Origin of the sequence: Pseudomonas sp. AM8, from assembly GCF_036346475.1 — a bacterium.
In the GTDB taxonomy this organism is placed as follows: domain Bacteria; phylum Pseudomonadota; class Gammaproteobacteria; order Pseudomonadales; family Pseudomonadaceae; genus Aquipseudomonas; species Aquipseudomonas marginalis.
Window position 1 is genome coordinate 284,979 of record NZ_JAOTNX010000009.1, and the last position, 45,681, is coordinate 330,659.

At 56.2% G+C, this 45,681-nt stretch carries 54 protein-coding genes and 4 tRNA genes (1 of these 58 cut by a window edge); 3 read left to right on the forward strand and 55 right to left on the reverse strand.

Going from position 1 to position 45,681, the window contains the following annotated elements; translation table 11 throughout:
* Positions 1-525 carry the 3' portion of a lysylphosphatidylglycerol synthase domain-containing protein gene (locus tag V3W40_RS22070; protein ID WP_065925125.1) on the forward strand. Its footprint begins 432 nt before the window's first position, so 525 of the gene's 957 nt are visible here — the last part of the coding sequence; its start codon lies beyond the left edge, outside the window; it ends in the stop codon at positions 523-525.
* Between the two features lie 5 nt (positions 526-530).
* On the opposite strand, the gene V3W40_RS22075 is transcribed toward V3W40_RS22070, so the two are convergent.
* From V3W40_RS22075 to V3W40_RS22085, 3 genes are all read right to left on the reverse strand, one after another.
* Entirely contained in the window at positions 531-1,286 is a 756-nt protein-coding gene (locus V3W40_RS22075; RefSeq protein WP_027605173.1) for an alpha/beta hydrolase family protein, read from the reverse strand.
* Entirely contained in the window at positions 1,276-2,385 is a 1,110-nt protein-coding gene (locus V3W40_RS22080) for a DUF3182 family protein (protein ID WP_330215649.1), read from the reverse strand. The genes V3W40_RS22075 and V3W40_RS22080 overlap by 11 nt, the downstream gene beginning before the upstream one ends.
* A gap of 171 nt (positions 2,386-2,556) precedes the next feature.
* On the reverse strand, positions 2,557-3,516 hold the full coding sequence (locus V3W40_RS22085; protein WP_330215650.1) for a GlxA family transcriptional regulator: 960 nt from the start codon (positions 3,514-3,516) through the stop codon (positions 2,557-2,559).
* A gap of 96 nt (positions 3,517-3,612) precedes the next feature.
* Between V3W40_RS22085 and V3W40_RS22090 the strand changes: the two genes are divergently transcribed.
* Positions 3,613-4,176, forward strand: a complete 564-nt coding sequence (locus tag V3W40_RS22090; protein WP_065925358.1) for a cysteine hydrolase family protein — start codon at positions 3,613-3,615, stop codon at positions 4,174-4,176.
* Positions 4,177-4,197: 21 nt separating this feature from the next.
* Here V3W40_RS22090 and tam read toward each other — a convergent pair whose 3' ends face one another.
* The 3 genes from tam to V3W40_RS22105 all read right to left on the reverse strand — a co-directional run bounded on the left by tam (position 4,198) and on the right by V3W40_RS22105 (position 7,084).
* Positions 4,198-4,959 (reverse strand): trans-aconitate 2-methyltransferase, encoded by a 762-nt coding sequence (gene tam, locus V3W40_RS22095; protein WP_330215651.1) that lies wholly within the window; start codon positions 4,957-4,959, stop codon positions 4,198-4,200.
* A gap of 205 nt (positions 4,960-5,164) precedes the next feature.
* Positions 5,165-5,680, reverse strand: a complete 516-nt coding sequence (locus V3W40_RS22100) for a single-stranded DNA-binding protein (protein WP_065925356.1) — start codon at positions 5,678-5,680, stop codon at positions 5,165-5,167.
* A 9-nt stretch (positions 5,681-5,689) separates the two neighbouring features.
* Positions 5,690-7,084 carry an MFS transporter gene (locus V3W40_RS22105; RefSeq protein ID WP_330215652.1) on the reverse strand — a complete coding sequence of 465 codons (1,395 nt, stop codon included), beginning with the start codon at positions 7,082-7,084 and terminating at the stop codon, positions 5,690-5,692.
* Positions 7,085-7,262: 178 nt separating this feature from the next.
* On the opposite strand from V3W40_RS22105, the gene uvrA reads away from it, so the two are divergent.
* A complete protein-coding gene (gene uvrA / locus V3W40_RS22110; protein ID WP_065925355.1) occupies positions 7,263-10,097 on the forward strand; it encodes an excinuclease ABC subunit UvrA in 2,835 nt (944 codons plus the stop codon).
* Between the two features lie 63 nt (positions 10,098-10,160).
* Here uvrA and bfr read toward each other — a convergent pair whose 3' ends face one another.
* The 49 genes from bfr to birA all read right to left on the reverse strand — a co-directional run bounded on the left by bfr (position 10,161) and on the right by birA (position 45,577).
* Positions 10,161-10,625, reverse strand: a complete 465-nt coding sequence (gene bfr / locus V3W40_RS22115) for a bacterioferritin (protein ID WP_017525959.1) — start codon at positions 10,623-10,625, stop codon at positions 10,161-10,163.
* Between the two features lie 155 nt (positions 10,626-10,780).
* Complete coding sequence (locus tag V3W40_RS22120) at positions 10,781-12,229, reverse strand: catalase (protein ID WP_330215653.1); 1,449 nt, start codon at positions 12,227-12,229, stop codon at positions 10,781-10,783.
* A gap of 237 nt (positions 12,230-12,466) precedes the next feature.
* On the reverse strand, positions 12,467-12,853 hold the full coding sequence (gene rplQ / locus V3W40_RS22125; RefSeq protein ID WP_003176402.1) for a 50S ribosomal protein L17: 387 nt from the start codon (positions 12,851-12,853) through the stop codon (positions 12,467-12,469).
* Between the two features lie 41 nt (positions 12,854-12,894).
* Positions 12,895-13,896 (reverse strand): DNA-directed RNA polymerase subunit alpha, encoded by a 1,002-nt coding sequence (locus V3W40_RS22130; RefSeq protein ID WP_003176403.1) that lies wholly within the window; start codon positions 13,894-13,896, stop codon positions 12,895-12,897.
* A 22-nt stretch (positions 13,897-13,918) separates the two neighbouring features.
* The gene (gene rpsD / locus V3W40_RS22135; RefSeq protein ID WP_003176404.1) at positions 13,919-14,539 is read right to left on the reverse strand and encodes a 30S ribosomal protein S4; all 621 of its coding nucleotides are present in this window, start codon (positions 14,537-14,539) and stop codon (positions 13,919-13,921) included.
* A gap of 18 nt (positions 14,540-14,557) precedes the next feature.
* A complete protein-coding gene (gene rpsK, locus V3W40_RS22140) occupies positions 14,558-14,947 on the reverse strand; it encodes a 30S ribosomal protein S11 (protein ID WP_002555466.1) in 390 nt (129 codons plus the stop codon).
* A gap of 30 nt (positions 14,948-14,977) precedes the next feature.
* Positions 14,978-15,334 (reverse strand): 30S ribosomal protein S13, encoded by a 357-nt coding sequence (gene rpsM / locus V3W40_RS22145; protein ID WP_024077676.1) that lies wholly within the window; start codon positions 15,332-15,334, stop codon positions 14,978-14,980.
* A gap of 129 nt (positions 15,335-15,463) precedes the next feature.
* Entirely contained in the window at positions 15,464-15,580 is a 117-nt protein-coding gene (rpmJ, locus tag V3W40_RS22150; RefSeq protein WP_002555468.1) for a 50S ribosomal protein L36, read from the reverse strand.
* Positions 15,581-15,607: 27 nt separating this feature from the next.
* On the reverse strand, positions 15,608-16,936 hold the full coding sequence (secY, locus tag V3W40_RS22155; protein WP_003176406.1) for a preprotein translocase subunit SecY: 1,329 nt from the start codon (positions 16,934-16,936) through the stop codon (positions 15,608-15,610).
* Complete coding sequence (gene rplO, locus V3W40_RS22160; protein WP_003176407.1) at positions 16,937-17,374, reverse strand: 50S ribosomal protein L15; 438 nt, start codon at positions 17,372-17,374, stop codon at positions 16,937-16,939. It lies immediately after the preceding gene.
* A 3-nt stretch (positions 17,375-17,377) separates the two neighbouring features.
* The gene (gene rpmD / locus V3W40_RS22165) at positions 17,378-17,554 is read right to left on the reverse strand and encodes a 50S ribosomal protein L30 (protein WP_003176408.1); all 177 of its coding nucleotides are present in this window, start codon (positions 17,552-17,554) and stop codon (positions 17,378-17,380) included.
* A 2-nt stretch (positions 17,555-17,556) separates the two neighbouring features.
* Complete coding sequence (gene rpsE, locus V3W40_RS22170) at positions 17,557-18,057, reverse strand: 30S ribosomal protein S5 (RefSeq protein WP_003186035.1); 501 nt, start codon at positions 18,055-18,057, stop codon at positions 17,557-17,559.
* 3 nt (positions 18,058-18,060) lie between these two features.
* A complete protein-coding gene (gene rplR, locus V3W40_RS22175) occupies positions 18,061-18,411 on the reverse strand; it encodes a 50S ribosomal protein L18 (protein WP_003186037.1) in 351 nt (116 codons plus the stop codon).
* A 10-nt stretch (positions 18,412-18,421) separates the two neighbouring features.
* Entirely contained in the window at positions 18,422-18,955 is a 534-nt protein-coding gene (gene rplF / locus V3W40_RS22180) for a 50S ribosomal protein L6 (protein WP_003176412.1), read from the reverse strand.
* 12 nt (positions 18,956-18,967) lie between these two features.
* The gene (gene rpsH / locus V3W40_RS22185) at positions 18,968-19,360 is read right to left on the reverse strand and encodes a 30S ribosomal protein S8 (RefSeq protein WP_003176413.1); all 393 of its coding nucleotides are present in this window, start codon (positions 19,358-19,360) and stop codon (positions 18,968-18,970) included.
* Positions 19,361-19,566: 206 nt separating this feature from the next.
* Positions 19,567-19,872 carry a 30S ribosomal protein S14 gene (gene rpsN, locus V3W40_RS22190; protein WP_003176414.1) on the reverse strand — a complete coding sequence of 102 codons (306 nt, stop codon included), beginning with the start codon at positions 19,870-19,872 and terminating at the stop codon, positions 19,567-19,569.
* A gap of 13 nt (positions 19,873-19,885) precedes the next feature.
* The gene (rplE, locus tag V3W40_RS22195; RefSeq protein WP_003194642.1) at positions 19,886-20,425 is read right to left on the reverse strand and encodes a 50S ribosomal protein L5; all 540 of its coding nucleotides are present in this window, start codon (positions 20,423-20,425) and stop codon (positions 19,886-19,888) included.
* A gap of 22 nt (positions 20,426-20,447) precedes the next feature.
* Complete coding sequence (gene rplX / locus V3W40_RS22200) at positions 20,448-20,762, reverse strand: 50S ribosomal protein L24 (protein WP_003176416.1); 315 nt, start codon at positions 20,760-20,762, stop codon at positions 20,448-20,450.
* A gap of 11 nt (positions 20,763-20,773) precedes the next feature.
* Complete coding sequence (gene rplN / locus V3W40_RS22205; protein WP_002555479.1) at positions 20,774-21,142, reverse strand: 50S ribosomal protein L14; 369 nt, start codon at positions 21,140-21,142, stop codon at positions 20,774-20,776.
* Positions 21,143-21,165: 23 nt separating this feature from the next.
* Positions 21,166-21,432 (reverse strand): 30S ribosomal protein S17, encoded by a 267-nt coding sequence (gene rpsQ / locus V3W40_RS22210; RefSeq protein WP_003176419.1) that lies wholly within the window; start codon positions 21,430-21,432, stop codon positions 21,166-21,168.
* 2 nt (positions 21,433-21,434) lie between these two features.
* On the reverse strand, positions 21,435-21,626 hold the full coding sequence (rpmC, locus tag V3W40_RS22215; protein WP_002555481.1) for a 50S ribosomal protein L29: 192 nt from the start codon (positions 21,624-21,626) through the stop codon (positions 21,435-21,437).
* Positions 21,626-22,039 carry a 50S ribosomal protein L16 gene (gene rplP / locus V3W40_RS22220; protein ID WP_003232424.1) on the reverse strand — a complete coding sequence of 138 codons (414 nt, stop codon included), beginning with the start codon at positions 22,037-22,039 and terminating at the stop codon, positions 21,626-21,628. The genes rpmC and rplP overlap by 1 nt, the downstream gene beginning before the upstream one ends.
* 12 nt (positions 22,040-22,051) lie before the next feature.
* Positions 22,052-22,738, reverse strand: coding sequence for a 30S ribosomal protein S3 (gene rpsC, locus V3W40_RS22225; protein WP_003176422.1), 687 nt, complete (start codon positions 22,736-22,738; stop codon positions 22,052-22,054).
* Positions 22,739-22,751: 13 nt separating this feature from the next.
* Positions 22,752-23,084: a 50S ribosomal protein L22 gene (gene rplV, locus V3W40_RS22230; protein WP_003103908.1), complete on the reverse strand. Its 333-nt coding sequence runs from the start codon at positions 23,082-23,084 to the stop codon at positions 22,752-22,754.
* Between the two features lie 11 nt (positions 23,085-23,095).
* Positions 23,096-23,371, reverse strand: a complete 276-nt coding sequence (gene rpsS, locus V3W40_RS22235; RefSeq protein ID WP_003232420.1) for a 30S ribosomal protein S19 — start codon at positions 23,369-23,371, stop codon at positions 23,096-23,098.
* A gap of 16 nt (positions 23,372-23,387) precedes the next feature.
* Complete coding sequence (gene rplB, locus V3W40_RS22240; protein ID WP_003210080.1) at positions 23,388-24,212, reverse strand: 50S ribosomal protein L2; 825 nt, start codon at positions 24,210-24,212, stop codon at positions 23,388-23,390.
* 14 nt (positions 24,213-24,226) lie between these two features.
* The gene (gene rplW / locus V3W40_RS22245; RefSeq protein ID WP_002555488.1) at positions 24,227-24,526 is read right to left on the reverse strand and encodes a 50S ribosomal protein L23; all 300 of its coding nucleotides are present in this window, start codon (positions 24,524-24,526) and stop codon (positions 24,227-24,229) included.
* A complete protein-coding gene (gene rplD / locus V3W40_RS22250) occupies positions 24,523-25,125 on the reverse strand; it encodes a 50S ribosomal protein L4 (RefSeq protein WP_003176424.1) in 603 nt (200 codons plus the stop codon). Before rplD ends, rplW begins: the two co-directional genes overlap by 4 nt.
* A gap of 12 nt (positions 25,126-25,137) precedes the next feature.
* The gene (gene rplC, locus V3W40_RS22255; RefSeq protein ID WP_007253310.1) at positions 25,138-25,773 is read right to left on the reverse strand and encodes a 50S ribosomal protein L3; all 636 of its coding nucleotides are present in this window, start codon (positions 25,771-25,773) and stop codon (positions 25,138-25,140) included.
* Between the two features lie 81 nt (positions 25,774-25,854).
* Positions 25,855-26,166 carry a 30S ribosomal protein S10 gene (gene rpsJ, locus V3W40_RS22260; protein ID WP_003186070.1) on the reverse strand — a complete coding sequence of 104 codons (312 nt, stop codon included), beginning with the start codon at positions 26,164-26,166 and terminating at the stop codon, positions 25,855-25,857.
* Between the two features lie 157 nt (positions 26,167-26,323).
* Complete coding sequence (gene tuf / locus V3W40_RS22265; RefSeq protein WP_027605166.1) at positions 26,324-27,517, reverse strand: elongation factor Tu; 1,194 nt, start codon at positions 27,515-27,517, stop codon at positions 26,324-26,326.
* A 30-nt stretch (positions 27,518-27,547) separates the two neighbouring features.
* Positions 27,548-29,653, reverse strand: coding sequence for an elongation factor G (gene fusA / locus V3W40_RS22270; protein WP_003210087.1), 2,106 nt, complete (start codon positions 29,651-29,653; stop codon positions 27,548-27,550).
* A gap of 30 nt (positions 29,654-29,683) precedes the next feature.
* Positions 29,684-30,154, reverse strand: coding sequence for a 30S ribosomal protein S7 (gene rpsG / locus V3W40_RS22275; protein ID WP_002555493.1), 471 nt, complete (start codon positions 30,152-30,154; stop codon positions 29,684-29,686).
* Between the two features lie 118 nt (positions 30,155-30,272).
* Positions 30,273-30,644: a 30S ribosomal protein S12 gene (gene rpsL / locus V3W40_RS22280; RefSeq protein WP_005745987.1), complete on the reverse strand. Its 372-nt coding sequence runs from the start codon at positions 30,642-30,644 to the stop codon at positions 30,273-30,275.
* 217 nt (positions 30,645-30,861) lie between these two features.
* Positions 30,862-35,061, reverse strand: coding sequence for a DNA-directed RNA polymerase subunit beta' (rpoC, locus tag V3W40_RS22285; RefSeq protein WP_065924112.1), 4,200 nt, complete (start codon positions 35,059-35,061; stop codon positions 30,862-30,864).
* A gap of 64 nt (positions 35,062-35,125) precedes the next feature.
* The gene (rpoB, locus tag V3W40_RS22290) at positions 35,126-39,199 is read right to left on the reverse strand and encodes a DNA-directed RNA polymerase subunit beta (RefSeq protein WP_027605164.1); all 4,074 of its coding nucleotides are present in this window, start codon (positions 39,197-39,199) and stop codon (positions 35,126-35,128) included.
* A gap of 219 nt (positions 39,200-39,418) precedes the next feature.
* Entirely contained in the window at positions 39,419-39,784 is a 366-nt protein-coding gene (rplL, locus tag V3W40_RS22295) for a 50S ribosomal protein L7/L12 (protein WP_053138313.1), read from the reverse strand.
* A 78-nt stretch (positions 39,785-39,862) separates the two neighbouring features.
* On the reverse strand, positions 39,863-40,363 hold the full coding sequence (gene rplJ / locus V3W40_RS22300) for a 50S ribosomal protein L10 (protein WP_003176433.1): 501 nt from the start codon (positions 40,361-40,363) through the stop codon (positions 39,863-39,865).
* A 199-nt stretch (positions 40,364-40,562) separates the two neighbouring features.
* Positions 40,563-41,258: a 50S ribosomal protein L1 gene (gene rplA, locus V3W40_RS22305; protein ID WP_003176434.1), complete on the reverse strand. Its 696-nt coding sequence runs from the start codon at positions 41,256-41,258 to the stop codon at positions 40,563-40,565.
* Positions 41,258-41,689 (reverse strand): 50S ribosomal protein L11, encoded by a 432-nt coding sequence (gene rplK / locus V3W40_RS22310; protein ID WP_003176435.1) that lies wholly within the window; start codon positions 41,687-41,689, stop codon positions 41,258-41,260. The genes rplA and rplK overlap by 1 nt, the downstream gene beginning before the upstream one ends.
* 117 nt (positions 41,690-41,806) lie before the next feature.
* Positions 41,807-42,340 carry a transcription termination/antitermination protein NusG gene (gene nusG, locus V3W40_RS22315; protein WP_003176436.1) on the reverse strand — a complete coding sequence of 178 codons (534 nt, stop codon included), beginning with the start codon at positions 42,338-42,340 and terminating at the stop codon, positions 41,807-41,809.
* 9 nt (positions 42,341-42,349) lie between these two features.
* The gene (gene secE, locus V3W40_RS22320; RefSeq protein WP_027605162.1) at positions 42,350-42,718 is read right to left on the reverse strand and encodes a preprotein translocase subunit SecE; all 369 of its coding nucleotides are present in this window, start codon (positions 42,716-42,718) and stop codon (positions 42,350-42,352) included.
* A 45-nt stretch (positions 42,719-42,763) separates the two neighbouring features.
* Positions 42,764-42,839: transfer RNA gene (locus tag V3W40_RS22325), tRNA-Trp, on the reverse strand.
* Between the two features lie 159 nt (positions 42,840-42,998).
* A tRNA-Thr gene (locus V3W40_RS22330) sits at positions 42,999-43,074 on the reverse strand.
* Positions 43,075-43,100: 26 nt separating this feature from the next.
* A tRNA-Gly gene (locus V3W40_RS22335) sits at positions 43,101-43,174 on the reverse strand.
* A gap of 23 nt (positions 43,175-43,197) precedes the next feature.
* Positions 43,198-43,282 (reverse strand) — tRNA-Tyr (locus V3W40_RS22340).
* Positions 43,283-43,424: 142 nt separating this feature from the next.
* Entirely contained in the window at positions 43,425-43,871 is a 447-nt protein-coding gene (locus V3W40_RS22345; RefSeq protein WP_027605161.1) for a hypothetical protein, read from the reverse strand.
* Positions 43,872-43,878: 7 nt separating this feature from the next.
* Positions 43,879-44,628, reverse strand: a complete 750-nt coding sequence (locus V3W40_RS22350) for a pantothenate kinase (protein WP_065924111.1) — start codon at positions 44,626-44,628, stop codon at positions 43,879-43,881.
* A complete protein-coding gene (gene birA, locus V3W40_RS22355; RefSeq protein ID WP_065924110.1) occupies positions 44,618-45,577 on the reverse strand; it encodes a bifunctional biotin--[acetyl-CoA-carboxylase] ligase/biotin operon repressor BirA in 960 nt (319 codons plus the stop codon). The genes V3W40_RS22350 and birA overlap by 11 nt, the downstream gene beginning before the upstream one ends.
* Between the last annotated feature and the right edge of the window lie 104 nt (positions 45,578-45,681).

The following is a 45,681-nucleotide window of genomic DNA, read 5'->3' on the forward strand; positions in this document are numbered from 1 at the left end:
GGGGTGGTGTTCAGCAGCGGCCTGGTGACCATGCCGCCGGGCTGGAAGCTCAGCAGCGGCGCCCTGCAGGGCGTGGGTGTGCTGTTGGTGCTGGCGAGCCTGGGCTATCTGGCGGCGTGCCAATTCTCGACAAAGCGTGCATGGTCGATTCGCGGCATCGAGATCAACCTGCCGTCGCTGCGCATGGCGTGCCTGCAGTTGGCATTGGGCGCGTTGAACTGGTCGCTGATGGCCGCGGTGATTTTCACCTTGTTGCCCGCCAAGCTGGACTACCCGCTGGTGTTGGGCGTGCTGCTGATCAGCGCGATCGCCGGTGTCATCACCCATATCCCCGCCGGGCTCGGGGTGCTGGAAGCGGTGTTTATCGCACTGCTGCAACATGAAGCGTCGCGCGGCAGTTTGCTGGCCGGGCTGATCGCCTATCGGGCCATTTACTTTATCCTGCCGCTACTGATCGCCCTGGTGATGTACCTCGGTGTCGAGGCCAAAGCCAAGGCACTACGGGTGAAGAAAACACCAGCATGATCGCGTTACTGGGACTGGATGATGCTCAACCGTTCCCCCACTACCATCTCGGTGATCCAGTCCACCAGGATCGAGGTGTAGGCCTGTTGTGACACTGGATCGCTCAGGGAGTGGTCGGCACCATCGATGATGCGGTGCGTCAGGGAGTGCGTGTGCTGGCACGCCGCGCGGTAGCTCATGATGGTGGCGTGGGGCACATGGTCATCGGTTTCCGATTCGACAATCAGCACATCACCGGTAAATTGCGCGCAGGCCTGCAGTGCGCGGTTGGTTTCGGCGTGCACCAGGGTGCTGCGGTAATCCATCAGGTCGGCCTTATCGAGGTCACGCTTGGGCTTGAGCCATTCCTGGTCGCGGTACAACGCAGGCACGCGCAGCGCCAGCCAGCGCACCGGGCGCAATGAGGTGAGAATCGCCGCCAGGTAGCCGCCATAGCTGGTGCCCACCACCGCCACCGCCGAGGTGTCGATGGCCGGGTGCGAGAGCAGTCGGTCGTAGGCCGCCAGCAGATCGCGCAGGTTGTCTTCCCGGGTGACGCGGGACAACGGGATACCTGTGCCCGCGTGGCCACGCAGATCGAACGTCAGGCACACGCATCCCAGCCCGGCGATACCTTTGGCGCGCTCCAGGTCCCGCTCCTGGCTACCGCCCCAGCCGTGCACGAATAACACCCCCGGCACCTTCGATTTGGGGCTGAGGAACGTGCCGCTCATCTGTTCGTCGTCGATGTCGATCGCAATGCTTTCGCTTCTAGCCGTCATAAGATTTAACCGTCACGTACTTGAGAAGAAAGTCGCTGTTTTCCGCCGGGCCTCGGTACACCTCGATAGCATCCGCGGGCAGCGCCTGGTCCACGTAGGTTTCTACCGAAGACACCTGAATGGCCTTGAGGCCCGGGTGGTTGATAAAGCTCTGCAACGCCGCGACTTCCGCGCTGCTGGCGCCCCCCATGCGCCAGGATTGTTCAAGCACACCACTGCGCCGCTGGCCGTCGCTGTCCAGGCCCTGGGCGATATCGTAGTTGCGTCGGGACGCGTAGAAACCCGGGTAAGCCTCATCGGCGGCCGCGTCGAAGACCTGGGCTTGCTCGATGGCTTGGCGCACGTCGCCGGGCAGCTCGAGCTTGAGCAAATCGTCATAACCGCCAGGCACCACCAGCAGGTTGGAGCCACCGTAGACCTCCTCGCCCTGTCCGTCCTGGGTCAGGTATTGCTCGCCGCAGTAGCTGATGACGTGATCGCCGATAAAACTCTGGCCCACACTATGGGTGACCACATCGTGCAGGTCTTGTTCCAGCACGACGCCTTCGCTGAACATCCGGGCCGCTTCGGGGCGCGCCAGCACGGCCTCGAACTCATCCAGGCTGTGGATAACTTCCTGGCCGCGCCCGGCGCAGGCATGCACCGGTTTCAGGCGGATCGGCCCGCTGTAGAGCAAGCATTTGGCGGCTTCCCGTGCATCGTTGAGCGCAAATACGCTCAGGCCGTCCAGCACAACGTCGCGCACGCGCTCGCAGAACAACGGCGACCAGCCTTCGGGGGCCGCGGCGTCCGGCCCCAGCAGGCCGTGACTGATGGCTTTGGTGCCGATGAAATCATGCTCCACATAACCGCCCCACAGGTCTTCGGGCCCCTTGATATCAAGGGCCCGCGCCTGTGCAGGGCCAATCAGTGTTTGCGTGGGAAGCAGGTAGCGTTCACGGCCGGCGTGTTTGCGTGGATCGTAATCACCGCCGTACTTGAGCCCAAGGATTTGCGCCAGCCAGCGCGCAAGGGCTCGGTTGGTTTCGACTTCATGCCGGGGAGCGCCCTCTCGCGTGGAGTGAGCGACTACCCATTTCTTGCGTTGAGTCGGGGTCATGCATCCCCCTTGGCCATCCCGCCATGTGTGTGGGTGGAAGGTTGCAGGGATCAGGCCAAGGCAGGTTCAAAAGTGATGGCTTTGAAATCAATCGCTTGCGCAAAAAGCGATAGCAGTTGGCCTGTACTATTCTGCACGACACCCCCTTGACCGTGGGGCGTTCTGCACGATTCACACGCCAAAACGGCTGCGGTAATCACTGGGTGCCAAACCGGTGATCTTCTTGAAGGTGGCGCGAAACGCACCAGGGTCCTGATACCCCACGGTCCAGGCGATGTGGTCGATGGTGGCGGTGGTGAACTCCAGCATTTGCCGCGCCTTGCCGACACGTAAATGCTGGCAGTATTCGGTGGGTTTCAATCCCGTGGCACTGCGAAAACGCCGTAGGAAGGTGCGCTCTTCCAACCCCGCCTCTTGCGCCATGGCGGCCACGGACACATCCACCGCGCCACTGGCTTGCAACCAATGCTGGACCTTGAGGATGGCCGCATCGCCATGGCTGAGGATCGGCGCAAAGTTGCTGCCGCACTGGCTGGCACTGTCGCTGTGCTCAATCACCAGGAAACGCGCGGTAGCGGCGGCGACGCTGGGGCCCATCAGGCGGTCGACCAGGCGCAGGCCCAGCTCGGACCAGGCCATCAGCCCGGCGGTGGTGATCAGGTCGCCGTCATCGACGATCGGTTTATCCGCCTCAAGGCGTACAGCCGGATAACGGGTCGCGAAGGATTTGGCTGAGGACCAATGCGTGGTGGCGCTGCGCCCGTCCAACAGACCGCTGCGCGCCAGCAGGATCGAGCCGATGCACACGCCGCCGAGCACGGTGCCTGCTGCGTGTTGCTGGCGAATCCACTCGAGCAGTGCGGGCGGCGCCTGGTCTTCGGTGAACTCGCCGATTGAAGGCGGCACCAGCACCGCCATCATCGGTTGCTCAGGCCCTGGGTAGCTGTCGAATACCCGCGTGGGTGTGCCATGGCCATCTACCTGCCAGTGGCTCACCCGCAGCAACGGCAGCTGTGCGGATTGATGCTCGGCGGCGATCCGGTTGGCGACACCGAACAGATCGGTCAGCCCATGCACCGCTGCCAACTGCGCCCCCTGGTAGATCAACACGCCCAGCTCAACAACCGCCATTGTCAGTTTTCCCCCTGTTATTGTCGGTGCAGCCAATCCCCCGCTCCGGCGCCAGCTAACATACTGGCCCCATCAACCCATCACGAGGCAATACCCATGGCCAAGCAAGCGCTCATCCTAATCGATATCCAGAACGACTACTTCCCTCAAGGCAAGTGGCCGCTCGATGGCGTGGACGCCGCCGCGGACAAGGCTGCGCAGGTGCTCCAGGCGTTTCGCCAGAACGGGGATGCAGTGATTCATGTGCGCCATGAGTTCACGTCCGAGGATGCACCGTTTTTCACGCCGAACTCTGAGGGTGCCTATTTGCACCCCAAGGTGCTGAACGAGGGCAGCGAGCCGGTGGTGCTTAAACATTTCGTGAATGCGTTCCGCGAAACCCCTCTACGCGCCCTTCTGGAACAGCGCAGCATCACCGAACTGGTGGTGGTCGGCAGCATGAGCCATATGTGCATCGATGCGGTGGTGCGGGCCGCAGCGGACCTGGGCTACAAGGTCACGGTGATTCATGACGCATGTGCCACCCGCGATCTGGAGTTCAATGGGCAGGTGATTCCGGCGGCGCAGGTGCATGGCGCGTATATGGCGTCGTTGGCATTTGGCTACGCGGGCGTAGTGTCAGCGGATGAGTATTTGAAGGCGCAGGCAGCAGCGGCGTAAGCGCTGCTTGCTTCTGTGCCGTCAGCGGGTCGCGATGATAAACAGGCGCGGGAAGGGCAGTAATACGGTGCCATCGCCTAGTGCTGGATAAGCCTGTGTAATCCGCGCCTGGTATTCCTGTAGGAAAGCGGCTTTTTCGCTATCGGTCAGTGGCGCGAGAAAGGGTCGCAAGCCCGAGCCCTTGAACCACTCCACCACAGCGGCATGATCCGCCAGCGGGTGCTGGTACGTGGTGCGCCACACATCCACGGTACTGCAGTGTTGGCTCAGCAACTCGTAGTAGTAGCTCACCGAGTGGCGCTCATTGTGTTGGAACGCGCCGATCTTTGCCGCCCATGGGCCATCTGCCGCCACTTCGCGTGCCAGCCGGTGGGCGGGTTCATTGAGGTTGTCTGGGGTTTGTACGCCGAGCGTGCCGCCAGGCGCCAACTGGTCGACCAGATGCGGATAGAGCGTGGCGTGGTTTGGCAGCCATTGCAGCGAGGCGTTGGCGAGGATCACGTCGAATGTCTGCGGCGGACTCCAGGCACCGATGTCCGCCAGCTCAAAGTTCAGCGCGGGCAGGCGCTTGCGGGCGTCGACCAGCATGTCGGCGGAACTGTCCAGGCCCGTCACCTGCGCCTGCGGGAAACGCTCGGCCAATACCTGGGTGGAGTTGCCGGGGCCGCAACCCAGGTCCACCGCTGTGTGCACCACGGTATTCGGAATGGCCGCGACCAGGTCACGGACCGGACGAGTGCGTTGTTGTTCAAACATCGTGTATTGCTTGGCAGACCAGGTCATCGCGGCTCTCCTTGTTCTGTGGAAGTGGGTTACAGCCTAAATCGAGTGGCCCCCGGAGACAAATGCCAGGGCCGGCGATCGTTCCATCCCGTCATTTAATCCGTTGCGGGTGCAGCTTCATGCATCACGAAATTACAAAAAAGCCCCGAGAGCAGGGCTCACGGGGCTTTTTGGGAAAGCTATACGGATTGCGCCGAGCGATATCCTAGAACGGAATATCGTCATCAAAGCTGTCGAAATCCGGAGCCGGTTGCGGAGCGGCCTGTTGCGGTGCTGGACGCGACTCACGCTGTGGCTGCTGGCTTGGCTGCGGACGCGTCTGCTGTGGACGCGGTGCCGAGTTGGACATACCGCCCTGGCCTTGTTGGTCGCCCTGTGGACGGCCGCCCAGCAGTTGCATGGTGCCTTGCATGTCGACCACGATTTCAGTGGTGTAACGCTTGATGCCGTCTTTTTCCCACTCGCGGGTTTGCAGCTTGCCTTCGATGTAGACCTGCGAACCTTTGCGCAGGTATTCACCGGCGATCTCTGCGACCTTGCCGAACATCGACACACGGTGCCATTCGGTTTTCTCGACCTTCTGGCCGGTCTGCTTGTCGGTCCATTGTTCGCTGGTCGCCAGACTCAGGTTGGTCACGGCGTTACCGTTAGGCAAGTAGCGAACTTCGGGATCCTGGCCGCATGTACCGACCAATATGACTTTGTTAACCCCACGGGCCATAACGTTCTCCTATGCTGGGCGCGCTGTCGGCACTGGGTTGACCAGTTGCTCGAGCGTCGCGCGATCCAATAATTCGGTGTCCAATTTGATGTAAATGGCCGCCTCTTCAGCGACCACGACTGCATCTGTTACCCCTACGACTGCCCTCAGGCGCTCTACCAGACCGCTTTCACGGATCGCCTCAGGCGATAGCGGCAAACGCAGGCTTGTGACGTAGGGAGGTTCGCGCATGGTAACAGCAAAGGCCAACCAAAGTGCAGCCAGCCCGGCGCATCCGAGGAACACAACCGACAAACCGCCATGCTGGAACATCCAGCCGCCCATGATGCCGCCCAGCGCCGAGCCAAGGAACTGGCTGGTGGAATACACCCCCATCGCCGTGCCTTTGCCGCCGGCCGGTGAAACTTTACTGATCAGCGAAGGCAATGAAGCCTCCAGCAGGTTGAACGCGGTGAAGAACACCACCGTGCCAATAACCAGCGCCCGTAGGCTGTCGCCGAACTGCCAGAAGAATAGTTCAGTGAGCATTAATGTCGCGACGGCACCGAGCAAAACTCGTTTCATTTTGCGTTTCTTCTCGCCATAGATGATGAACGGGATCATGGCGAAGAACGAAATCAGCAGTGCGGTGAGGTAGACCCACCAGTGCTGTTCCTTGGGCAGCCCGGCTTTTTCCACCAGCGCCAGGGGCAAGGCGACGAAGCTGCACATCAGCATTGCGTGTAAGACGAAGATACCTAAATCCAGGCGCAACAGATCCGGGTGCTTGAGCGTCGGCAACAGGGCCTTGCGTGCGACGCCCGACTCACGGTGCTGCAACGTGCCAGTGGAGCGCGGCACCATGAAGGCCACGATCACGATCCCGAACAACGCCATGCCGCCGGTGGCAAGGAACAGGCCGTGCAAGCCAAAGGCACGCGTCAGCAATGGGCCCACGACCATGGCCACGGCGAACGACAGACCGATGGTCATGCCGATCATGGCCATGGCCTTGGTGCGGTGTTGCTCACGGGTCAGGTCGGACAGCAGCGCCATGACGGCAGCGGAAATCGCCCCGGCACCTTGCAGGATGCGTCCGGCGATCACGCCCCAGATCGAATCGGATTGTGCCGCGAGCACGCTGCCGAGGGCGAAGACAATCAGCCCGAGGTAAATCACCGGGCGCCGGCCAATCCGGTCGGAAATGATTCCGAACGGAATCTGAAAAATCGCCTGGGTCAGGCCATAGGCGCCAATCGCCAGGCCGATCAGTGCGGGGGTCGCGCCTGCCAGATCCATTCCATAGGTCGCCAGTACCGGCAACACCATGAACATGCCAAGCATACGGAACGCGAACACCAGGGCCAGACCGCTTGCTGCTCGGGTCTCGCCGCTACTCATGCGTTCGCTGTGGGGATCGTGCATGGAAAAACCTCGTGTGAACCGGCGGCGATTCTACCAGTCCCATCGATTGAGAGGGTATATGCGGCGCTTTGCCGCGCAGCTTTCATGTAAGGCTGCACCCGGCACTTTGACAGTGTATATTCATCCAGTCTTTAGCCGTATACTCCTGCATTATTTACGCCCGCCGTGCGAGGCCATCTTGGACAAGATCCTGATTCGTGGGGCTAGAACCCACAACCTGAAGAACATCGACCTGACCCTGCCCCGGGACAAACTGATCGTCATCACCGGCTTGTCCGGCTCCGGCAAATCGTCCCTGGCGTTCGACACGCTGTATGCCGAAGGTCAGCGGCGCTATGTGGAATCGCTGTCGGCCTATGCCCGTCAGTTCCTGTCGATGATGGAAAAGCCGGACGTCGACACCATCGAAGGCCTGTCGCCGGCGATTTCCATCGAGCAGAAATCGACGTCCCATAACCCACGCTCCACCGTGGGCACCATCACCGAAATCTACGACTACCTGCGCCTGCTCTACGCGCGGGTGGGTATCCCCCGTTGCCCGGACCACGACATTCCGCTGGAAGCCCAGACCGTCAGCCAGATGGTCGACCTGGTGCTGGCCCAACCGGAAGGTGCCAAGCTGATGCTGCTGGCACCGGTGATTCGCGAGCGCAAGGGCGAACACCTCTCTGTATTCGAAGAGCTGCGTGCTCAAGGTTTCGTACGTGCGCGTATCAACGGCAAGCTCTATGAGCTGGACGAAGCGCCGAAACTCGACAAGCAGAAGAAGCACTCGATTGATGTCGTGGTCGATCGCTTCAAGGTGCGGGCCGACCTGCAGCAGCGTCTGGCCGAATCGTTCGAGACCGCGTTGAAGCTGGCGGATGGCATTGCCCTGGTGGCACCGATGGATGATGAGCCGGGTGAAGAGATCATCTTCTCCGCGCGCTTTGCCTGCCCGATCTGTGGCCACGCCATCAGCGAGCTGGAGCCCAAGCTGTTCTCCTTCAACAACCCGGCCGGGGCCTGCCCGACCTGCGATGGCCTGGGCGTGAAGCAATTCTTCGACATCAAGCGCCTGGTCAACGGCGACCTGACATTGGCGGAGGGCGCGATACGCGGCTGGGACAGGCGTAACGTCTACTACTTCCAGATGCTCGGGTCGTTGGCGTCCCATTACAAGTTCAGCCTTGAAGTACCTTTCAACCAACTGCCGGCAGACCAGCAGAAAGTCATCCTCAATGGCAGCGGCTCGCAGAACGTCGACTTCAAGTACCTGAACGACCGTGGCGACATCGTCAAGCGCTCACATCCGTTCGAAGGCATTGTCCCCAACCTGGAACGCCGCTACCGCGAGACTGAATCGGCGAGTGTGCGCGAAGAGCTGGCGAAATTCCTCAGCACCCAACCTTGCCCGGATTGCCGGGGCACTCGCCTGCGTCGTGAGGCGCGGCATGTATGGGTGGGTGAGAAAACGCTGCCGGCGGTGACCAATCTGCCGATCGGCGATGCCTGTGAATACTTTGGTGTGCTAAAGCTCACCGGGCGCCGTGGGGAAATTGCCGACAAGATCCTCAAGGAGATCCGCGAGCGCCTGCAGTTCCTGGTTAACGTTGGCCTGGACTATCTGTCGCTGGATCGCAGCGCAGATACGTTGTCCGGCGGTGAAGCGCAGCGAATTCGCCTGGCCAGCCAGATTGGTGCCGGCCTGGTGGGGGTGTTGTACATCCTCGATGAGCCTTCGATTGGTTTGCACCAGCGGGACAACGATCGCCTGCTGGGCACGCTGAAACACCTGCGGGATATCGGCAATACGGTGATCGTGGTCGAGCACGATGAAGATGCGATTCGCCTGGCGGACTACGTGGTCGATATTGGCCCAGGCGCCGGCGTACATGGAGGACATATTGTCGCCGAGGGCACGCCTGCCGAGGTAATGGCACATCCCGACTCGTTGACCGGCAAGTACCTGTCCGGCCGTGTGAAGATCGCAGTGCCAGCCAAGCGTACACCGCGCAACAAGAAGATGGCGTTGCACCTCAAGGGCGCGCGCGGCAACAACTTGCGCAATGTTGACCTGGAAATACCACTGGGCCTGCTGACCTGCGTGACCGGTGTTTCCGGCTCAGGTAAGTCGACGCTGATCAACAACACGCTGTTCCCCTTGAGTGCCACCGCCTTGAACGGCGCTACCACCCTGGAAGCCGCCGCGCACGACAGCATCAAGGGTCTGGAACACCTGGACAAGGTGGTCGATATCGACCAAAGCCCGATTGGCCGCACACCGCGCTCCAACCCCGCGACCTACACCGGGTTGTTCACGCCTATTCGTGAGCTGTTTGCTGGCGTGCCGGAATCCCGTTCACGGGGCTACGGGCCAGGCCGCTTCTCGTTCAACGTCAAGGGTGGTCGCTGTGAAGCGTGCCAGGGCGATGGCCTGATCAAGGTGGAGATGCACTTCCTCCCGGACATCTACGTGCCGTGCGATGTGTGCAAGAGCAAGCGTTATAACCGCGAAACCCTGGAAATCAAGTACAAGGGCAAGAGCATCCACGAGACCCTGGAGATGACCATCGAGGAAGCGCGGGTGTTCTTTGATGCGGTTCCGGCGCTTGCGCGCAAGCTGCAGACGCTGATGGATGTGGGTCTGTCCTATATCAAGCTGGGGCAGTCGGCGACCACGCTGTCCGGTGGTGAAGCGCAGCGGGTGAAGCTGTCTCGCGAGCTGTCCAAACGCGATACGGGCAAGACCTTGTATATCCTGGATGAGCCGACAACCGGCCTGCACTTTGCGGATATTCAGCAATTGCTGGATGTGTTGCACCGCTTGCGTGATCACGGCAACACCGTGGTGGTGATCGAGCACAACCTGGATGTGATCAAGACGGCCGACTGGCTGGTGGATCTAGGACCGGAAGGCGGATCCAAGGGTGGCCAGATCATTGCGGTAGGTACGCCGGAGCAGGTCTCCGAGATGCCACAATCGCATACGGGTTACTACTTGAAACCATTGCTGGCGCGCGACCGGGCCTGATTTATCAGGCTCAATAAAAAGCCCCTGTCACTGCTGAAGTGACAGGGGCTTTTTTGTAGGAAATCAGAACTGCGATTGCAGGTAGTTTTCCAGGCCAATCAGCTTGATCAAGCCCAACTGCTTTTCCAGCCAGTAGGTGTGATCTTCTTCGGTATCGTTCAACTGCACGCGTAGGATTTCCCGCGTGACGAAGTCGCTGTGCTGTTCGCAGAGCTCGATGCCCTTGCAGAGAGCGGCACGCACTTTGTATTCAAGACGAAGATCCGCTGCAAGCATGTCAGGTACGCTGGTGCCCACATCCAGATCGTCGGGACGCATACGTGGCGTGCCTTCGAGCATCAGGATACGACGCATCAGTGCATCGGCGTGCTGTGCCTCTTCTTCCATTTCGTGGTTGATACGCTCGTAGAGTTCGGTAAAACCCCAGTCTTCGTACATGCGCGAGTGGATGAAATATTGATCACGAGCTGCCAGTTCGCCCGTCAGCAACGTGTTGAGGTAATCGATTACGTCGGGGTGACCTTGCATCGCCCTACATCTCCCTGCTTGAAAGTCTGTAGTTTGAACCATGCTGACTCGGAGGTCACGGGACTAACGGCAGAAAAGTGAAGATTTCCAGAGAAAAGTAGCTGAAATAACGCAAAAACCGCCCAAATGAGGGCGGTTCTGCTTATCGTTTAGAGTCAGTTAAGCGATACACCCAGTGCCTTTGCGATTGCTTCTCCATAAGCAGGATCTGCCTTGTAGAAGTGCTGCAATTGACGCTGGACCACATCACTGGAAACCCCGCCCATTGCCCCCGCGATGTTGCTGGTGAGCAATGTCTTCTGCTCATCGCTCATCAGGCGGAAAAGCGCACCGGCGTGGCTGTAGTAGTCGGTGTCTTCACGGTGATCGTAACGATCAGCTGCACCGTTCAAAGCCAACGCTGGCTCGGCGTACTGAGGCGCTTGCTTGGGTGCTTCGGCGTAGCTGTTCGGTTCGTAGTTCGGTGTGGCCCCACCATTGCTGCCAAACGCCATCGAACCATCACGCTGGTAGCTGTTGACCGGGCTACGCGGAGCATTCACCGGCAATTGCTGGTGGTTGGTACCCACACGGTAGCGGTGAGCATCTGCGTAAGCGAAAACCCGACCTTGGAGCATACGGTCTGGCGACAGGCCAACGCCTGGAACCATGTTGCTTGGGCCAAATGCAGCCTGCTCTACTTCAGCGAAGTAGTTCTGCGGGTTGCGGTTAAGTTCCAGCTCACCCACTTCAATCAACGGGAATTCTTTCTGCGACCAGGTTTTGGTCACATCAAACGGATTCTCGTAATGGGCGTTCGCCTGGGCCTCGGTCATGATCTGGATACAGACCCGCCATTTCGGGAAGTCACCGCGCTCGATCGCACCAAACAGATCCCGCTGGGCGTAATCAGGATCAGTACCGGCCAGACGGGCCGCTTCAGCCGGTGCCAGGTTCTTGATGCCTTGCTTGGTTTTGTAGTGCCACTTCACCCAGTGCCGCTCGCCGCTGGCGTTAATCAAGCTGTAGGTGTGGCTGCCAAAGCCGTGCATATGACGGTAGCCATCGGGAATACCACGGTCCGAAAACAGAATGGTGACCTGGTGCAGCGCCTCTGGAGAGTGCGACCAGAAGTCCCACATCATTTGCGCGCTTTTCAGGTTGCTTTGCGGCAACCGCTTCTGAGTGTGGATGAAATCTGGGAATTTCAGCGGATCGCGTATGAAGAACACCGGTGTGTTGTTACCCACGATGTCCCAATTACCTTCTTCGGTGTAGAACTTCAAGGCGAAACCACGAGGGTCGCGCTCTGTGTCCGCCGACCCACGCTCCCCCCCCACAGTGGAGAAACGCAGGAACGTTGGAGTTTTCTTACCAACGGATTCGAACAATTTGGCGCTGGTGTACTGGGTGATGTCCCGGGTGACCGTGAAGGTCCCGTAGGCACCCGACCCCTTGGCGTGTACGCGACGCTCAGGGATGTTTTCACGGTTGAAATGGGCAAGTTTCTCGATCAGGTGAAAATCGTCAAGAAGCAGCGGGCCGCGCGGGCCGGCTGAACGGGAATTCTGGTTATCCGCAACGGGAGCGCCGCTGGCGGTGGTAAGGATTTTATTCTGGCTCATGCTCAATTTTCCTCAGGTCGGACTTGGAACTGCCGGCTAATCGGCTTGGAGGGAGTATTGACCATCAACATGACACCTACAAATTCATTAATTTGTAAGCTTCAATAGAAAATAACTAACAATACCCCCGCGCACATAGTGCTGAGCGCTATCTGAGGAAGCTTGTACAAATCGCGCTTTTGTTACGCGCACAAAAAACCGGGCACTAGGCCCGGTTCTTCGTTACAGCTTGTCGTCTTACTCGGCGCTTACAGCTTCGCCGGCAGTAGCACGATCAACCAACTCGACGTACGCCATAGGCGCGTTGTCGCCAGCGCGGAAACCGCACTTGAGGATGCGCAGGTAGCCACCCTCACGGGTAGCGTAACGCTTGCCCAGGTCGTTGAAGAGCTTACCAACGATAGCTTTCGAACGAGTACGGTCGAAAGCCAGACGGCGGTTAGCCAGGCTGTCTGTCTTGGCCAAAGTGATCAGCGGCTCAGCAACGCGACGCAGTTCTTTAGCTTTCGGCAGTGTAGTTTTGATCAGCTCGTGCTCGAACAGCGACACCGCCATGTTTTGAAACATGGCCTTGCGGTGCGAGCTGGTACGGCTCAGGTGACGACCACTTTTACGATGACGCATGGTTCATTCCTTACCAAACTCACGTTCGGTGATTACGACGATCAGGCAGTCGCCTTGTCGTCCTTCTTAAGACTTGCAGGCGGCCAGTTGTCGAGGCGCATGCCGAGGGACAGACCGCGGGAGGCCAGAACGTCCTTGATTTCAGTCAAGGATTTCTTGCCCAGGTTCGGAGTCTTCAACAGTTCTACTTCGGTACGCTGAATCAGGTCGCCGATGTAGTAAATGTTTTCCGCCTTAAGGCAGTTAGCCGAACGTACAGTCAGTTCCAGATCGTCAACCGGGCGAAGCAGGATCGGATCGATCTCGTCTTCCTGCTCGATTACCACTGGTTCGCTGTCACCTTTGAGGTCGACGAACGCAGCCAACTGCTGTTGCAGAATGGTTGCAGCGCGGCGGATAGCCTCTTCAGGATCCAGAGTACCGTTGGTTTCCAGATCAATAACCAGCTTGTCCAGGTTAGTACGCTGCTCGACACGGGCGTTTTCCACCACGTATGCGATACGGCGAACCGGGCTGAACGAAGAGTCAAGCTGCAAGCGACCAATGCTGCGGCTTTCGTCTTCATCGCTCTGACGCGAGTCGGCCGGTTCATAACCACGACCACGAGCTACGGTGAGCTTCATGTTCAGGGCGCCGTTAGACGCCAGGTTAGCGATTACGTGATCGGGGTTAACGATCTCGACATCATGATCCAGCTGAATATCGGCAGCGGTAACCACCCCCGAACCCTTCTTCGACAAGGTCAGCGTAACTTCGTCACGGCCGTGCAGCTTGATAGCCAGACCTTTAAGGTTCAACAGGATTTCAATTACGTCTTCCTGTACACCTTCGATGGCGCTGTACTCGTGGAGCACACCGTCAATCTCGGCCTCGACTACTGCACAGCCGGGCATTGAGGACAACAGGATGCGGCGCAGCGCGTTGCCCAGGGTGTGGCCAAAACCACGCTCGAGAGGCTCGAGAGTGATCTTGGCGCGGGTTGGACTGACAACCTGCACATCAATGTGGCGGGGTGTCAGGAACTCATTTACCGAAATCTGCATGGATGCACCTATTTTCTAGCCCTTACTTGGAGTAGAGCTCGACAATCAGGCTTTCGTTGATGTCGGCGGACAGATCACTGCGAGCAGGAACGTTCTTGAAAACGCCCGACTTCTTCTCAGTGTCTACTTCTACCCATTCTACGCGGCCACGTTGGGCACACAGATCGAGAGCTTGGACAATGCGAAGTTGGTTTTTTGCTTTCTCGCGAACTGCGACCACGTCACCAGCACGAACCTGGTAGGACGGAACGTTTACGGTCTGACCGTTAACGCTGATCGACTTGTGCGATACCAGCTGACGGGATTCGGCACGAGTCGAACCAAAGCCCATACGGTATACAACGTTGTCCAGACGGCATTCGAGCAGTTGCAGCAGGTTTTCACCGGTTGCACCTTTCTTGCCAGCCGCTTCTTTGTAGTAGCCGCTGAACTGACGCTCGAGAACGCCGTAGATACGGCGGACCTTCTGCTTTTCACGCAGTTGGGTGCCGTAATCGGACTGGCGACCGCGGCGTTGGCCGTGGATACCAGGTGCTGCTTCAATGTTGCACTTCGATTCGATCGCGCGCACGCCGCTCTTCAGGAAGAGATCGGTGCCTTCGCGACGAGCGAGTTTGCATTTTGGACCAATGTAACGAGCCATTCTTTACAATCTCCTGGATTACACGCGGCGCTTCTTCGGCGGACGGCACCCGTTGTGCGGGATTGGCGTCACGTCGGTGATGCTGGCGATCTTATAGCCACAGCCGTTCAAAGCACGGACAGCAGACTCACGACCTGGACCTGGACCTTTGACGTTAACGTCGAGGTTTTTCAGGCCATATTCCAGCGCAGCTTGACCAGCACGTTCAGCAGCTACTTGAGCAGCAAACGGGGTGGACTTGCGGGAACCGCGGAAACCCGAACCACCGGAGGTAGCCCAAGAAAGCGCGTTACCTTGACGGTCGGTGATGGTCACGATGGTGTTGTTAAAAGATGCATGGATGTGGGCGATGCCATCAACCACTGTCTTTTTAACTTTTTTACGAGGACGAGCAGCAGGTTTTGCCATGATAATTTTCCTGTCGATTCGCTGGGGCGATTACTTGCGGATCGGCTTACGCGGACCTTTACGGGTACGCGCGTTAGTCTTGGTACGCTGACCGCGTACTGGAAGACCACGACGATGACGCAGACCGCGATAGCAACCGAGGTCCATCAAACGCTTGATTTTCATGTTGATTTCGCGACGCAGGTCACCTTCAGTGGTGAACTTCGCCACTTCGCCACGCAGCAATTCAATCTGCTCGTCGCTCAGATCCTTGATCTTAGCGGCTGGGTTTACCCCAGCAACTGCGCAAATTTTCTGCGCAGTAGTGCGACCAACACCATAGATGTAGGTCAGCGAGATAACAGTGTGCTTGTTATCTGGAATGTTAACGCCTGCAATACGGGCCATTCAGTGGGACTCCAATTGACAGCTACCTACGCCCCGGAAGCCAAGAAATAGGGCGCGAGATAATATCGCTGTAATAACAAATAATCAACCCGGCAGCGCACTAGCTGCCGGGCTTCAAGCGGATCACACTCAGCCTTGGCGCTGTTTGTGACGCGGTTCCGCGCTGCAAATTACTCGAACAACACCTTCGCGGCGAATAATCTTGCAGTTACGGCACAGCTTTTTCACCGATGCACGAACTTTCATCACCAACTCCTCGAACCTTATGGGTACTCAGCGCAACATGCCGCTGCCGTAACCCTTCAGGTTGGCTTTCTTCATCAGGGATTCGTACTGGTGCGAAACGAGGTGCGATTGTACTTGGGACATGAAGTCCATCACAACCACGACCACGATCAGCAACGAGGTCCCGCCAAGGTAGAACGGAACGTTTGCTGCAACCACCAGGAACTGGGGCAACAAGCACACGGCCGTCATATATAGAGCACCGAACAGGGTCAAACGAGTCAGAACGCCATCAATGTAGCGTGCCGACTGCTCACCTGGACGAATACCCGGAATAAAGGCACCGGACTTCTTCAGGTTTTCCGCTACGTCTTTCGGATTGAACATCAACGCCGTATAGAAGAAGCAGAAGAAAATAATCCCTGCACTAAACAGCAGAATATTCAACGGCTGACCAGGAGCGATCGACTGAGAGAGGTCCTGCAGCCAGCCCATATTTTCAGACTGACCAAACCAGGTACCCAACGAAGCCGGAAACAGCAAAATGCTGCTCGCGAAAATTGCCGGAATAACACCGGCCATATTCACTTTCAGCGGCAAGTGGCTGGTCTGCGCAGCAAAAACCTTACGGCCCTGCTGACGCTTGGCGTAGTGAACAGCAATACGACGCTGGCCACGCTCAATGAACACCACAAAACCGATAATCGCTACTGCCAGCAAACCGATGGCAACCAGGGCGAAGATATTGATATCACCCTGACGTGCAGACTCGAAAGACTGCCCGATTGCTCTCGGAAGACCGGCGACGATACCTGCGAAAATCAACATCGAGATACCGTTACCAACACCACGCTCAGTAATCTGCTCACCCAGCCACATCATGAACATCGCACCAGCCACAAACGTGGATACCGCGACGAAATGGAAGCCAAAGTCACCAGTGAACGCAACACCCTGCCCCGCCAGGCCAACGGACATGCCGATAGCCTGAACCAGGGCGAGGATGACAGTGCCGTAGCGGGTGTACTGGCTAATCTTGCGACGGCCAGCTTCACCTTCCTTCTTCAACTGCTCCAGCTGCGGGCTGACGGCGGTCATCAGCTGCATGATGATCGATGCCGAGATGTACGGCATGATCCCCAGTGCAAAAATGCTCATCCGTTCCAGCGCACCGCCAGAAAACATGTTGAACAAGCTAAGAATGGTCCCCTCATTCTGTCGAAACAGGTCTGCGAGTCGGTCCGGGTTGATACCTGGAACCGGGATGTGTGCGCCTATTCGGTAGACGATAATCGCCAGGAACAGAAAACGCAGACGAGCCCAAAGTTCAGACATACCGCCTTTGCCGAGCGCTGAGAGAGCACCTTGCTTAGCCATTTATTCCTCGAACTTGCCGCCAGCTGCTTCGATAGCCGAACGCGCACCTTTGGTGGCGCCGATTCCCTTGCCGATAGTGACAGCGCGAGTCACTTCACCGGACAGCATGATTTTCACACGCTGTACGTTGACGTTGATCACGTTGGCATCTTTCAGGGTCTGCACAGTAACGATGTCGCCTTCCACTTTAGCCAGCTCGGACAGACGCACTTCTGCGCGGTCCATGGCCTTCAGGGAAACGAAGCCGAACTTAGGCAGGCGACGATGCAGCGGCTGTTGACCGCCTTCAAAGCCTGGAGCAATGGTGCCACCGGAGCGGGAGGTTTGACCTTTGTGGCCGCGGCCACCAGTCTTACCCAAACCGCTACCGATACCACGGCCCGGACGATGCTTTTCGCGACGGGAACCCGGCGCTGGACTCAGATCATTGAGTTTCATCGATTAACCCTCGACACGCAGCATGTAGTAAGCCTTGTTGATCATCCCGCGATTCTCGGGAGTATCCTGGACTTCTACAGTGTGACCGATGCGACGCAGACCCAAACCCTTAACGCACAATTTGTGGTTAGGGATGCGGCCGGTCATGCTTTTGATCAGCGTTACTTTAACGGTAGCCATGATCAGAAGATCTCCTTGACGCTTTTGCCACGCTTGGCGGCAATGGATTCAGGAGATTGCATAGCTTTCAAACCCTTGAAAGTGGCGTGAACCACGTTTACCGGGTTAGTCGAGCCATAGCACTTGGCCAGAACGTTCTGAACACCAGCAACCTCGAGGACAGCACGCATAGCGCCGCCAGCGATGATACCGGTACCTTCAGAAGCAGGCTGCATGTACACCTTCGAAGCGCCGTGAGCGGACTTCATTGCGTACTGCAGCGTGGTGCCATTCAGATCAACTTGGATCATGTTGCGACGAGCAGCTTCCATTGCCTTCTGGATCGCAGCAGGCACTTCACGTGACTTGCCACGGCCGAAGCCAACACGCCCTTTACCATCACCCACCACGGTCAACGCGGTGAAAGTGAAGATACGGCCGCCTTTAACGGTTTTGGCTACGCGGTTAACTTGAACCAGCTTCTCAATGTAGCCTTCGTCGCGCTTTTGGTCGTTATTTGACATAACTTAGAACTCCAGCCCAGCTTCACGAGCAGCATCAGCCAGCGCTTTAACGCGGCCGTGGTACTTGAAGCCAGAGCGGTCGAAAGCCACTTGCGAGACGCCAGCGGCCTTAGCACGCGTAGCGACCAGCTGGCCAACCTTTGTGGCCGCGTCGATGTTGCCAGTGGCACCATCACGCAGTTCTTTATCCAAAGTCGAGGCGCTGGCCAGGACTTTGTTGCCGTCGGCCGAGATGACCTGGGCGTAGATGTGCTGCGACGAGCGGAACACGCAGAGACGCACGACTTCGAGTTCGTGCATTTTCAGGCGTGCTTTGCGAGCGCGACGCAGTCGAGTAACTTTTTTGTCGGTCATTTGCTATGCCCTACTTCTTCTTGGCTTCTTTACGACGGACGACTTCGTCCGCGTAGCGCACACCTTTGCCTTTGTACGGCTCTGGTGGACGGAAGTCGCGGATCTCAGCAGCCACTTGACCTACCAGTTGCTTATCGATGCCCTTGATCAGGATATCGGTCTGGCTAGGAGTCTCAGCGGTGATGCCTTCCGGCAGTTCGTAATCCACTGGGTGCGAGAAGCCAAGGGCCAGGTTCAAAACCGTGCCTTTTGCTTGCGCTTTGTAACCAACACCGACCAGCTGGAGCTTACGCTCGAAGCCTTGGCTTACGCCTTGGACCATGTTGTTTACCAACGCACGCGTGGTACCAGCCATTGCGCGAGTTTGTTGATCGCCATTGCGAGCAGCGAAACGCAGCTCACCAGCTTCTTCAACGATCTCAACGGACGAATGGATATTCAGTTCAAGAGTGCCCTTGGCACCCTTCACCGAAAGCTGTTGGCCTGCGAATTTGACTTCGACACCGGCTGGCAGCTTAACGGGGTTCTTAGCGACGCGAGACATGCTTATCCCCCCTTAGAACACAGTGCAAAGAACTTCGCCGCCGACACCGGCAGCGCGCGCAGCACGATCCGTCATCACACCTTTGTTGGTGGAGACGATAGACACGCCCAGACCGCCACGAACTTTCGGCAGATCTTCAGCGGACTTGTACTGACGCAGGCCTGGACGGCTAACGCGCTTCACTTCCTCGATGACCGAACGGCCTTCGAAGTACTTCAGCTCGATGGACAGCAGTGGTTTGATTTCGCTGCTGATCTGATAACCCGCAATGTAGCCTTCGTCTTTCAGGACTTTGGCAACAGCAACCTTCAACTTGGAAGATGGCATGCTTACGACGGACTTTTCAGCCATCTGGGCATTACGGATACGAGTTAGCATGTCCGCTAACGGGTCCTGCATACTCATGGGCTAGACGCTCCTAATACAAAAAAATTAGCCTTGCGGCTACATATGTCGCTGAGAATCTCCGGGTAAAAAACACGGGCTCAGGCGAGCCGCGTATTTTAGACACACTCCGGAAATGAAACAAGCCCCAAAAGGGGCTTGTTCCAGATTCAGGGTCACCGGCGGTCAGTATCTTTCGATTCGGACCACCTGGACGCTGAAAGTACTTACCAGCTGGCTTTAACCAGACCTGGTACGTCACCACGCATTGCCGCTTCACGCAGTTTGTTACGGCCGAGGCCGAACTTGCGGTAAACGCCGTGTGGACGACCGGTCAGGCGGCAGCGGTTACGCATGCGCGAAGCGCTTGCGTCACGTGGCTGCTTCTGCAGGGCAACTGTAGCTTCCCAACGCGCTTCTGGACTTGCGTTCAGATCAACGATGATTGCTTTCAGTGCTGCACGCTTCTTGGCGTACTTGGCAACCGTGAGCTGACGCTTCAGCTCGCGGTTTTTCATGCTCATCTTGGCCATGGTCCTACTCCAATCAGTTGCGGAACGGGAATTTGAAAGCACGCAACAGGGCGCGACCTTCATCATCGTTCTTGGCAGTGGTGGTCAGGGTGATGTCCAGACCGCGGAGAGCATCGATCTTGTCGTAGTCGATTTCCGGGAAGATGATCTGCTCTTTCACGCCCATGCTGTAGTTACCACGACCATCGAAGGACTTGGCATTCAGGCCGCGGAAGTCGCGAACCCGAGGCAGGGAGATCGACAGCAGACGATCCAGGAATTCGTACATACGCTCACGGCGCAGAGTCACTTTGACGCCGATCGGCCAACCTTCACGGACTTTAAAGCCAGCGATGGATTTGCGAGCGTAGGTCACAACGACTTTCTGGCCGGTGATCTTTTCCAGGTCAGCAACAGCGTGCTCGATGACTTTTTTGTCACCGATCGCTTCGCCCAGACCCATGTTCAGGGTGATTTTGGTAACGCGCGGAACTTCCATCACGTTCCCAAGCTTAAGTTCTTCCTTAAGCTTAGGGGCGATTTCCTTCCGGTAAATCTCTTGTAGTCGTGCCATGGTCTAATCTACCTAGCAGTGTTCAAGCATCAACCGCTTTTTGGGTCGACTTGAAGACACGAATTTTCTTACCGTCTTCTACTTTGAAACCAACGCGGTCAGCCTTGTTGGTTTCGCCGTTGAAGATGGCGACGTTAGAAGCGTCCAGCGGAGCTTCTTTCTCGACGATACCGCCCTGCACGCCCGACATCGGGTTAGGCTTGGTATGACGCTTGACCAGGTTCAGACCACCGATAACCAGACGGTTATTAGCGAGAACCTTAAGCACCTTACCGCGCTTACCTTTGTCTTTGCCGGCGATCACGATGATCTCGTCGTCACGACGAATCTTTTGCATGTCGGATCTCCTTACAGCACTTCTGGGGCGAGCGAGACGATCTTCATGAACTTCTCAGTACGAAGTTCACGGGTCACTGGCCCAAAGATACGGGTGCCGATCGGCTCTTGCTTGTTGTTCAGAAGAACAGCAGCGTTGCCATCAAAGCGGATAATGGAGCCATCTGCACGACGTACGCCGTGACGAGTGCGGACTACAACAGCAGTCATCACTTGGCCTTTTTTCACTTTACCGCGAGGAATTGCTTCCTTGACGGTAACTTTGATGATGTCACCGATACCAGCGTAACGACGATGGGAGCCACCCAGCACCTTGATGCACATAACACGGCGAGCGCCGCTGTTATCGGCCACATCGAGCATGGATTGAGTCTGAATCATATAATTTCTCCGACCCCTAGTCCTTAGACTTCCACAGCGCGTTCGAGAACATCAACCAATGCCCAAGACTTGGTCTTGGCCAGCGGACGAGTTTCACGAATAGTGACTTTGTCGCCGATGTGGCACTGGTTGGTTTCGTCGTGCGCGTGCAGCTTAGTCGAACGCTTAACATATTTACCGTAGATCGGGTGCTTAACGCGACGCTCGATCAAAACGGTGATGGTTTTGTCCATCTTGTCGCTGACAACACGGCCAGTCAGCGTACGGACAGTCTTTTCGGCTTCAGCCATGATCACTTACCTGCCTGCTGGTTGAGCACAGTCTTCACGCGAGCGATGTCACGCTTAACTTGCGAGAGCAGATGAGACTGCCCCAACTGGCCAGTTGCTTTCTGCATGCGCAGATTGAACTGGTCGCGCAGCAGGCCGAGCAGTTGCTCGTTCAGCTGCTGTGCGGATTTTTCACGAAGTTCATTCGCTTTCATCACATCACCGTCCGTTTAACAAAGGCGGTGGCGAGCGGCAGCTTTGCAGCAGCCAGGGCAAAAGCCTCACGCGCCAGCTCTTCAGTTACACCCTCGATTTCATACAGGACTTTGCCTGGCTGAATCTGGGCTACCCAGTATTCCACGTTACCCTTACCTTTACCCATCCGAACCTCGAGAGGCTTTTTGGAGATCGGTTTGTCCGGGAATACACGGATCCAGATCTTGCCGCCACGTTTAACGTGACGGGTCAGTGCACGACGCGCTGACTCGATCTGACGAGCGGTGAGACGACCACGAGCTACAGACTTCAGCGCGAACTCGCCGAAGCTGACTTTGCTACCGCGCTGAGCCAGACCACGGTTGTGGCCTGTCATCTGCTTGCGGAACTTCGTACGCTTTGGTTGCAACATTTGGCGTACCCCTTACTTAGCAGCTTTTTTACGAGGCGCTGGTGCTTGTGGTTTCAGTTCTTCTTGGCGACCACCAATTACTTCGCCTTTGAAGATCCAAACCTTTACACCGATCACACCGTAAGTGGTGTGAGCTTCGTAGTTGGCATAGTCGATGTCGGCACGCAGGGTGTGCAGTGGCACACGACCTTCGCGATACCATTCAGTACGTGCGATTTCAGCACCGCCGAGACGACCGCTCACTTGGATTTTGATGCCTTTGGCACCAATGCGCATGGCGTTCTGTACGGCGCGCTTCATAGCGCGACGGAACATTACGCGACGCTCCAGCTGCTGAGCTACGCTCTGCGCAACCAGCATACCGTCGAGCTCCGGCTTGCGGATCTCTTCGATATTGATGTGCACAGGCACACCCATTTGCTTGGTCAGGTCCTGACGCAGTTTCTCAACATCTTCACCTTTCTTCCCGATAACGATACCTGGACGAGCGGTGTGGATGGTGATACGTGCAGTTTGCGCCGGACGATGGATATCGATACGGCTTACGGACGCGCTTTTTAGTTTGTCTTGGAGATACTCACGCACCTTCAGATCAGCGAACAAATAGTCCGCATAAGTCCGACCGTCTGCGTACCAGACGGAGGTGTGCTCCTTGACGATTCCCAGGCGAATGCCAATGGGATGTACTTTCTGACCCATCTCTTCGACTCCGTTACTTGTCAGCAACCTTGACAGTGATATGGCAAGACCGCTTGACGATGCGATCAGCACGGCCTTTGGCACGTGGCATGATGCGCTTCAGCGAACGCCCTTCGTTGACGAAAACGGTGCTGACCTTCAGGTCATCAACGTCTGCGCCTTCGTTATGCTCGGCGTTGGCTACGGCCGACTCCAGCACTTTCTTCATGATCTCGGCGGCTTTCTTACTGCTGAAAGCCAACAGGTTGAGCGCTTCGCCCACCTTCTTCCCGCGGATCTGGTCGGCGACCAAGCGGGCTTTCTGGGCGGAGATTCGAGCGCCCGACAACTTAGCGGCTACTTCCATTTCCTTACCCCTTAACGCTTGGCTTTCTTGTCTGCCACGTGCCCACGATAAGTGCGGGTACCGGCAAACTCGCCTAGTTTGTGGCCGACCATGTCTTCGTTAACGAGAACTGGGACGTGCAGACGACCGTTGTGTACAGCGATGGTCAGACCGACCATTTGTGGCAGGATCATCGAACGACGCGACCAGGTCTTAACTGGTTTGCGATCGTTCTTTTCCGCCGCCACTTCGATCTTCTTCAGTAGGTGAAGATCAATAAAAGGACCTTTTTTCAGAGAACGTGGCACTGTCGTATCCCTCTATTTACTTGCGACGACGGACGATCATTTTGTCGGTACGCTTATTACCACGAGTCTTCGCGCCCTTAGTCGGGAAGCCCCATGGCGATACCGGATGACGACCACCAGAGGTACGACCTTCACCACCACCGTGTGGGTGGTCAACCGGGTTCATGGCAACACCACGAACGGTTGGGCGAACGCCACGCCAGCGTTTGGCACCAGCTTTACCCAGCGAACGCAGGCTGTGCTCGGAGTTCGAGACTTCACCCAGGGTCGCACGGCATTCAGCCAGCACTTTACGCATCTCACCAGAACGCAGACGCAGGGTCACGTAGACACCTTCACGAGCGATCAGCTGAGCCGAAGCACCAGCGGAACGAGCGATTTGCGCGCCTTTACCTGGCTTCAATTCGATGCCGTGTACGGTGCTACCAACTGGAATGTTACGCAGTTGCAGAGCGTTGCCCGGCTTGATCGGTGCCAGGGCACCTGCGATCAGCTGGTCGCCAGCACTCACGCCTTTAGGCGCGATGATGTAGCGGCGCTCGCCATCTGCGTACAGCAGCAGAGCGATGTGAGCAGTACGGTTTGGATCGTATTCGATACGCTCGACAGTGGCAGCGATGCCATCTTTGTCGTTGCGACGGAAGTCGACCAGACGATAATGCTGCTTATGGCCACCACCAATGTGACGAGTGGTAATACGACCATTGTTGTTACGACCACCAGTCTTCGATTTCTTCTCGAGCAGCGGTGCGTGAGGAGCGCCTTTATGCAGCTCCTGGTTGACCACCTTGACCACAAAACGGCGGCCAGGGGAAGTCGGTTTGCATTTAACGATTGCCATGATGCACCCCTTCCTTACTCAGCACTGCTGCTGAAATCGAGATCTTGGCCTGGCTGAAGGGAGATAACTGCCTTCTTCCAGTCATTACGCTTGCCCAGACCGCGAGCAGTGCGCTTGCTCTTACCCAGAACATTCAGGGTAGTAACACGCTCAACTTTCACGCTGAACAGGCTTTCGACGGCCTTCTTGATTTCCAGCTTGGTTGCGTCAGTTGCAACCTTGAAAACGAACTGGCCTTTCTTGTCAGCCAGAACCGTAGCCTTTTCGGAAACGTGCGGGCCAAGCAGAACTTTAAATACGCGTTCCTGGTTCATCCCAGCAGCTCCTCGAATTTCTTCACGGCCGACACGGTGATCAACACCTTGTCGTATGCGATCAGACTAACTGGATCGGAACCTTGCACGTCACGTACATCAACGTGTGGCAGGTTACGAGCAGCCAGGTACAGGTTCTGATCAACAGCTTCAGACACGATCAAAACGTCGGTCAGGCTCATGTTGTTCAGTTTGCCCAGCAGATCTTTGGTTTTTGGACTTTCAACAGCGAAGTCCTGAACCACGACCAGGCGATCAGTACGCACGAGTTCAGCAAGGATGGAGCGCAGTGCTGCGCGATACATCTTCTTGTTGAGCTTCTGAGAGTGATCCTGCGGACGAGCTGCGAAAGTGGTACCGCCGCCGCGCCAGATTGGGCTACGGATAGTACCGGCACGAGCACGGCCAGTACCTTTCTGACGCCAAGGGCGCTTACCGCCACCACGAACGTCGGAACGGGTCTTTTGCTGCTTGCTACCTTGACGGCCGCCGGCCATGTAGGCCACGACTGCTTGGTGAACCAGCGTCTCGTTGAATTCGCCGCCAAATGTCAGTTCGGAAACTTCGATCGCTTGAGCGTCATTTACATTTAATTGCATGTCAGCTTCCCCTTAACCGCGAGCCTTGGCCGCTGGACGTACAACCAGGTTGCCGCCAGTAGCGCCAGGAACAGCACCCTTGACCAACAACAGATTGCGTTCAGCGTCGACGCGCACTACTTCGAGGGACTGCACGGTCACGCGCTCAGCGCCCATATGACCGGACATTTTTTTGCCCTTGAATACACGACCAGGAGTCTGGCACTGGCCAATAGAGCCCGGGACGCGGTGGGAAACGGAGTTACCGTGAGTGTTGTCTTGACCACGGAAATTCCAACGCTTGATCGTACCCTGGAAGCCTTTACCCTTGGACTGACCGGTTACATCAACCAGCTGACCAGCGGCGAAGATTTCAGCGTTGATCAGATCGCCAGCCTGGTAGTCGCCTTCTTCAAGACGGAACTCCATGACAGTACGACCAGCTGCAACGTTTGCTTTAGCGAAGTGACCTGCTTGAGCAGCAGTCACACGCGAAGCGCGACGCTCGCCGACAGTGACTTGCACTGCACGATAGCCATCGGTTTCTTCAGTTTTGAACTGGGTGACGCGATTCGGCTCGATCTCAATGACCGTAACCGGAATGGAGACACCTTCTTCGGTGAAAATACGGGTCATACCGCATTTACGACCGACTACACCAATAGTCATGTTGTAAACCTCATGAGTGTACGGGGCTTTCACCCGCTATGGCCGCCCATTTCAGAGCGTTACACGACTAAGACCCAAGTCTTAGCCGAGGCTGATCTGTACTTCCACACCGGCCGCCAGATCAAGCTTCATAAGAGCATCAACGGTTTTATCCGTTGGCTGGACGATGTCCAGTACGCGCTTATGAGTACGGATCTCGTACTGGTCACGCGCGTCTTTGTTGACGTGCGGGGAGACCAGAACGGTGAACCGCTCTTTACGGGTAGGCAGTGGAATTGGACCACGCACTTGAGCACCAGTACGTTTCGCGGTTTCCACGATTTCCTGGGTGGATTGGTCGATCAGGCGATGGTCAAAAGCCTTCAACCTGATACGGATTTGCTGATTTTGCATTGGATTTCAGACTCCGGCTGCTATTCCCAGCGAGCGCAATACGCCCGTTAAAAGGAGGCGCAATTCTATAGACGCCCTAGATAGGTGTCAACCCAATAAAAAAGCCCCCGCTGAGCGGGGGCTTTTCAAAGCATCGAAGCTATCTCAGAAGAGACGCTTACTCGATGATTTTAGCTACAACACCAGCACCAACGGTACGGCCGCCTTCACGGATAGCGAAGCGCAGACCGTCTTCCATTGCGATGGTCTTGATCAGGGTAACTTCCATTTGGATGTTATCGCCTGGCATTACCATTTCAACGCCTTCTGGCAGCTGGCAGTTACCAGTCACGTCAGTAGTACGGAAGTAGAACTGTGGACGGTAGCCTTTGAAGAACGGAGTGTGACGACCGCCTTCTTCCTTGCTCAGAACGTAAACTTCTGCGGTGAACTTGGTGTGCGGCTTAACCGAACCTGGCTTAACCAGAACCTGGCCACGCTCAACGTCGTCACGCTTGGTACCACGCAGCAGAACGCCGCAGTTCTCGCCAGCACGACCTTCGTCGAGCAGCTTGCGGAACATTTCAACACCAGTGCAAACAGTGTTGGTAGTGTCACGCAGACCAACGATTTCCAGCGCATCTTGAACGCGAACGATACCGCGCTCGATACGACCAGTCACAACAGTACCACGACCGGAGATCGAGAATACGTCTTCGATTGGCATCAGGAACGGCTTGTCGGTCAGACGAACTGGTTCTGGGATGTAGCTGTCCAGGGTTTCAACCAGTTTACGAACGGCAGTGGTGCCCATTTCGTTATCGTCTTTGCCTTCCAGCGCCATACGAGCGGAACCGATGATGATCGGAGTGTCGTCGCCTGGGAAGTCGTAAGTGCTCAGCAGATCGCGCACTTCCATCTCAACCAGTTCCAGCAGCTCAGCGTCGTCTACCAGGTCAGCCTTGTTCAGGAAAACCACGATGTACGGAACGCCTACCTGACGGGACAGCAGGATGTGCTCACGGGTTTGTGGCATCGGACCATCAGCGGCCGAGCAAACCAGGATCGCGCCGTCCATCTGGGCAGCACCAGTGATCATGTTCTTCACATAGTCAGCGTGACCTGGGCAGTCAACGTGAGCGTAGTGACGGATCTTCGAGTTGTACTCGACGTGCGCGGTGTTGATGGTGATACCACGAGCTTTTTCTTCTGGAGCGCTGTCGATTTTATCGAAATCAACGACTGCAGAACCGAAAACCTCGGAGCAGACGCGAGTCAGAGCTGCGGTCAGAGTGGTTTTACCGTGGTCAACGTGACCGATAGTGCCAACGTTGACGTGCGGTAGGGAACGATCAAATTTTTCTTTAGCCACGACAATTAACTCCTTGCCTAAAGGACTGAATCAGCCTTGTTTTTTGGATACAGTTTCAGCGATGTGCGCCGGAGCTGTGTTGTATTTTTTGAATTCCATAGAGTAGCTTGCGCGACCCTGGGACATGGAGCGAACGTCGGTCGCATAACCGAACATCTCACCCAACGGAACCTCGGCGCGAATCACTTTGCCGGAAACCGTGTCTTCCATACCCAAGATCATGCCGCGACGACGGTTAAGGTCGCCCATGACATCACCCATATAGTCTTCAGGTGTAACAACTTCTACCGCCATGATTGGCTCAAGCAACTCACCACCGCCCTTCTGGGCCAGTTGCTTGGTTGCCATGGAAGCAGCCACCTTAAACGCCATCTCGTTGGAGTCGACGTCGTGGTAAGAACCGTCAAAAACGGTTGCTTTCAGGCCGATCAGCGGATAGCCGGCAACAACACCGTTCTTCATCTGCTCTTCGATACCCTTCTGGATAGCAGGGATGTATTCCTTAGGAACAACACCACCTACTACTTCGTTCACGAATTGCAGACCTTCCTGACCTTCGTCAGCAGGAGCAAAACGGATCCAGCAGTGACCGAACTGACCACGACCGCCGGACTGACGAACGAACTTGCCTTCGATTTCGCAGTTCTTCGTGATGCGCTCACGATAGGAAACCTGAGGCTTACCGATGTTGGCTTCGACGTTGAACTCACGGCGCATCCGGTCAACCAGGATGTCCAGGTGCAACTCGCCCATGCCAGAGATGATCGTTTGACCAGTCTCTTCATCAGTTTTGACGCGGAAAGATGGATCTTCCTGAGCAAGCTTGCCCAGAGCGATACCCATTTTTTCCTGGTCATCCTTGGTCTTAGGCTCAACGGCAACCGAAATAACCGGCTCCGGGAAGTCCATGCGAACCAGGATGATTGGCTTGGCAGCGTCGCACAAAGTCTCACCAGTGGTGACGTCCTTCATGCCGATCAAGGCCGCGATGTCACCAGCGCGCACTTCCTTGATCTCTTCACGGGCGTTTGCGTGCATTTGCACCATACGACCCACACGCTCTTTCTTGCCTTTGACCGAGTTGATCACGCCGTCGCCGGAGGCCAACACGCCCGAGTAAACGCGGACGAAGGTCAGAGTACCCACGAATGGGTCGGTAGCGATCTTGAACGCCAGAGCCGAGAACGGCTCGCTGTCGTCAGCATGACGCTCCATCTCTTCTTCCTCGTTATCAGGGTTGGTACCCTTGATAGCAGGAATGTCGGTAGGAGCAGGCAGGTAGTCGATCACGGCGTCGAGAACCAGGGGAACACCCTTGTTCTTGAAGGAAGAACCGCAAACAGCCAAGACGATTTCACCAGCGATAGTACGCTGACGCAGAGCGGCCTTGATTTCCACGTTGGTGAGTTCTTCACCTTCGAGGTACTTGTTCATCAGCTCTTCGCTGGCTTCGGCGGCAGCCTCAACCATGTTGTTGCGCCACTCGTCAGCCAGTTCCTGCAATTCTGCAGGGATAGGCTTGCGAACAGGAACCATACCTTTGTCAGCGTCATTCCAGTAGACCGCTTCCATGTTGATCAGATCGATCTGACCCTGGAAGTTGTCTTCGGAACCGATAGCCAATTGGATTGGCACCGGAGTATGACCCAGACGCTGCTTGATCTGACCGATCACGCGCAGGAAGTTGGCACCAGCACGGTCCATCTTGTTTACGTAAACAAGACGCGGAACGCCGTATTTGTTGGCTTGACGCCATACGGTTTCCGACTGAGGCTCCACACCCGAGGTACCGCAGAACACAACGACAGCGCCGTCGAGTACGCGCAGGGAACGTTCAACTTCAATAGTGAAGTCTACGTGGCCTGGGGTATCGATAACGTTGAAGCGGTGCTCATCTTTGTACTGCTTCTCGGAACCTTTCCAGAAGGCGGTAATAGCAGCAGAAGTAATGGTAATACCACGCTCCTGCTCCTGAACCATCCAGTCTGTGGTCGCGGCGCCATCATGCACCTCGCCCATTTTGTGACTTTTGCCGGTGTAAAACAGTACGCGCTCGGTGGTGGTGGTTTTACCAGCATCCACGTGAGCAACGATACCGATGTTACGGTAGCGGCTAATCGGAGTAGTACGAGCCATAAAGCCCTCGCAAAATTAGTGAAGCTAAGATTAGAAGCGGTAGTGCGAGAAAGCTTTGTTAGCTTCAGCCATACGGTGCACGTCTTCACGCTTCTTAACAGCAGCACCTTTACCTTCAGCAGCGTCCAACAGTTCGCCGGCCAAACGCAGAGCCATAGACTTCTCGCCGCGCTTACGGGCGAAGTCTACCAACCAGCGCATTGCCAGAGCGTTACGACGGGACGGACGAACTTCGACCGGAACCTGGTAAGTAGCACCGCCTACACGGCGCGACTTCACTTCGACCAGCGGAGCGATGGCGTCGAGAGCTTTCTCGAAGATTTCCAGGGGGTCGCTGTTCTTGCGTTCTTTAACCTTTTCCAGCGCGCCATAAACGATACGCTCGGCAACGGCTTTCTTGCCGCTTTCCATCACGTGGTTCATGAACTTGGCCAGAATTTGGCTTCCGTATTTTGGATCGTCAAGCACTTCGCGCTTGGCTGCTACGCGTCTTCTTGGCATGGATAAGCCCTCAAACGGTCTTCAGGTTCGCTCGGAATCGGTGCCCTTTCGGGACGCCTCCGACCTTACTCTTATCGACTCAGAAAATAAGATGATTCAGTTTTACAAAAAGCCGCTACTACTTAGGCTTCTTGGTACCGTACTTCGAACGACCCTGGTTACGACCTTTAACGCCGGAAGTATCCAAGGAGCCGCGTACGGTGTGATAACGAACACCTGGCAAGTCTCTTACACGACCGCCGCGGATCAGTACCACGCTGTGCTCTTGCAGGTTGTGGCCTTCACCGCCGATGTACGAGGAAACCTCGAAACCGTTGGTCAGGCGCACACGGCATACTTTACGCAGTGCCGAGTTAGGTTTTTTCGGCGTGGTGGTATACACACGGGTGCATACGCCACGACGTTGCGGGCAGTTCTGCAGCGCAGGCACGTCGGATTTCTCGACGATACGCTTACGCGGCTGACGTACCAGCTGGTTGATAGTTGCCATCTACTAGCTCCACTGTTGTCTTGCGACGCTATTGTCTTGCAAGAAAAGCAAAATGGCAGGAACGAATTCCCGCCAAATTTAGGGGTACAAGAGTCTAAAGAGGATCTTGCCCCCAGTCAAGGCAAGGCCCCGACCTCCCCTCCCGTCGAAGCCGGGCAAATTTGCCTTGATCCGACGAATGGGGGCTGCCAGGGCCCAGACTTATTTACCGCAGAACTCAGTTACCGCTTGAGTTCAGCGCTTCGGTCAGTGCGGCTTCCACTTCACTGGCGCTTACGCGCAACGGCTTGTCAGCATCACGGCGACGCTTACGCTCGCTGTGATAGGCCAAACCGGTACCAGCCGGGATCAGACGACCCACGACCACGTTCTCTTTCAGGCCGCGCAGGTAATCGCGCTTGCCGGTTACCGCTGCTTCGGTCAGTACGCGAGTGGTCTCCTGGAAGGAGGCCGCCGAGATGAACGACTCAGTGGACAACGACGCCTTGGTGATACCCAGCAGTACGCGAGTGAACTTGGAAACGAATTTCTCGTCGCCAGCCAGACGCTCGTTTTCCACCAGCACGTGAGTCAGTTCCATCTGGTCGCCCTTGATGAAACTGGAATCGCCGGATTCAGCGATCTCAACTTTACGCAGCATCTGACGCAGGATGGTCTCGATGTGCTTATCGTTGATCTTCACGCCTTGCAGGCGGTAAACGTCCTGGATCTCGTTAACGATGTACTTGGCCAGCGCACTCACACCCAGCAGACGCAGGATGTCGTGTGGATCGCTCGGGCCGTCGGAGATCACTTCGCCGCGGTTTACCTGTTCGCCTTCGAACACGTTCAGGTGACGCCACTTTGGAATCAGCTCTTCGTACGGATCGGTACCGTCGTTCGGGGTAATAACCAGACGGCGCTTGCCCTTGGTTTCTTTACCGAACGCGATAGTGCCACTGACTTCAGCCAGAATCGACGCTTCTTTCGGACGACGAGCTTCGAACAAGTCGGCAACACGCGGCAAACCACCGGTGATGTCACGGGTCTTCGAAGTTTCTTGCGGGATACGCGCGATAACATCACCGATCGCGATCTTCGCACCATCCGCTACACCGACCAGGGCGTTGGCTGGCAGGAAGTACTGAGCGATTACGTCAGTGCCTGGCAGCAACAGATCCTTGCCGTTGTCATCGACCATTTTCACGGCAGGACGGATGTCCTTACCGGCAGCTGGACGATCTTTCGCGTCGAGTACTTCAATGTTGGTCATACCGGTCAATTCGTCAGTCTGACGCTTGATCGTGATGCCTTCTTCCATGCCCACGTAGGTCACGGTACCTTTCATTTCGGTAACGATTGGGTGAGTGTGCGGATCCCACTTGGCCACGATTGCGCCAGCGTCGACCTTGTCACCCTCTTTAACCGAAATCACAGCACCGTACGGCAGCTTGTAGCGCTCACGCTCACGACCGTAGTCATCAGCGATTGCCAGCTCACCGGAACGCGACACAGCAACCAGGTGACCATCCACTCGCTCAACGTGCTTCAGGTTGTGCAGGCGGACAGTACCGCCATTCTTCACCTGAACGCTGTCGGCTGCGGAGGTCCGGCTTGCCGCACCACCAATGTGGAACGTACGCATGGTCAGCTGGGTACCCGGCTCACCGATGGACTGGGCAGCAATAACGCCGACCGCTTCACCGATGTTCACCTGGTGACCACGAGCCAAGTCACGGCCGTAGCACTTGGCGCAAATGCCGTAGCGGGTTTCGCAGCTGATCGGCGAGCGAACGATTACTTCGTCGATGCTGTTGAGTTCGATGAACTCGACCCACTTCTCGTCAACCAGAGTGCCGGCAGGAACGATAACTTCCTCGGTACCTGGCTTGAATACGTCACGGGCAATAACACGACCCAGTACGCGCTCACCCAGCGGCTCTACAACGTCACCGCCTTCAATGTGCGGAGTCATCAGCAGGCCGTGCTCGGTGCCGCAGTCGATCTCGGTGACAACCAGATCTTGCGCAACGTCTACCAGACGACGCGTCAGGTAACCGGAGTTAGCGGTTTTCAACGCGGTATCCGCCAGACCTTTCCGAGCACCGTGAGTAGAGATGAAGTACTGGAGTACGCTCAAACCTTCACGGAAGTTCGCAGTAATCGGCGTTTCGATGATGGAGCCGTCCGGCTTGGCCATCAGGCCACGCATACCGGCGAGCTGACGGATCTGCGCAGCAGAACCCCGTGCGCCCGAGTCGGCCATCATGTACATCGAGTTGAAGGACTCTTGGTCAACTTCGTCGCCGTGACGGTCGATGACCTTCTCTTTCGAGAGGTTGGCCATCATCGCCTTGGACACTTCGTCGTTGGCCTTGGACCAAAGGTCGATCACTTTGTTGTACTTCTCGCCCTGTGTTACCAGGCCCGAGGCGTACTGGCTTTCGATCTCTTTCACTTCATCAGTAGCAGCACTGATGATGCGGGCTTTTTCATCAGGAATAACGAAGTCGTTAACACCGATGGAAACGCCGGAAATGGTCGAATAGGCAAAACCGGTGTACATCAACTGGTCAGCGAAGATCACGGTCTCTTTCAGACCAACCACGCGATAGCATTGGTTGATCAGCTTGGAGATCGCCTTTTTCTTCATCGGCAGGTTGACGACGTCGTACGACAGGCCTTTTGGCACAACCTGGTACAACAGCGCACGGCCAACGGTGGTGTCGACAATACGGGTGCCGCTCACGCTGCCGCCATCACGGTCGTTGACAGTTTCGTTGATGCGCACTTTGACCTTGGCGTGCAGTGCGGCTTCGCCGGCACGGAACACCCGGTCAACTTCCTGCAGGTCAGCGAACACACGACCTTCGCCTTTGGCGTTGATCGCCTCACGGGTCATGTAGTACAGACCCAATACAACGTCCTGCGACGGAACGATGATTGGCTCACCGTTGGCTGGCGACAGAATGTTGTTGGTCGACATCATCAACGCACGCGCTTCCAACTGGGCTTCCAGTGTCAGCGGTACGTGCACGGCCATTTGGTCGCCGTCGAAGTCGGCGTTGTACGCAGCACAGACCAGAGGGTGCAGCTGGATAGCCTTACCTTCGATAAGTACCGGTTCAAACGCCTGGATACCCAGACGGTGAAGGGTCGGTGCACGGTTGAGGAGAACCGGGTGTTCGCGAATCACTTCAGCGAGAACGTCCCAAACCTCTGGCAGCTCGCGCTCGACCATTTTCTTGGCCGCTTTGATGGTGGTCGCGAGACCGCGCATTTCCAGCTTGCCGAAGATGAATGGCTTGAACAGCTCAAGTGCCATCTTCTTAGGCAGACCGCACTGGTGCAGACGCAGGGTCGGGCCTACGGTAATTACCGAACGACCAGAGTAGTCAACACGCTTACCGAGCAAGTTCTGACGGAAACGACCTTGCTTACCCTTGATCATGTCAGCCAAGGATTTCAGAGGACGCTTGTTGGAACCGGTGATAGCGCGGCCACGACGACCGTTGTCGAGCAGGGCATCGACAGCTTCCTGCAACATACGCTTTTCGTTGCGCACGATGATGTCCGGAGCGGACAGATCGAGCAGGCGCTTCAAGCGGTTGTTACGGTTGATCACACGGCGGTACAGGTCGTTGAGGTCGGAAGTCGCGAAACGACCACCATCCAACGGCACCAGCGGACGCAGATCCGGCGGCAGAACCGGCAGAACGGTCAGCACCATCCACTCTGGCAGGTTGCCGGAACCCTGGAAGGCTTCCATCAACTTCAGACGCTTGGACAGCTTCTTGATCTTGGTTTCGGAGTTGGTTTGCGGAATCTCTTCGCGCAGACGACCAATCTCGTGCTCCAGGTCGATAGCGTGCAGCAGTTCGCGGACAGCTTCGGCACCCATGCGGGCATCGAAATCATCACCGAACTCTTCCAACGCCTCGAAGTACTGCTCGTCGTTCAGCAGCTGACCTTTTTCAAGGGTAGTCATGCCTGGATCGATAACGACATAGCTCTCGAAGTAGAGAACGCGTTCGATATCACGCAGGGTCATGTCCATCAGCAAGCCGATACGGGACGGCAGCGATTTCAGGAACCAGATGTGGGCAACCGGCGAAGCCAGCTCGATGTGCGCCATGCGCTCACGACGAACCTTGGCCAGTGCAACTTCAACGCCACACTTCTCGCAGATCACACCACGGTGCTTCAAGCGCTTGTACTTACCGCACAGGCACTCGTAATCCTTTACCGGGCCAAAGATCTTGGCGCAGAACAGGCCGTCACGCTCAGGTTTGAACGTACGGTAGTTGATGGTTTCCGGCTTTTTAACTTCACCGAACGACCACGAACGGATCATCTCAGGCGAGGCCAATCCAATACGGATGGCGTCGAACTCTTCGACTTGACCCTGGTTTTTCAGCAAATTCAGTAGGTCTTTCAAGGCCTTTCCTCCTGGCGGAGCAGAGAGCGGGCTAAACAGCCCCGCTCTCGATTCGCGTCACGTGTTATTCGGTTTCCAGATCGATATCGATGCCGAGGGAACGAATTTCTTTGATCAACACGTTGAAGGACTCGGGCATGCCCGGCTCCATACGGTGATCGCCATCCACGATGTTTTTGTACATCTTGGTACGACCGTTCACATCGTCCGACTTCACTGTGAGCATTTCTTGCAGAGTGTAAGCGGCACCGTATGCTTCCAGTGCCCAGACCTCCATCTCCCCGAAACGCTGACCACCGAACTGAGCCTTACCACCCAGCGGCTGCTGGGTAACCAGGCTGTACGAACCGGTAGAACGAGCGTGCATCTTGTCGTCTACCAAGTGGTTCAGCTTCAGCATGTACATGTAGCCAACAGTAACCGGGCGCTCGAACTTGTTGCCGGTACGGCCGTCGAACAGCTGCATCTGGCCGCTTTCTGGCAGGTCTGCCAGTTTCAGCATGGCCTTGATTTCGCTTTCCTTGGCACCGTCGAACACCGGGGTAGCCATTGGAACGCCACCGCGCAGGTTCTTCGCCAGATCCAGGATTTCCTGGTCGGAGAATGTATCCAGCTCTTCCTTGCGACCGCCGATCTCGTTGTAGATCTCGTGCAGGAACTTACGCAGGTCAGCAACCTTGCGCTGCTCTTCGATCATACGATTGATCTTCTCGCCCAGACCTTTAGCCGCTAAGCCCAGGTGGGTTTCAAGGATCTGACCAACGTTCATACGCGAAGGTACGCCCAACGGGTTGAGGACGACGTCGACCGGGGTGCCATTGGCATCGTGCGGCATGTCTTCAACCGGCATGATCACGGAGACCACACCTTTGTTACCGTGACGACCGGCCATCTTGTCGCCCGGCTGGATGCGGCGACGGATTGCCAGGTAAACCTTGACGATTTTCAGCACGCCTGGAGCCAGGTCATCGCCCTGCTGCAGTTTGCGCTTCTTGTCTTCGAACTTGTCGTCCAGCAGACGGCGACGATCAACGATATAGGCCTGGGCCTTCTCGAGCTGCTCGTTAAGAGCATCTTCAGCCATGCGCAGTTTGAACCACTGGCCGTGCTCAAGACCGTCGAGGATTTCGTCGGTGATGTCCTGACCTTTCTTCAGACCTGCGCCGCCTTCAGCCTTGTGGCCTACCAGGGCGGAACGCAGACGTTCGAAGGTCGCGCCTTCAACGATACGGAACTCTTCGTTGAGGTCCTTGCGGATCTCGTCGAGCTGGGTCTTCTCGATGGACAGTGCACGAGCATCACGCTCGACGCCGTCACGGGTGAAGACCTGCACGTCGATGACAGTACCCTTGGTACCGGTAGGTACACGCAGGGAGGTGTCTTTAACGTCGCTGGCTTTTTCACCGAAGATGGCACGCAGCAGCTTCTCTTCCGGAGTCAGTTGGGTCTCGCCTTTCGGAGTGACCTTACCAACCAGGATGTCGCCCGCACCCACTTCAGCACCTACGTAAACGATACCGGCTTCGTCCAGCTTGTTCAGTGCAGCTTCACCCACGTTCGGGATGTCTGCAGTGATTTCCTCTGGCCCAAGCTTGGTGTCACGCGCCACACAGGTCAGTTCCTGAATGTGGATCGTGGTGAAGCGATCTTCTTGAACCACACGCTCGGACAGGCAGATGGAGTCTTCGAAGTTGAAGCCGTTCCATGCCATGAACGCGATGCGCATGTTCTGACCCAGAGCCAATTCACCCATATCGGTGGACGGACCGTCAGCCATGATGTCGCTACGCTGAACGCGATCACCCTTGCGCACCAGCGGACGCTGGTTGATGCAAGTGTTCTGGTTCGAGCGGGTGTATTTGGTCAGGTTGTAGATGTCGACACCGGCTTCACCCGTTTCAACTTCGTCATCAGCAACACGAACCACGATACGGCTGGCATCAACGGAATCGATCACGCCGCCACGACGAGCCACGACACAAACGCCGGAGTCACGGGCTACGTTACGCTCCATGCCGGTACCTACCAGCGGCTTGTCGGCACGCAGGGTCGGTACAGCTTGACGCTGCATGTTGGAACCCATCAACGCACGGTTGGCGTCATCGTGTTCCAGGAACGGGATCAGCGACGCTGCGACCGAAACTACCTGCTTCGGCGATACGTCCATCAAGGTGACGTCTTCCGGCGCCTTGACGGTGAACTCGTTCAGGTGACGAACAGCCACCAGCTCGTCGATCAGGACCTTCTTGTCGTTCATCGTGGCCGAAGCCTGAGCGATCACGTGATCAGCTTCTTCGATGGCGGACAGGAACACGATCTCGTCGGTGACCAGGGCGTCTTTCACCACACGGTACGGGCTCTCAAGGAAGCCGTACTGGTTGGTGCGCGCATAGGCGGCCAGGGAGTTGATCAGACCGATGTTCGGGCCTTCCGGCGTTTCGATTGGGCATACACGACCGTAGTGAGTCGGGTGTACGTCACGCACTTCAAAGCCAGCACGCTCACGGGTCAGACCGCCCGGGCCCAGTGCGGAAACACGGCGCTTGTGGGTGATCTCGGAAAGCGGGTTGTTCTGGTCCATGAACTGCGAGAGCTGGCTGGAACCGAAGAACTCTTTCACCGCCGCAGCCACTGGCTTGGCGTTGATCAGGTCTTGCGGCATCAGGCCTTCGCTTTCAGCCATCGACAGACGCTCTTTGACCGCACGCTCAACACGCACCAGGCCAACGCGGAACTGGTTCTCGGCCATTTCGCCTACGCAGCGAACACGACGGTTACCCAGGTGGTCGATGTCATCGACGATGCCTTTGCCGTTACGGATGTCGACCAGAGTCTTCAAGACCGCAACGATGTCTTCCTTGCACAGCACACCCGAACCTTCGATCTCGGTGCGACCGATACGACGGTTGAACTTCATCCGGCCGACCGCAGACAGGTCGTAGCGCTCAGGGCTGAAGAACAGGTTGTTGAACAGGGTTTCTGCGGCGTCTTTGGTTGGTGGCTCGCCAGGACGCATCATGCGATAGATTTCTACCAGCGCTTCCAATTGGTTGCTGGTGGAGTCGATCTTCAGGGTGTCGGAGACGAACGGACCACAGTCGATATCGTTGGTGTACAGGGTCTCGATGCGAACAACCTGCGCCTTGGCAATTTTGGCCAGGATCTCGGTGTTCAGCTCGGTGTTGCACTCAGCCAGGATTTCGCCTGTAGCCGGGTGAACGATGACCTTCGCGGTAGTACGGCCCAGGACATAGTCCAGGGGAACTTCCAGCTCTTTGATACCCGCTTTTTCGATCTGGTTGATGTGCCGCGCAGTGATACGACGGCCAGCCTCAACGATGACTTTGCCCTTTTCATCCTGAATGTCCAGGACAGCAATTTCACCACGCAGACGCGAAGCGATCAGCTCCAGCTTGAGGGTTTCATCCTTCAGGCTGAATACGTTGGTGGTGTAGAACGCATCCAGGACTTGCTCAGTGGTGTAACCGAGCGCGCGCAGCAGTACCGAGGCCGGCAGCTTGCGACGACGGTCGATACGCACGAACACGCAGTCTTTCGGATCGAACTCGAAGTCCAACCACGAACCGCGGTACGGAATGATCCGCGCGGAGTACAGGAGCTTGCCGGAGCTGTGCGTCTTGCCGCGGTCGTGATCGAAGAACACGCCCGGGGAACGGTGCAGCTGGGAAACGATAACACGCTCGGTACCATTGATAACGAAGGTACCGTTCTCAGTCATCAATGGGATTTCGCCCATGTAGACTTCTTGCTCTTTGATGTCCTTGATCGCTTTGTTCGACGACTCTTTGTCGAAAATGATCAGACGGACTTTTACCCGCAAAGGTACGGCGTACGTAACACCGCGCAACACGCATTCTTTGACATCAAATGCCGGTTCGCCCAGGCGATAACCGACGTACTCCAGCGCAGCATTGCCGGAGTAGCTGATGATCGGGAAAACGGATTTGAAGGCCGCATGCAGGCCCACGTCGCGGAACTGATCTTTGGTCGCTCCCGCCTGCAAGAATTCACGATACGAATCCAGCTGGATAGCCAGAAGGTACGGGACATCCATGACGTCCGGCAACTTGCTAAAGTCCTTGCGGATACGTTTTTTCTCAGTATATGAGTAAGCCATCAGCGTTCCCCAGCTTGGTCACCTGCTTGTTTGGCCCTCCCGACGGGAGCAGCCAGAAAATCTTGCAAACCCCATGGTTTGCACCACCGCATCGGGTGGCTACAGCACGTTAATGGCGGCGACCGAGTCGACAGCCAAGAACGGAAAAAGGCCGGTGGCAAGAGCCACCAGCCATCAGCCTTCAGCTTAACGCTTGGGCTGGAGACGCAAGGTCGATGCTTACTTCAGCTCGACTTTAGCGCCTGCTTCTTCCAGAGTTGCTTTAGCTTTGTCGCCTGCGTCTTTGGTCACTGCTTCCAGAACCATAGCAGGAGCGCCGTCAACTACAGCCTTGGCTTCTTTCAGGCCCAGGCCGGTCAGTTCACGTACTGCCTTGATGACGTTAACTTTCTTCTCGCCAGCTTCCAGCAGCATGACGTTGAATTCGGTTTGCTCTTCAACAACGGCAGCAGCAGCAGCTGGGCCAGCGGAAGCAGCGGCAGCGGAAACGCCGAATTTTTCTTCGAAAGCTTTGATCAGCTCAACAACCTGCAGAACCGACATTTCAGCTACGGCGTTGAGGATATCGTCTTGGGAGATAGACATTGCTGTATTTCCTGAATTGGGGGACGGCCTACGCGGCCATCGAAATAAACAAAAATACGCGAGAGAAGTTGCTCAGCCTTAGGCTGCGGCAGCTTCTTTTTGCTCGCGAACTGCAGCCAGAGTACGAGCCAGCTTGCTGGTAGCGCCTTGAATCACGCTCATCAGCTGCGAAATGGCTTCGTTACGGGTCGGCAGTGTTGCCAGTACGTCGATTTGGTTAGCTGCGAGGAACTTGCCCTCGAACGCAGCTGCCTTGATCTCGAACTTATCCTGACTCTTAGCGAACTCTTTGAACAAACGGGCAGCAGCGCCTGGATGATCCTTGGAGAACGCAATCAGAGTCGGGCCGGTGAACACGTCATTGAGGACACTGTATTCAGTGTCAGCAACAGCGCGCTTGAGCAGAGTGTTACGTACAACACGTACGTACACGCCAGCTTCACGAGCCTCTTTACGGAGTCCGGTCATAGCGCCTACTGTCACACCACGGGCATCAGCCACGACAGCGGACAGAGCAGCTTTGGCAGCCTCGTTGACTTCAGCGACGATGGCCTTCTTGTCTTCGAGATTAATTGCCACGGGTTTAACTCCTGCTTGTTACCGTTTCATCTGGCCGGAGCCGGATGTCGTTTTGGTGTCTGATTCGGTAAGGAACCGGGAGCACCATCTGCGTAGGCTTGTTGGTTTAAGACTTGCGTCGCCTACGGTCTTGGATAGCCCCCGCCAGGCAGGGACCCCAATCTTTCAATTGGCGCAATCACTTACGCCAATTTGTGTCTTATACGTCCAGCGAGCCTTGGTCGATGACCAGACCTGGGCCCATGGTGGTGCTCAGGGTAACGCGCTTGACGTAGATACCTTTCGAGGAAGCTGGCTTGATACGCTTCAGATCGGCGATCAGGGCTTCAACGTTTTCCTTCAGCTTGACGGCGTCGAAGCCGACCTTGCCAACGGAGGTGTGAATGATGCCGTTTTTATCGGTACGATAACGAACCTGACCAGCCTTGGCGTTTTTAACCGCGGTAGCTACGTCTGGCGTTACGGTGCCGACCTTAGGGTTAGGCATCAGGCCACGTGGACCCAGGATCTGACCCAATTGACCCACAACACGCATTGCGTCCGGGGAAGCAATAACTACGTCGTAGTTCAGGTCGCCGCCTTTCATTTCGGCAGCCAGGTCGTCCATACCAACGCGGTCAGCGCCGGCGGCCAGAGCAGCTTCAGCTGCAGGGCCTTGAGTAAAGACAGCTACACGAACAGTCTTACCAGTACCGTGTGGCAGCACAGTAGCGCTACGAACGACCTGGTCAGATTTACGTGGGTCTACACCCAGGTTTACAGCAACGTCAACGGACTCGCTGAACTTGACAGTCGACAGCTCGGTCAGCAGAGCAGCAGCGTCTACAAAATTGTAGGACTTGCCCGCTTCGATTTTGCCGGCGATAGCCTTTTGGCGCTTGGTCAGCTTAGCCATTACACACCCTCCACGTTAAGGCCCATGCTACGAGCAGAACCGGCGATGGTACGCACGGCTGCATCCATATCAGCTGCAGTCAGATCCGCGTTTTTGGTTTTCGCGATTTCTTCCAGCTGAGCACGAGTTACGGTGCCAACCTTAACGGTGTTAGGACGAGCGGAACCGCTAGTCAGACCAGCAGCCTTCTTCAGCAAAACCGAAGCCGGGGTCGACTTGGTTTCGAAAGTGAAGCTACGGTCGCTGTATACAGTGATGATCACTGGAGTCGGCAGACCTGGCTCAAGACCCTGAGTACGGGCGTTGAAAGCCTTGCAGAATTCCATGATGTTCACGCCATGCTGACCCAGGGCTGGACCAACAGGTGGGCTTGGGTTGGCCTGAGCGGCCTTCACTTGCAGCTTGATGTAAGCGGTAATCTTCTTGGCCATGAGGCACTCCAATTACGGGTTCAAGCGCCTCGAAAGGCTCCCCGGTTACTTGCGCGTTTATCCCAGTGACGACAAAACCCCACAGCCTAAGGCTGCGGGGTTGGGATGCTTACTCAGCTAGACCTTCTCGACCTGGCTGAATTCCAACTCTACCGGAGTAGAGCGACCGAAAATGAGCACCGCGACCTGGATCCGGCTCTTTTCGTAGTTAACCTCTTCGACAGTCCCGTTGAAATCAGCAAACGGACCATCCGTGACACGAACAACCTCACCCGGCTCGAACAACGTCTTCGGCTTGGGCTTGTCGCTACCGTCGGCGACACGACGCAGAATTGCTTCTGCCTCTTTGTCAGTGATCGGAGCAGGCTTATCAGCAGTACCGCCGATGAAGCCCATAACACGAGGAGTGTCCTTGACCAAGTGCCAAGTACCCTCATTCATGTCCATCTGCACCAGCACGTAGCCAGGAAAGAACTTGCGCTCACTCTTGCGCTTCTGACCATTCCGCATTTCAACCACTTCTTCAGTGGGAACCAGAATTTCGCCGAAGCCATCTTCCATGCCTGCCAGCTTTACGCGCTCCAGCAAAGAGCGCATAACATGCTTCTCGTAACCCGAGTAAGCATGCACAACGTACCAACGCTTAGCCACGGGACACCCTTAGCCAACAATCAAGGAAACAAGCCAGCCGAGCAGGGAATCAAGACCCCACAACAGCAACGCCATAACCAGAACAACAGCCACAACAATCAACGTGGTCTGCGTGGTTTCTTGGCGAGTTGGCCAAACGACTTTACGAATTTCGGTGCGAGCTTCCTTCACCAGGACCGCGAAAGACTTGCCTTTGGCAGTCTGCAGGCCTACAAAGGCAGCTACAGCAGCAAGGGCGAGCAAAACGAGAACGCGGTACAGGATCGGCGAAGCAGAATAGTACTGGTTGCCAACAACGCCCACGACCACCAAAGCGACCACAGCGAGCCACTTGACGAGATCGAAACGAGAGCTTTGAGCTTCAGCCTTAGGAGTCATCTATGAAGATCCTGTGAAAAGAAAGCCAGACACACCATGCGAATCTGGCAGGTCAGGAGGGAATCGAACCCCCAACCTACGGTTTTGGAGACCGTCGCTCTGCCAATTGAGCTACTGACCTAAAACAAAATCAGGCCGACCATTATGCAGACCCGAAAAAGACTTTACAACAACCAACCCCCAAAGACTTGAAATCACTCAACAACAAGCAATCTAAACACCATCAAGCCGAGCCAGTCGTTAAAACAAAGGCAGATATTTTCATATCTGCCTTGTTATATGGAGCTCTTGAGCGGATTTGAACCGCTGACCTCACCCTTACCAAGGGTGTGCTCTACCAACTGAGCTACAAGAGCGAAACACAATGCACAACCTGCAAACTTGGAGCGGGTAGCGGGAATCGAACCCGCATCATCAGCTTGGAAGGCTGAGGTTCTACCACTAAACTATACCCGCGGAGCTTGCAGCTCACGCTAAAATGGTGGAGGGGGAAGGATTCGAACCTTCGAAGTCGCAGACGTCAGATTTACAGTCTGATCCCTTTGGCCGCTCGGGAACCCCTCCTAAGCGAGCCGGCATTCTACATCACGCCGGCCTTCTGTCAAGCATTTTCTCATTAAAAATATGAGGTTAGCTGCATTGACCTTCGCTTCGCACCTTAGACCTTAAAGGTCTTCACTGCGAAGCGGGCGCCATTCTATGCAAACTATTCGAGAGTTGCAATGCCTTCGCACAGCATTATTTTATGTTTTAACTCATTGAATTCCTTAGCAAGGTTTTCAAAGGGTAGGTCGTCAGCCAGGCGTCGGCTTTCCGGGGCAACTCGAAGCCAGTAACCTTGCGCATCAGGAGCACTCAGCAGCTGTACCTTAACCTTTATATCCAGGCTAGTGAGGCGCTGCTCAAGGAATTGCGCCTGTCGCTGGTCGGCAAAGCCACCAATGTATAAGCAAGTATTTTGCGCATCAGATGCCTTAGCCCGATCCTTGCGCACCACAGCGTCGGAAGACTCGCTCAGCAGGCGAATATCCTGCTGCGTATTCCGATAGAGGCTCAGAGGGGTCACGTCTTTAGCACGCAACGGCGCCTCTTGCTGATGCCATATGTAGTAGAAGGCGTTCAGGATCAATAAAAGCAAAAACAGCCAACGCATAAACACCTCAAGATAAAGGGCACGCCATTGCCAGACCTACGAAAATCAAATCAGGAACGAGTCGAGCCTGAGGCACGGCATCCCTCACCAAATCAGCATCGCCACCCGTCAGGAATACAGTGAAGTTATCACCCCAATAACTTCGGGCCAGCTCAAGCTGGGTCAGCACAAACCCTCTGAGCATCAACGTACAGCCACGCTCTACAGCCTCTACGGTCGTATGCCCTGGCGATAGACGCTCCAAGGCTCTTTCAGCAGCTGCATCGTCGTAACGTATCTTGCGCGTATGCGTGCGCAGCTGATTACGCATGAGGGGCATACCAGGACAGATGAAACCACCTAAATGCTCACCATCGCCAGCAACAAAATCTGCAGTAGCAGCCGTACCGAAATCAAGCACCAGGCATGCGCCCGACGCCAATTTGAAGCCGCCCAGCATTGCTAACCAGCGATCAAGGCCAAGACGCTCGAAATCTTCGTAACCGTTGCGCACCCCAGCCATTTCTCGCGCAGAAACAGCGCAGGAAACCGCAACGCCAAAGGCCTCCACCAGCGCCTCAACCAGATTTTTTGTTTCGTCCAGAGCACGAACACTCACCAACCGGCAATGTGTCAATAACACACCAGGCAGCACTGACAGGCTTTCAATCAATGCAACATCCGAACTAGCGACACCTTCTGCAGATGCCGTCGCCCGATCCGAATCAAGTACGCGCCACTTGATGAAGCTATTCCCACAGTCGAGTTCAAGAATCATCACGCAACCTCAGGCTTAACTCACCACCACTGTATGTTTTCTCAACACCACCGACACTTAAACGTAATGCCCCCTGACCGTCGATACCCAGCACCACCCCATCGACACGGTTGGCACCCGCTATGAGTGACACTGCCTTTCCCTGCCAGGCATGACCTTTTTCCCACTCATCCCGAAGCGATGAAAAACCTTGCGCCCTGTGTCGATCCAAGTAGCTTTGCAGCTGCAAGCACAGGCGTGCCACCAGAGAGTTACGATCAACTGGAGACCCCGTCTCCAACTGCACTGACGTCCATTGCTGATCAACCTCTTCAGCCTTCTGCATATTCACGTTAATACCGATGCCGAGGACAACGTGGCAAATATCCGCAGGATCCCCTACGAGCTCCAGTAAAATCCCGGCAATCTTCTTCTGCCCCACCAGGACGTCGTTTGGCCACTTCAGAGCCGCCCCCCGCACTCCAGACTCACGCAGCGCCTGCATTACCGCCAAGCCAACCACAAGGCTCAGGCCTTCCAGCTGTCGCGGACCATTCTCGATACGCAATAAGAGGCTGTAATACACATTCTGAGCGAATGGGCTGACCCACTTTCGACCACGTCGCCCTCTTCCCGCCGTTTGCTGCTCCGCAAGCACCAGGTACGGCGTCGCACGCTCAACCTCAACAAGGCGCAGAGCCTCGGCATTTGTCGAGTCGATGGAGTCGTAGATATGGATAGGCCACGCGAGGGAAGACGTATGCAGTGCAATCTGCTCGGAACTCAAGAAAACCAGCGGCGAAGCTAATTGATATCCCCTCCCACGAACCTTGTGGACCGGCAGATTCAATTCGGCCTCAAGATGCTGGAGCTGCTTCCAGACTGCACTGCGACTAACGCCCAGGGCTGCGCCAAGTGCTTCTCCGGAATGGAATCGGCCATCTTTTAGAAGTTCTAACAACGTCAGCATGCAAGTATCGCCTCACAATGAGGCACGCATGATAGCCATGCGCAGGGTCATTGCATAGAAAGGCCGGACTTTAGCATTGAAGACCCTCCCGAGGCGCCTCTTCG

Excerpts from the sequence above, each read along its gene's own strand:
- V3W40_RS22075 (WP_027605173.1), bottom strand. The coding sequence starts at position 1,286 with ATGACGGCTAGAAGCGAAAGCATTGCGATCGACATCGACGACGAACAG.
- V3W40_RS22080 (WP_330215649.1), bottom strand. The coding sequence starts at position 2,385 with ATGACCCCGACTCAACGCAAGAAATGGGTAGTCGCTCACTCCACGCGA.
- V3W40_RS22085 (WP_330215650.1), bottom strand. The coding sequence starts at position 3,516 with ATGGCGGTTGTTGAGCTGGGCGTGTTGATCTACCAGGGGGCGCAGTTG.
- V3W40_RS22090 (WP_065925358.1), top strand. The coding sequence starts at position 3,613 with ATGGCCAAGCAAGCGCTCATCCTAATCGATATCCAGAACGACTACTTC.
- tam (WP_330215651.1), bottom strand. The coding sequence starts at position 4,959 with ATGACCTGGTCTGCCAAGCAATACACGATGTTTGAACAACAACGCACT.
- V3W40_RS22100 (WP_065925356.1), bottom strand. The coding sequence starts at position 5,680 with ATGGCCCGTGGGGTTAACAAAGTCATATTGGTCGGTACATGCGGCCAG.
- V3W40_RS22105 (WP_330215652.1), bottom strand. The coding sequence starts at position 7,084 with ATGCACGATCCCCACAGCGAACGCATGAGTAGCGGCGAGACCCGAGCA.
- bfr (WP_017525959.1), bottom strand. The coding sequence starts at position 10,625 with ATGCAAGGTCACCCCGACGTAATCGATTACCTCAACACGTTGCTGACG.
- V3W40_RS22120 (WP_330215653.1), bottom strand. The coding sequence starts at position 12,229 with ATGAGCCAGAATAAAATCCTTACCACCGCCAGCGGCGCTCCCGTTGCG.
- rplQ (WP_003176402.1), bottom strand. The coding sequence starts at position 12,853 with ATGCGTCATCGTAAAAGTGGTCGTCACCTGAGCCGTACCAGCTCGCAC.
- V3W40_RS22130 (WP_003176403.1), bottom strand. The coding sequence starts at position 13,896 with ATGCAGATTTCGGTAAATGAGTTCCTGACACCCCGCCACATTGATGTG.
- rpsD (WP_003176404.1), bottom strand. The coding sequence starts at position 14,539 with ATGGCTCGTTACATTGGTCCAAAATGCAAACTCGCTCGTCGCGAAGGC.
- rpsK (WP_002555466.1), bottom strand. The coding sequence starts at position 14,947 with ATGGCAAAACCTGCTGCTCGTCCTCGTAAAAAAGTTAAAAAGACAGTG.
- rpsM (WP_024077676.1), bottom strand. The coding sequence starts at position 15,334 with ATGGCCCGTATTGCAGGCGTTAACATTCCAGATAACAAGCACACTGTT.
- rpmJ (WP_002555468.1), bottom strand. The coding sequence starts at position 15,580 with ATGAAAGTTCGTGCATCGGTGAAAAAGCTGTGCCGTAACTGCAAGATT.
- secY (WP_003176406.1), bottom strand. The coding sequence starts at position 16,936 with ATGGCTAAGCAAGGTGCTCTCTCAGCGCTCGGCAAAGGCGGTATGTCT.
- rplO (WP_003176407.1), bottom strand. The coding sequence starts at position 17,374 with ATGAAACTCAATGATCTGAGTCCAGCGCCGGGTTCCCGTCGCGAAAAG.
- rpmD (WP_003176408.1), bottom strand. The coding sequence starts at position 17,554 with ATGGCTACCGTTAAAGTAACGCTGATCAAAAGCATGACCGGCCGCATC.
- rpsE (WP_003186035.1), bottom strand. The coding sequence starts at position 18,057 with ATGTCAAATAACGACCAAAAGCGCGACGAAGGCTACATTGAGAAGCTG.
- rplR (WP_003186037.1), bottom strand. The coding sequence starts at position 18,411 with ATGACCGACAAAAAAGTTACTCGACTGCGTCGCGCTCGCAAAGCACGC.
- rplF (WP_003176412.1), bottom strand. The coding sequence starts at position 18,955 with ATGTCTCGCGTCGCTAAGAACCCCGTTAAGCTGCCAGCCGGTGTCGAA.
- rpsH (WP_003176413.1), bottom strand. The coding sequence starts at position 19,360 with ATGAGTATGCAGGACCCGTTAGCGGACATGCTAACTCGTATCCGTAAT.
- rpsN (WP_003176414.1), bottom strand. The coding sequence starts at position 19,872 with ATGGCCAAGATGAGCATGAAAAACCGCGAGCTGAAGCGTCAGCTCACG.
- rplE (WP_003194642.1), bottom strand. The coding sequence starts at position 20,425 with ATGGCACGACTACAAGAGATTTACCGGAAGGAAATCGCCCCTAAGCTT.
- rplX (WP_003176416.1), bottom strand. The coding sequence starts at position 20,762 with ATGCAAAAGATTCGTCGTGACGACGAGATCATCGTGATCGCCGGCAAA.
- rplN (WP_002555479.1), bottom strand. The coding sequence starts at position 21,142 with ATGATTCAGACTCAATCCATGCTCGATGTGGCCGATAACAGCGGCGCT.
- rpsQ (WP_003176419.1), bottom strand. The coding sequence starts at position 21,432 with ATGGCTGAAGCCGAAAAGACTGTCCGTACGCTGACTGGCCGTGTTGTC.
- rpmC (WP_002555481.1), bottom strand. The coding sequence starts at position 21,626 with ATGAAAGCGAATGAACTTCGTGAAAAATCCGCACAGCAGCTGAACGAG.
- rplP (WP_003232424.1), bottom strand. The coding sequence starts at position 22,039 with ATGTTGCAACCAAAGCGTACGAAGTTCCGCAAGCAGATGACAGGCCAC.
- rpsC (WP_003176422.1), bottom strand. The coding sequence starts at position 22,738 with ATGGGTCAGAAAGTACATCCCATTGGCATTCGCCTGGGAATCGTCAAG.
- rplV (WP_003103908.1), bottom strand. The coding sequence starts at position 23,084 with ATGGAAGTAGCCGCTAAGTTGTCGGGCGCTCGAATCTCCGCCCAGAAA.
- rplB (WP_003210080.1), bottom strand. The coding sequence starts at position 24,212 with ATGGCAATCGTTAAATGCAAACCGACTTCCCCTGGCCGCCGTTTTGTG.
- rplW (WP_002555488.1), bottom strand. The coding sequence starts at position 24,526 with ATGAACCAGGAACGCGTATTTAAAGTTCTGCTTGGCCCGCACGTTTCC.
- rplD (WP_003176424.1), bottom strand. The coding sequence starts at position 25,125 with ATGCAATTAAATGTAAATGACGCTCAAGCGATCGAAGTTTCCGAACTG.
- rplC (WP_007253310.1), bottom strand. The coding sequence starts at position 25,773 with ATGACTATTGGTGTAGTCGGTCGTAAATGCGGTATGACCCGTATTTTC.
- rpsJ (WP_003186070.1), bottom strand. The coding sequence starts at position 26,166 with ATGCAAAATCAGCAAATCCGTATCAGGTTGAAGGCTTTTGACCATCGC.
- fusA (WP_003210087.1), bottom strand. The coding sequence starts at position 29,653 with ATGGCTCGTACTACTCCGATTAGCCGCTACCGTAACATCGGTATCGTT.
- rpsG (WP_002555493.1), bottom strand. The coding sequence starts at position 30,154 with ATGCCAAGAAGACGCGTAGCAGCCAAGCGCGAAGTGCTTGACGATCCA.
- rpsL (WP_005745987.1), bottom strand. The coding sequence starts at position 30,644 with ATGGCAACTATCAACCAGCTGGTACGTCAGCCGCGTAAGCGTATCGTC.
- rpoB (WP_027605164.1), bottom strand. The coding sequence starts at position 39,199 with ATGGCTTACTCATATACTGAGAAAAAACGTATCCGCAAGGACTTTAGC.
- rplL (WP_053138313.1), bottom strand. The coding sequence starts at position 39,784 with ATGTCTATCTCCCAAGACGATATCCTCAACGCCGTAGCTGAAATGTCG.
- rplA (WP_003176434.1), bottom strand. The coding sequence starts at position 41,258 with ATGGCTAAGCTGACCAAGCGCCAAAAGGCTATCGCCGGCAAAATCGAA.
- rplK (WP_003176435.1), bottom strand. The coding sequence starts at position 41,689 with ATGGCCAAGAAGATTACCGCTTACATCAAGCTGCAAGTGAAGGCCGCT.
- secE (WP_027605162.1), bottom strand. The coding sequence starts at position 42,718 with ATGACTCCTAAGGCTGAAGCTCAAAGCTCTCGTTTCGATCTCGTCAAG.
- V3W40_RS22345 (WP_027605161.1), bottom strand. The coding sequence starts at position 43,871 with ATGCGTTGGCTGTTTTTGCTTTTATTGATCCTGAACGCCTTCTACTAC.
- V3W40_RS22350 (WP_065924111.1), bottom strand. The coding sequence starts at position 44,628 with ATGATTCTTGAACTCGACTGTGGGAATAGCTTCATCAAGTGGCGCGTA.
- birA (WP_065924110.1), bottom strand. The coding sequence starts at position 45,577 with ATGCTGACGTTGTTAGAACTTCTAAAAGATGGCCGATTCCATTCCGGA.